This is a genomic window from Mycobacterium sp. E802, assembly GCF_001666875.1.
In the GTDB taxonomy this organism is placed as follows: Bacteria; Actinomycetota; Actinomycetes; order Mycobacteriales; family Mycobacteriaceae; genus Mycobacterium.
Genome location: NZ_LZJD01000008.1, coordinates 56,831 through 103,916, shown reverse-complemented (window position 1 = coordinate 103,916; position 47,086 = coordinate 56,831). Strand labels below are relative to the sequence as shown.

At 65.8% G+C, this 47,086-nt stretch carries 55 protein-coding genes (1 of these 55 only partly in view); 31 read left to right on the top strand and 24 right to left on the bottom strand.

Annotation, left to right across the window (positions count from 1 at the left end):
• A partial coding sequence (locus A5699_RS01615; RefSeq protein WP_304528240.1) for a sigma factor-like helix-turn-helix DNA-binding protein occupies positions 1 to 241 on the top strand: 241 nt, incomplete at its 5' end.
• Here A5699_RS01615 and A5699_RS01610 read toward each other — a convergent pair.
• On the bottom strand, positions 217 to 840 hold the full coding sequence (locus A5699_RS01610; protein WP_197508162.1) for a sigma-70 family RNA polymerase sigma factor: 624 nt from the start codon (positions 838 to 840) through the stop codon (positions 217 to 219). The two genes, A5699_RS01615 and A5699_RS01610, sit on opposite strands and share 25 nt — an antisense overlap.
• Before the next feature lie 98 nt (positions 841 to 938).
• Here A5699_RS01610 and A5699_RS01605 point away from each other — a divergent pair, with 98 nt between their 5' ends.
• Both A5699_RS01605 and A5699_RS01600 read left to right on the top strand, forming a co-directional pair.
• Positions 939 to 2,351, top strand: a complete 1,413-nt coding sequence (locus A5699_RS01605) for an NCS2 family permease (RefSeq protein ID WP_067764357.1) — start codon at positions 939 to 941, stop codon at positions 2,349 to 2,351.
• Positions 2,352 to 2,386: 35 nt separating this feature from the next.
• Positions 2,387 to 3,343, top strand: a complete 957-nt coding sequence (locus tag A5699_RS01600) for a DUF808 domain-containing protein (protein WP_067764354.1) — start codon at positions 2,387 to 2,389, stop codon at positions 3,341 to 3,343.
• A gap of 10 nt (positions 3,344 to 3,353) precedes the next feature.
• Here A5699_RS01600 and A5699_RS01595 read toward each other — a convergent pair whose 3' ends face one another.
• On the bottom strand, positions 3,354 to 3,836 hold the full coding sequence (locus tag A5699_RS01595) for a DUF309 domain-containing protein (protein ID WP_067764351.1): 483 nt from the start codon (positions 3,834 to 3,836) through the stop codon (positions 3,354 to 3,356).
• Positions 3,837 to 3,975: 139 nt separating this feature from the next.
• On the opposite strand from A5699_RS01595, the gene A5699_RS01590 reads away from it, so the two are divergent.
• On the top strand, positions 3,976 to 4,179 hold the full coding sequence (locus A5699_RS01590; RefSeq protein ID WP_067764348.1) for a cold-shock protein: 204 nt from the start codon (positions 3,976 to 3,978) through the stop codon (positions 4,177 to 4,179).
• Between the two features lie 119 nt (positions 4,180 to 4,298).
• On the opposite strand, the gene A5699_RS01585 is transcribed toward A5699_RS01590, so the two are convergent.
• The 4 genes from A5699_RS01585 to A5699_RS01570 all read right to left on the bottom strand — a co-directional run bounded on the left by A5699_RS01585 (position 4,299) and on the right by A5699_RS01570 (position 9,065).
• Complete coding sequence (locus tag A5699_RS01585; protein ID WP_067764391.1) at positions 4,299 to 4,931, bottom strand: TetR/AcrR family transcriptional regulator; 633 nt, start codon at positions 4,929 to 4,931, stop codon at positions 4,299 to 4,301.
• Positions 4,932 to 4,936: 5 nt separating this feature from the next.
• Positions 4,937 to 7,852, bottom strand: a complete 2,916-nt coding sequence (locus tag A5699_RS01580; RefSeq protein ID WP_142253795.1) for an RND family transporter — start codon at positions 7,850 to 7,852, stop codon at positions 4,937 to 4,939.
• Positions 7,849 to 8,277: an MmpS family transport accessory protein gene (locus A5699_RS01575; RefSeq protein WP_067764345.1), complete on the bottom strand. Its 429-nt coding sequence runs from the start codon at positions 8,275 to 8,277 to the stop codon at positions 7,849 to 7,851. The genes A5699_RS01580 and A5699_RS01575 overlap by 4 nt, the downstream gene beginning before the upstream one ends.
• A gap of 113 nt (positions 8,278 to 8,390) precedes the next feature.
• Complete coding sequence (locus A5699_RS01570) at positions 8,391 to 9,065, bottom strand: TetR/AcrR family transcriptional regulator (RefSeq protein ID WP_231965527.1); 675 nt, start codon at positions 9,063 to 9,065, stop codon at positions 8,391 to 8,393.
• A 101-nt stretch (positions 9,066 to 9,166) separates the two neighbouring features.
• Here A5699_RS01570 and A5699_RS01565 point away from each other — a divergent pair, with 101 nt between their 5' ends.
• From A5699_RS01565 to A5699_RS01555, 3 genes are all read left to right on the top strand, one after another.
• Positions 9,167 to 10,231, top strand: a complete 1,065-nt coding sequence (locus A5699_RS01565; RefSeq protein WP_067764339.1) for a dihydrodipicolinate reductase — start codon at positions 9,167 to 9,169, stop codon at positions 10,229 to 10,231.
• 144 nt (positions 10,232 to 10,375) lie between these two features.
• Positions 10,376 to 13,690, top strand: coding sequence for an NAD-glutamate dehydrogenase domain-containing protein (locus tag A5699_RS01560; RefSeq protein ID WP_231965526.1), 3,315 nt, complete (start codon positions 10,376 to 10,378; stop codon positions 13,688 to 13,690).
• A 41-nt stretch (positions 13,691 to 13,731) separates the two neighbouring features.
• A complete protein-coding gene (locus A5699_RS01555) occupies positions 13,732 to 14,247 on the top strand; it encodes a GNAT family N-acetyltransferase (protein ID WP_067764387.1) in 516 nt (171 codons plus the stop codon).
• Positions 14,248 to 14,263: 16 nt separating this feature from the next.
• Here A5699_RS01555 and A5699_RS01550 read toward each other — a convergent pair whose 3' ends face one another.
• Entirely contained in the window at positions 14,264 to 14,752 is a 489-nt protein-coding gene (locus A5699_RS01550; RefSeq protein WP_067764336.1) for an OsmC family protein, read from the bottom strand.
• Positions 14,753 to 14,832: 80 nt separating this feature from the next.
• Here A5699_RS01550 and A5699_RS01545 point away from each other — a divergent pair, with 80 nt between their 5' ends.
• Entirely contained in the window at positions 14,833 to 15,777 is a 945-nt protein-coding gene (locus A5699_RS01545) for an oxygenase MpaB family protein (protein WP_067764332.1), read from the top strand.
• A gap of 13 nt (positions 15,778 to 15,790) precedes the next feature.
• Positions 15,791 to 16,372 (top strand): TetR/AcrR family transcriptional regulator, encoded by a 582-nt coding sequence (locus A5699_RS01540; RefSeq protein ID WP_067764329.1) that lies wholly within the window; start codon positions 15,791 to 15,793, stop codon positions 16,370 to 16,372.
• A gap of 12 nt (positions 16,373 to 16,384) precedes the next feature.
• Here A5699_RS01540 and A5699_RS01535 read toward each other — a convergent pair whose 3' ends face one another.
• Positions 16,385 to 17,251: a LysR family transcriptional regulator ArgP gene (locus tag A5699_RS01535; RefSeq protein ID WP_067764326.1), complete on the bottom strand. Its 867-nt coding sequence runs from the start codon at positions 17,249 to 17,251 to the stop codon at positions 16,385 to 16,387.
• 199 nt (positions 17,252 to 17,450) lie between these two features.
• Here A5699_RS01535 and A5699_RS01530 point away from each other — a divergent pair, with 199 nt between their 5' ends.
• The 8 genes from A5699_RS01530 to A5699_RS01495 all read left to right on the top strand — a co-directional run bounded on the left by A5699_RS01530 (position 17,451) and on the right by A5699_RS01495 (position 23,311).
• On the top strand, positions 17,451 to 17,621 hold the full coding sequence (locus A5699_RS01530; RefSeq protein WP_157561029.1) for a hypothetical protein: 171 nt from the start codon (positions 17,451 to 17,453) through the stop codon (positions 17,619 to 17,621).
• A gap of 67 nt (positions 17,622 to 17,688) precedes the next feature.
• The gene (locus tag A5699_RS01525; protein WP_067764385.1) at positions 17,689 to 18,906 is read left to right on the top strand and encodes a sensor histidine kinase; all 1,218 of its coding nucleotides are present in this window, start codon (positions 17,689 to 17,691) and stop codon (positions 18,904 to 18,906) included.
• Positions 18,903 to 19,565 (top strand): response regulator transcription factor, encoded by a 663-nt coding sequence (locus A5699_RS01520; RefSeq protein WP_067764320.1) that lies wholly within the window; start codon positions 18,903 to 18,905, stop codon positions 19,563 to 19,565. Before A5699_RS01525 ends, A5699_RS01520 begins: the two co-directional genes overlap by 4 nt.
• A gap of 105 nt (positions 19,566 to 19,670) precedes the next feature.
• Positions 19,671 to 20,345: a Crp/Fnr family transcriptional regulator gene (locus A5699_RS01515; protein WP_067764317.1), complete on the top strand. Its 675-nt coding sequence runs from the start codon at positions 19,671 to 19,673 to the stop codon at positions 20,343 to 20,345.
• Between the two features lie 54 nt (positions 20,346 to 20,399).
• Positions 20,400 to 20,909 (top strand): MarR family winged helix-turn-helix transcriptional regulator, encoded by a 510-nt coding sequence (locus A5699_RS01510; RefSeq protein WP_067764314.1) that lies wholly within the window; start codon positions 20,400 to 20,402, stop codon positions 20,907 to 20,909.
• Positions 20,910 to 20,923: 14 nt separating this feature from the next.
• Positions 20,924 to 21,352, top strand: a complete 429-nt coding sequence (locus A5699_RS01505; RefSeq protein WP_067764311.1) for a DUF5313 domain-containing protein — start codon at positions 20,924 to 20,926, stop codon at positions 21,350 to 21,352.
• Positions 21,353 to 21,413: 61 nt separating this feature from the next.
• Positions 21,414 to 22,055 carry a GntR family transcriptional regulator gene (locus A5699_RS01500; RefSeq protein ID WP_231965525.1) on the top strand — a complete coding sequence of 214 codons (642 nt, stop codon included), beginning with the start codon at positions 21,414 to 21,416 and terminating at the stop codon, positions 22,053 to 22,055.
• Positions 22,052 to 23,311, top strand: a complete 1,260-nt coding sequence (locus A5699_RS01495) for an MFS transporter (RefSeq protein ID WP_067764305.1) — start codon at positions 22,052 to 22,054, stop codon at positions 23,309 to 23,311. The genes A5699_RS01500 and A5699_RS01495 overlap by 4 nt, the downstream gene beginning before the upstream one ends.
• Here the strand turns inward: A5699_RS01495 and A5699_RS28295 are convergent.
• Positions 23,197 to 24,051: an emopamil-binding protein gene (locus A5699_RS28295; protein ID WP_369806640.1), complete on the bottom strand. Its 855-nt coding sequence runs from the start codon at positions 24,049 to 24,051 to the stop codon at positions 23,197 to 23,199. The two genes, A5699_RS01495 and A5699_RS28295, sit on opposite strands and share 115 nt — an antisense overlap.
• A gap of 82 nt (positions 24,052 to 24,133) precedes the next feature.
• On the opposite strand from A5699_RS28295, the gene A5699_RS01490 reads away from it, so the two are divergent.
• Positions 24,134 to 25,579 (top strand): serine hydrolase domain-containing protein, encoded by a 1,446-nt coding sequence (locus tag A5699_RS01490; protein ID WP_082957520.1) that lies wholly within the window; start codon positions 24,134 to 24,136, stop codon positions 25,577 to 25,579.
• Positions 25,580 to 25,589: 10 nt separating this feature from the next.
• On the opposite strand, the gene A5699_RS01485 is transcribed toward A5699_RS01490, so the two are convergent.
• The 5 genes from A5699_RS01485 to A5699_RS01465 form a co-directional block, all read right to left on the bottom strand.
• Complete coding sequence (locus A5699_RS01485; RefSeq protein WP_067764299.1) at positions 25,590 to 25,781, bottom strand: hypothetical protein; 192 nt, start codon at positions 25,779 to 25,781, stop codon at positions 25,590 to 25,592.
• 235 nt (positions 25,782 to 26,016) lie between these two features.
• On the bottom strand, positions 26,017 to 26,700 hold the full coding sequence (locus tag A5699_RS01480) for an alpha/beta hydrolase (protein ID WP_067764296.1): 684 nt from the start codon (positions 26,698 to 26,700) through the stop codon (positions 26,017 to 26,019).
• Positions 26,701 to 26,712: 12 nt separating this feature from the next.
• The gene (locus A5699_RS01475) at positions 26,713 to 27,012 is read right to left on the bottom strand and encodes a DUF4193 domain-containing protein (RefSeq protein WP_067764294.1); all 300 of its coding nucleotides are present in this window, start codon (positions 27,010 to 27,012) and stop codon (positions 26,713 to 26,715) included.
• Between the two features lie 95 nt (positions 27,013 to 27,107).
• Positions 27,108 to 28,103 carry an oxygenase MpaB family protein gene (locus A5699_RS01470; protein ID WP_197508164.1) on the bottom strand — a complete coding sequence of 332 codons (996 nt, stop codon included), beginning with the start codon at positions 28,101 to 28,103 and terminating at the stop codon, positions 27,108 to 27,110.
• Between the two features lie 406 nt (positions 28,104 to 28,509).
• Entirely contained in the window at positions 28,510 to 28,872 is a 363-nt protein-coding gene (locus tag A5699_RS01465) for a DUF2834 domain-containing protein (protein WP_231965524.1), read from the bottom strand.
• A 54-nt stretch (positions 28,873 to 28,926) separates the two neighbouring features.
• Between A5699_RS01465 and A5699_RS01460 the strand changes: the two genes are divergently transcribed.
• Complete coding sequence (locus tag A5699_RS01460) at positions 28,927 to 29,544, top strand: TetR/AcrR family transcriptional regulator (RefSeq protein ID WP_067764289.1); 618 nt, start codon at positions 28,927 to 28,929, stop codon at positions 29,542 to 29,544.
• A gap of 33 nt (positions 29,545 to 29,577) precedes the next feature.
• Positions 29,578 to 30,789 carry an acyl-CoA dehydrogenase family protein gene (locus A5699_RS01455; RefSeq protein WP_067764286.1) on the top strand — a complete coding sequence of 404 codons (1,212 nt, stop codon included), beginning with the start codon at positions 29,578 to 29,580 and terminating at the stop codon, positions 30,787 to 30,789.
• A gap of 12 nt (positions 30,790 to 30,801) precedes the next feature.
• On the opposite strand, the gene A5699_RS01450 is transcribed toward A5699_RS01455, so the two are convergent.
• Positions 30,802 to 31,068, bottom strand: coding sequence for a YdeI/OmpD-associated family protein (locus tag A5699_RS01450; protein WP_067764380.1), 267 nt, complete (start codon positions 31,066 to 31,068; stop codon positions 30,802 to 30,804).
• A gap of 198 nt (positions 31,069 to 31,266) precedes the next feature.
• On the opposite strand from A5699_RS01450, the gene A5699_RS01445 reads away from it, so the two are divergent.
• Entirely contained in the window at positions 31,267 to 31,935 is a 669-nt protein-coding gene (locus tag A5699_RS01445; RefSeq protein ID WP_067764283.1) for an SDR family oxidoreductase, read from the top strand.
• Positions 31,936 to 32,099: 164 nt separating this feature from the next.
• On the top strand, positions 32,100 to 32,651 hold the full coding sequence (locus A5699_RS01440; RefSeq protein WP_067764280.1) for a VOC family protein: 552 nt from the start codon (positions 32,100 to 32,102) through the stop codon (positions 32,649 to 32,651).
• A gap of 6 nt (positions 32,652 to 32,657) precedes the next feature.
• Here A5699_RS01440 and A5699_RS01435 read toward each other — a convergent pair whose 3' ends face one another.
• On the bottom strand, positions 32,658 to 33,821 hold the full coding sequence (locus tag A5699_RS01435) for an SRPBCC family protein (RefSeq protein WP_067764277.1): 1,164 nt from the start codon (positions 33,819 to 33,821) through the stop codon (positions 32,658 to 32,660).
• Positions 33,822 to 33,890: 69 nt separating this feature from the next.
• On the opposite strand from A5699_RS01435, the gene A5699_RS01430 reads away from it, so the two are divergent.
• Positions 33,891 to 34,511 carry a TetR/AcrR family transcriptional regulator gene (locus A5699_RS01430; RefSeq protein ID WP_067764274.1) on the top strand — a complete coding sequence of 207 codons (621 nt, stop codon included), beginning with the start codon at positions 33,891 to 33,893 and terminating at the stop codon, positions 34,509 to 34,511.
• A gap of 382 nt (positions 34,512 to 34,893) precedes the next feature.
• Here the strand turns inward: A5699_RS01430 and A5699_RS01425 are convergent, their stop codons facing one another.
• Positions 34,894 to 35,592 carry a DUF4344 domain-containing metallopeptidase gene (locus A5699_RS01425; RefSeq protein WP_369806642.1) on the bottom strand — a complete coding sequence of 233 codons (699 nt, stop codon included), beginning with the start codon at positions 35,590 to 35,592 and terminating at the stop codon, positions 34,894 to 34,896.
• A gap of 291 nt (positions 35,593 to 35,883) precedes the next feature.
• Here A5699_RS01425 and thiD point away from each other — a divergent pair, with 291 nt between their 5' ends.
• Positions 35,884 to 36,687 (top strand): bifunctional hydroxymethylpyrimidine kinase/phosphomethylpyrimidine kinase, encoded by an 804-nt coding sequence (gene thiD / locus A5699_RS01420; RefSeq protein ID WP_067764271.1) that lies wholly within the window; start codon positions 35,884 to 35,886, stop codon positions 36,685 to 36,687.
• Between the two features lie 73 nt (positions 36,688 to 36,760).
• Positions 36,761 to 37,384, top strand: coding sequence for a hypothetical protein (locus A5699_RS01415; protein ID WP_067764268.1), 624 nt, complete (start codon positions 36,761 to 36,763; stop codon positions 37,382 to 37,384).
• Between the two features lie 2 nt (positions 37,385 to 37,386).
• Here A5699_RS01415 and A5699_RS01410 read toward each other — a convergent pair whose 3' ends face one another.
• The 3 genes from A5699_RS01410 to A5699_RS01400 are packed head-to-tail and all read right to left on the bottom strand — an operon-like array spanning position 37,387 to position 40,764.
• Positions 37,387 to 38,367: a glycoside hydrolase family 6 protein gene (locus A5699_RS01410; protein WP_067764265.1), complete on the bottom strand. Its 981-nt coding sequence runs from the start codon at positions 38,365 to 38,367 to the stop codon at positions 37,387 to 37,389.
• A gap of 40 nt (positions 38,368 to 38,407) precedes the next feature.
• Entirely contained in the window at positions 38,408 to 39,655 is a 1,248-nt protein-coding gene (locus A5699_RS01405; RefSeq protein ID WP_067764262.1) for a sulfotransferase, read from the bottom strand.
• A complete protein-coding gene (locus tag A5699_RS01400) occupies positions 39,652 to 40,764 on the bottom strand; it encodes a DUF1214 domain-containing protein (protein ID WP_067764259.1) in 1,113 nt (370 codons plus the stop codon). The genes A5699_RS01405 and A5699_RS01400 overlap by 4 nt, the downstream gene beginning before the upstream one ends.
• Before the next feature lie 61 nt (positions 40,765 to 40,825).
• On the opposite strand from A5699_RS01400, the gene A5699_RS01395 reads away from it, so the two are divergent.
• Positions 40,826 to 41,431: a TetR/AcrR family transcriptional regulator gene (locus tag A5699_RS01395; protein ID WP_067764256.1), complete on the top strand. Its 606-nt coding sequence runs from the start codon at positions 40,826 to 40,828 to the stop codon at positions 41,429 to 41,431.
• A gap of 21 nt (positions 41,432 to 41,452) precedes the next feature.
• On the opposite strand, the gene A5699_RS01390 is transcribed toward A5699_RS01395, so the two are convergent.
• Positions 41,453 to 42,046 carry a hypothetical protein gene (locus tag A5699_RS01390; protein WP_157561028.1) on the bottom strand — a complete coding sequence of 198 codons (594 nt, stop codon included), beginning with the start codon at positions 42,044 to 42,046 and terminating at the stop codon, positions 41,453 to 41,455.
• Positions 42,047 to 42,229: 183 nt separating this feature from the next.
• Here A5699_RS01390 and A5699_RS01385 point away from each other — a divergent pair, with 183 nt between their 5' ends.
• The 4 genes from A5699_RS01385 to A5699_RS01370 all read left to right on the top strand — a co-directional run bounded on the left by A5699_RS01385 (position 42,230) and on the right by A5699_RS01370 (position 45,148).
• On the top strand, positions 42,230 to 42,904 hold the full coding sequence (locus A5699_RS01385; protein WP_067764374.1) for a thioredoxin domain-containing protein: 675 nt from the start codon (positions 42,230 to 42,232) through the stop codon (positions 42,902 to 42,904).
• A gap of 44 nt (positions 42,905 to 42,948) precedes the next feature.
• Positions 42,949 to 43,179 (top strand): type II toxin-antitoxin system Phd/YefM family antitoxin, encoded by a 231-nt coding sequence (locus tag A5699_RS01380; protein WP_067764250.1) that lies wholly within the window; start codon positions 42,949 to 42,951, stop codon positions 43,177 to 43,179.
• Positions 43,176 to 43,559 carry a type II toxin-antitoxin system VapC family toxin gene (locus A5699_RS01375; RefSeq protein ID WP_067764247.1) on the top strand — a complete coding sequence of 128 codons (384 nt, stop codon included), beginning with the start codon at positions 43,176 to 43,178 and terminating at the stop codon, positions 43,557 to 43,559. Before A5699_RS01380 ends, A5699_RS01375 begins: the two co-directional genes overlap by 4 nt.
• 155 nt (positions 43,560 to 43,714) lie before the next feature.
• Positions 43,715 to 45,148 (top strand): glyceraldehyde-3-phosphate dehydrogenase, encoded by a 1,434-nt coding sequence (locus A5699_RS01370; protein WP_067764244.1) that lies wholly within the window; start codon positions 43,715 to 43,717, stop codon positions 45,146 to 45,148.
• A gap of 41 nt (positions 45,149 to 45,189) precedes the next feature.
• Here A5699_RS01370 and A5699_RS01365 read toward each other — a convergent pair whose 3' ends face one another.
• Complete coding sequence (locus tag A5699_RS01365; protein ID WP_067764371.1) at positions 45,190 to 45,687, bottom strand: DUF4383 domain-containing protein; 498 nt, start codon at positions 45,685 to 45,687, stop codon at positions 45,190 to 45,192.
• Positions 45,688 to 45,830: 143 nt separating this feature from the next.
• On the opposite strand from A5699_RS01365, the gene A5699_RS29455 reads away from it, so the two are divergent.
• Entirely contained in the window at positions 45,831 to 45,977 is a 147-nt protein-coding gene (locus A5699_RS29455) for a hypothetical protein (protein WP_197508161.1), read from the top strand.
• A 22-nt stretch (positions 45,978 to 45,999) separates the two neighbouring features.
• On the opposite strand, the gene A5699_RS01360 is transcribed toward A5699_RS29455, so the two are convergent.
• Together A5699_RS01360 and A5699_RS01355 are read right to left on the bottom strand one after the other, a co-directional pair.
• Positions 46,000 to 46,251, bottom strand: a complete 252-nt coding sequence (locus A5699_RS01360) for a hypothetical protein (RefSeq protein ID WP_067764242.1) — start codon at positions 46,249 to 46,251, stop codon at positions 46,000 to 46,002.
• A 196-nt stretch (positions 46,252 to 46,447) separates the two neighbouring features.
• Positions 46,448 to 47,086, bottom strand: partial view of a cutinase family protein gene (locus A5699_RS01355; protein WP_067764369.1) — the 3' portion only. It continues 45 nt past the right edge of the window; the window shows 639 of its 684 coding nt (coding positions 46-684); its start codon lies off the right edge, out of view; the stop codon is at positions 46,448 to 46,450.

Genomic DNA, 47,086 nt, shown 5'->3' with positions numbered 1-47,086 from the left:
GGGCGACGACGAGGTGCGGCGGGCCATGGAGGCACTGCCCGATTTCCAGCGGGTCATCGTGTACTACGCCGACGTCGCGTGCTTCCGGTACAAGGAGATCGCTGAGCTCATGGACATTCCGGTTGGCACTGTGATGTCGAGGTTGCACCGGGCGCGTCGCAATCTGCGTAAGCTGCTCGCCGAAACTGCGGTTGCCAGAGGGTATCTGGCCCGGAGTCAGGACAACGGCACGGCAGCCTGAACCTTACCGGCGTCGCGGCCGATGCCACGGTCCCGGGCCACGTCGGCGAGCAACTCCCGCAGCCGCTTTCGTCCGCGGGCCAGTCGGGACATCACGGTTCCGACGGGTGTGCCCATCAGGGCGGCGATTTCGCGGTAGTGGTAGCCCTCGACGTCGGCGAAGTACACGGTCATCCGGTTGGCCGCAGGGATCGCGTCCAGTGCGTCCGCGATGTCGTCGTCGCGCATCGCTTCGAGCGCTTCCACTTCCGCTGACCGCAAACCCGAAGATGTATGCCGCCCCTCGGCGGACACCTGCCAATCGGTGATGTCTTCACACAGTTGCTCACCCACGGCGCGTTGGCGGGCGCGATAGCTGTTGATCCAGTTGTTGTACATGATCCGAAACAGCCATGCGCGCGCATTCGATCCTGGCTTGAACGTGTGAAAACCGCTGTAGGCCTTGAGAAGTGTCTCCTGCACGAGGTCTTCGGCATCCGCGGCGTTGCGCGTGTATCGCCGTGCGGCCCCATAGAGTTGATCCAACAGCGGCAGCGCGTCGCGCTCGAACCGCTCCACCCGCCCGTCGTCGTTCATACCTGCAGCATCACATCTGAACATAACTTGAGGTCAAGCGATTTTCGGACACGTGGCTGCCGCCGGCCCGCACTGCCGGTATTGAAGGCATGTATCCCGCCGTCACCTTAGGCTCATCGGTTATGAATCGACTCGATCGCTTCTTCGAGATTTCGGCCCGTGGTTCGACGGTGCCCTCCGAGATCCGCGGAGGCCTGGTCACCTTCATCGCGATGGCCTACATCATCGTGCTGAACCCGGTGGTCCTGTCCGGCTCGGCTGACGTCGACGGCAACAAACTCGAGTTCGCCCAGGTTTCGGCCACCACCTGCCTGGCCGCAGGTGTGATGACGATCCTGTTCGGCATCGTCGCGCGGTTACCGTTCGCATTCGCAGCCGGCCTTGGCATCAACTCGTTTCTGGCCACGACCGTGGTGGGCACCCTCACCTGGCCCGAAGCCATGGGCCTGGTGGTCATCGACGGCGTCATCATCGTCGCGCTGGCGGCCAGCGGCTTCCGGCGTCTCGTGTTCGACGCGGTCCCGATGCAACTCAAACTCGCCATCACGGCAGGTATCGGCCTGTTCATCTTGTTCATCGGCCTGGTCGACGCCGGATTCGTCGGCTCGACCGGCCTGCCGTCTCCCCCGGTCGGGCTCGGCACCGGCGGCGTCGGCTCGATCAACACCGTGCCGACCGTCGTCTTCGTGTTCACCTTGTTGGTGACCGGCATCCTGGTAGCGCGGAAAGTGCGTGGCGGCATCCTGATCGGCCTGGTGACGGGCACCGTGGTGGCCGTCATCGTCGAGGCGATCTGGCATCTGGGGTCGGCTCAGGACAAGCCCGGCGGCTGGGGACTGTCGGTGCCCACGTTGTCCGGATCACCGTTCGCCCTGCCGGACCTGTCGTTGGTCGGCGAGGTCAGCCTGGGCAGCTTCAGCCGGATCGGCGCCTTGGCCGCGATGATGTTGGTGTTCACCCTGGTCTTCGCGAACTTCTTCGATGCCATGGGCACGATGACGGGGTTGTCCCGGGAGGCCGGGCTGTCCGACTCCCAGGGGAACTTTCCGCGACTGCGCTCGGCGCTGATCGTCGAGGGCGCCGGCGCCGTCGTCGGCGGGTCCGCCTCGGCCTCGTCGAACACCGTCTTCATCGAATCCGGCGCGGGTATCGAGGAGGGCTCGCGCACCGGGTTCGCCAATCTGATCACCGGGCTGCTGTTCCTGGCGGCGATGTTCGTCGCGCCACTGGCCTCCATCGTGCCCACCGAGGTCGCCGCGGCCGCGCTGGTGATCGTCGGCGCGATGATGGTCTCGCAGCTGCGCCACATCGACCTCTCGGAGTTCTCGGTGGCCCTTCCGGTGGTCCTCACCGTGGCGACCATGGCGTTCAGCTATTCGATCGCCAACGGCATCGGCGTGGGCTTCGTGGCCTGGGCCGTGCTGCGGTCGGCCGCGGGCAAGGCCCGTGAGGTCAGTCCGCTCCTGTGGATCGTGGCGGCCGGCTTCATCCTGTACTTTGCCCGCGGCTGGATCGAGTCACTCATCGGCATGTAGGTGCCGGTAGCCTTCACGGTCATGGGGATCACGGCATGAGCGCCGGCCTGTTCGGCTTGCTCGACGACATCGCAGCGCTGGCCCGGCTGGCCGCGGCGTCGATCGACGACATCGGCGCCGCGACGGGTAAGGCCACCGCCAAGGCGGCCGGCGTGGTGATCGACGACACCGCGGTCACGCCGCAGTACGTCCACGGCATCACCGCGGACCGCGAGCTGCCGGTGATCAAGCGCATCGCGATCGGATCGCTGCGCAACAAGATCCTGTTCATCCTGCCTGCGGCACTGCTGCTCAGTCAGTTCGCGCCGTGGCTGCTGACGCCGATCCTGATGGTCGGCGCCACCTACCTCTGCTATGAGGGCGCCGAGAAGGTCTGGGGACGCTTCCTCGGCCACGCCGCGCACGGCTCGCACGGCGAGCCCACCACGGCCGTCGGCGGGGACGCCGAAAAGTACATGATCACCGGCGCGATCCGGACCGACTTCATCCTGTCCGCCGAGATCATGGTGATCGCGCTCAACGAAGTCGCCAACCAGACCTTCTGGCCGAGGCTGATCATCTTGGTCATCGTCGCGCTGGTGATCACCGCCGCGGTATACGGCGTCGTGGCCGGCATCGTGAAGATGGACGACATCGGCCTGCTGTTGGCCCAGCGATCGTCGAAGGTGTCACAGAAGATCGGGCGCGGCCTGGTCGCCGGGATGCCCAAGCTGCTGTCGGCGCTGTCGACGATCGGCACGGTGGCGATGCTCTGGGTCGGTGGACACATCCTGCTCGTCGGCACCGACACCCTGGGCTGGCACACCCTCTACGGGTGGGTTCACCACGCCGAGGAGGCAGTCCGACATGCCGTGGGCGGCGGGTTCGGTGGCGTGCTGGCCTGGCTGACCAACACCGCGGCATCCGCGGTCATCGGCCTGGTGGTCGGCACGGTCGTGGTGGGCGTCATGCACGTGCTGCCGTTCGGCAAGAAGAAGGATGCCGACGCCTAAGAACTGACGCCTAAGAACTTCGGAGCCGCGGCCGCAACCGCTCATCGGCGATTTCAAGCCCTTGCCGCACATCCTCGATCAGGGCCAAACTCTCTGCGATCAGCCCGACGGCCCTGACGTCGTGTGGCGCCGGGGCCGGTGTCTCACCGAGCCGGTCTGCCGCCCGCGCCAGCACCGTGACCGCGCCCGTACCGTTGCCGCGCTGGATATGGGTGATGCCCACGGCAAGTTGGGCCAAGCCCTGCCACATCGCGCGGTGTGCCGGTGGCGCTTGCTTCCACGCCGCTTCGAGTACCTCGTGGGCGTTGAACGCCAGGCCCTGATCCAACAGCCGTTGCGCGTAGGCCAGTGACTCGTCGGCCGACAGCGCGAGATCGTCGGGGATGCGGGGCACACCCTGGCTGCCGTGCGGCAATGGCCGGCCCAGGGCATCGCGGGGCCGGCTGTTGCGGGCCTTGCCCGATTCGTCACGATCCCGGTCATGATCGGTCATACATCGATTCTCCGCGATACCCATTTCTCCGGCGCAAATCCATGAGCCGTCAAGAACATTTGTGTGCCACGTGACTTCACGTGCCATACTGAGCCCGGACGTTTTTGGTACGTCCGGATTCACAAGAGAGAAGTAAAATATGGCACAGGGAACTGTGAAATGGTTCAACGGCGAAAAGGGCTTCGGCTTCATCGCTCCTGACGGCGGCGCCGCTGACGTCTTCGTTCACTACTCTGAGATCACCGGAAGCGGATTCCGCTCCCTCGATGAGAACCAGCGAGTCGAGTTCGAGATCACCCAGGGTGCCAAGGGCCCCCAGGCAGTGGGAGTCACGGCGATCTGATCGCCCCCAAGATCTGACAGTGGGCTGGTACGGATGACTTCCGTACCAGCCCATTTCGTTTCATCCTGACGAAACGGCAGCAGTCCCAAGGTATCTGGCGAGCGTTCTCGCGGTCGACGTCAGCCGTTCGATGCCCGCACCGCGGGCAGGATCAGCGTGTCGATGACATCCCGGATGAACGCGGCATCGATGCCCTGCCCGCTGATCACCCGCATCAGGCACATCCCGGTCATCACGTCGGCGACCAGTGACCAGTCCTTCTCGGCCGATACCTCCCCGCGAGCGGCGGCCTGCTGCAGGATGGCCGTCACCACGCGTCTGCCCTTGAGCAGCATCAGATCGTCGAGGGCCGAGGCCAGATGGGGATCGTGCGTCGCCTCGACGGCGGCCCGCAGCACCAGATCGTAGGAGAAGCGTTCCTCGTCGTTGCGGATCGCACGACGCACCAGTTCGTCGAAATCGCCTTCCAGACTGCCGGTGTCGGGCGCGTCGTCATCCATCAGATCGGGCCGCCAGTACACCAGCGCGTCGGTGATCAACGCCGCCTTCGAGGACCAGCGCCGGTAGATCGCCGCCTTGCCCACACCGGCCCGCGCGGCGATGTCGTTCATGTTGGTGTCGACATAGCCGTTCTCGGCCAACGCCGCCAATGCCGCATCGAGGATCGCCGCGTCACGCGACCGGTCGAGCCGGCCGTCGGTGCGGCGCCGCAGCTTTGACGCGGCATCGGGGGGATGATCTCGGCCAGACATCACGTTCACGCCGTGGTCGGCGGGATGGGTGCGGTGTGGGCATCGGCGGCATCAGCATCCGTGCCGCCACCATCCAAGGCCTGCTTGCGCTCGCGGTCGAGGCGCCCCTGCCGGGTGATCTCAAAAGTGTTGAGCGGCCACCAGAACCAGCGGCCCAGCGCTGCCGCGATCGACGGCGTCATGAACGCCCGCACGATCAACGTGTCGACGATCAGTCCGATGCCGATCGTCATACCGAGCTGGCCGACCACCCTCAGGTCCGACACGATCATCGACATCATGGTGAAGGCGAACACCAGGCCCGCAGCGGTGACGACCCGTCCGGTGGCCCCGATACCGCGGATGATGCCGGTGTTGAGCCCCGCGTGGATCTCTTCTTTGAAGCGAGAAACCACGAGCAGGTTGTAGTCGGAGCCGACCGCCAACAGGATCACGATCGACAACGGGATCACGATCCACTGCACGCCGAGCCCGAGGATGTCCTGCCAGAGCAACACGGACAATCCGCACGCGGTGCCCAGGGATGCGGCCACCGTGCCGACGATCACCAAGGCGGCGACCACACTTCGGGTGATGATCAACATGATCGCGAAGATGAGGATCATCGCGGCGATCACCACGATCATCAGATCGGTTTTCACACCGTCCTGCATATCGCTGTAGAGCGACGCCGTTCCGGCCAGCGACACCTTCGCATTGGCCAACGGGGTGCCCTTGAGCGCGTCGGCGACAACACCTTTGAGGTCACGAACGTGGTCGATGCCCTCGACCGAGGCGGGGTCGCCCTGGTGGGTGACGATCATCCTGACCGCCTTGCCGTCGGGTGACATGAACATCTTGACCGCACGGTTGAAGTCAGGGTTCTCGAACACATCCGGCGGCAGATAGAACATGTCGTCGTTCTTGGCCTGATCGAAGTACAGGCCGATCTCCGTCGCGCCTTTGGCAGCCTCTTGCTGCGCCGCCTGGGTGCCGGCCATGGTGCTGTGGGTCGCGATCATGAAGTCGCGCATCGTCTTCATCGTGCCGATGGTGTCCTGCAGGACCGGCAGCATCTGCGGCAGCAGCTTGTCCAAGCGGTCTATGTCGCCGGTGAGGCCCTGTATCTGGTCGGCAAGTTCGTCAATCCCGTCGAGGGTGTCGAAGATCGACCGCAGCGAATGGCAGACCGGGATGTCGTAGCAGTGCGGCTCCCAGTAGAAGTAGTTGCGGATGGGGCGGAAGAAATCATCGAAATCGGCCAGGTGGTCACGCAAATCGTTTGTGGCATCGGCCATGTCGTGCGTCTTGCCGGCCATGCTGTGCGTGACTTCGGTCATCTCTTTCGTGATCTCGTACATGCGTTCCATGCTGGCGACGGTTTTACTCATCTCGTCGGCCTGTTCGAGCATCTGCGCGGAGTTGTCGTTGTTGAACTTGGCGGCCTGCAACGTGCTGGCGTTCTGTGCGCCGAGCAGGAACGGGATCGAGCTGTGTTCGATCGGCGCGCCCAATGGCCGGGTGATGGTCTGCACCCGTTCGATGCCCCGCATGTGCATCACGTTCTTGGCGACCTTTTCGATGACGAGCATGTCCGAGGGCGTGCGCAGATCGTGATCGGCCTCGAGCATCAGCAGCTCGGGGTTCATCCGAGCTTGGGAGAAGTGCCGATCGGCAACGCCCATGGCGAGGTTCGCCGGCATATCGGCGGGGGTGAACTCCTTGTCGTTGTACTGCGGCACATAGGTCATCAAGGCGATGAAGCCGACGACCGCGACGAGACTGGTGACGAAGACGATGGGGATGGGCCACCGCACCACGGAGGTACCGACCTTGCGCCAACCCGGCGACGCGATCTTGTGCTTGGGATCGAGCAGACCGAACTTCGACGCGATGGTCAGGACGGCGGGCGCCAACGTCAGTCCGGCGATGATGATCACCAGAACCGCGATGGCACATGGCAGACCCATGGTCTGGAAGTACGGAAGCGTGGTCATGGTCAGGCACAGGCAGGCCCCGACGATCGTCAATCCGGAGCCCAGGATGACGTGCGATACGCCGCTGTAGGCGACATAGAACGCGTCTTCCCGATCGAGGCCTTTCGATCTCTCCTCGTGATATCGGCCGAGGAGGAAGATCACGTAGTCGGTGCCCGCGGCCAGCGACAGCATCGTCACCATGCTGACCGCGTACGGAGTCAAGCCGATGATGTTCAGGTACCCGGCAGCGGCCGTAACACCCTGTGCGGCAAATAGTTCCAGAAGAATGACAACCATCGACACGAGCAACGTCACGACGGAGCGGTAGACCGCGAGCAGCATCACGATGATGACGCCGACCGACACCAACTCCATTTTCGCCATGCTTTGGTGTCCGGCGACCTGGGTATCGGCGTTGAGCACGCTGTTGCCGGCGACATGGGCGCTGATACCAGGCGGTGCGGGTACCGAGGCCACGATGTCACGCACGGCGGCCACCGACGCGTAACTCTGGCTGGTGCCCTGGTCCCCAGCGAGGAAGATCTGCACGTAGGCGGACTTACCGTCCACGCTCTGCGAGCCGGCGGCGGTCATCGGATCGCTCCAGAAGTCCTGGACGTTCTGGACGTGCTCGGTATCGGCCTTCAGTTTGGCGACGATCTCGTCGTAGTACTTGTGTGCGGCCGCACCGACCGGCTCGTCGCTCTCCAGCACGACCATCGCCGAGGAGTCCGAATCGTACTGCTGGAACACCTTGCCGATGTTCAGCATCGCCTTGTAGGAGTCCGCGCTGGTGGGACTCAGCGGCACCGAACGGGAAGCCGCAACCTCGTCGAGTGACGGGACAAGAATCCCCAGGGCGATCGTCAGGAGCACCCAGAACACGATGATCGGCAGCGAGAAGATCCGGACCATGTGGCCGATGAACGGCCGGTGTGGTTTCGCGTGCGCGTTGTTGCTCATACGGATTTCACCAAGCAGTAGATGAACGGTTTGAAGGTGTCGGTACTCGTCCGGTCGTCGCGCACGTCGTCATCGACAGTCACTCGGCATCCGAGGTCTGTGACGTTCCGTTCGCCCTGCGCCATGATGTTGGCCGACATGGACGGCAGCGTCGTCACGATCGTGAATGACCAAGGCAACGGGGCATTTTCGATGAGGTTGGGTTGACCGTATTCGTCGAGATAATTGATGTTCGCGGTGCCCCCGGACCCGGTGATCTCGTATTTGATGTGCTTCGGATTGAAGTTCTCGGTGATTCCGGCACCCTCTGCCGAGTTCGGTTCGTGCTGGCCGGTACCGCGGATCCGAAGGATCGCGTATGCGCCCAGGCCGACGACCACCACCAGGGTGAGCGGTATCCACGCTTTTTTGAGCAACCTGAACACCTTGCGCCTCCCCGACGTGCCGCTTCACGAAACTTACCCAGACGGAACTCCAGTTCCGCCTAAGAGAACGCTGTGTACTGTACTCGCCCACCCTTCGATCGGCGATTCGGTGTCTACTCGGCCAGGAACCGCTCGAGTCCGGCGATGACGATGTCGAGGTTGAAGTTGAAGTCGAAGTCTCCGGCCGCGATCACATCGCTGCCGCGCTGCGCCACTACGCCACTGAGCAGTGGAAAGTCGCTGGACGCAAGGTCTTTCAGGGCGCGCACCACTTCGGGTGTCTGATGGTGCAGGCGGGACTGGGCCGTGCCGAGTACGTCGTGCGCAGCCGACATCGCCAGCCCGGACACCAGGGTCAGCACCCGCCCGGCGTCGTCGATGTGGAATCCGGCCGAGCTCAGGGCGGCAAGCACCTGCTCAGCGAGAGCCAAGCTGGCCGCGCCGCCGGTGCCGCTCAATCGGAAACTGGTGGCCGTCACGCCGAGTTTGAGCACACCCTGACGAATGGCACTGCCATAGGCCCGAAGGATCTCCTGCCAGGACGCGCCCTCGGGCAACTTGATCGCCCGCAACTCGTGGTCGAACAAGTCGGCCACGACGAGCTCGAGCAGTCCGTCGCGGTCACCGACGTAGTAGTGCAACGTCGTGCGATCTACACCGAGGGCATCGGCCACGGCCTGCATCGTCAACGCGCCCGGGGCGATTGCGCGGGCCGCGGCAACGATCTGCTTCTGATCGATGCGCGGTGGCCGGCCTCGTCCCCGACGCGGCGCGTTTTCGGTGCTCACGCAGCAAATTCTAGTAGCGACAGGCGGACACCACGGCATCCTCTTCCTTTTTTCTCACGGGCGTGGAAAACTGCCCGAAACCAGAGAAGGGAGCCGCCACCGTGTCACAGAGTTCTCCATACCGGGTGGTGCAGTGGACGACGGGAAACGTCGGCAAGAGTTCGGTGGCGGCCATCGTGAAGAACCCGACGCTGGAACTGGTGGGGTGCTACGCCTGGTCGCCGGACAAGGCCGGCAAGGACGTGGGCGAACTCGTCGGCATCGAACCCCTCGGGATCACCGCCACCAATGACGTCGAGGCGCTGCTGGCCCTCAAACCCGATGTCGTGGTGTACAACCCGATGTGGATCGACGTCGACGAACTGGTCGAGATCCTCTCGGCCGGCGTCAACGTCGTCGCGACCGCGTCCTTCATCACCGGGCACAACCAGGGCGAGGGCCGAGACCGCATCGCCGAGGCCTGCCGCAAGGGCTCCTCGACGATGTTCGGCTCCGGCATCAGCCCCGGCTACGTCAACCAGCTGGCCATCGTCGCCGCCGGCATCTGCGACCGGGTGGACAAGATCACCGTCAACGAGGCCGCCGACACCACGTTCTACGATTCGCCGGAGACCGAGAAGCCCGTCGGATTCGGCCAGCCCATCGACCATCCCGACCTGCAGGCCATGACCGCCCACGGCACCGGGGTGTTCGGCGAGGCGGTGCGGATGATCGGCGACGCGCTGGGCATCGAGTTCGACGAGGTCCGCTGCGATGCCGAATATGCCAAGACCACAGCGGATCTCGATCTCGGCTCGTGGACGATTCCGGCCGGCGGTGTCGCCGGGGTGTTCGTCAGCTGGAAGGGGATCGTCGGCGAGACCACGCGCGTCGAGCTCACGCTGCGGTGGCGCAAAGGCCAGACGCTGGAACCCGATTGGCAGATCGATCAGGACGGCTGGGTCATCGAGGTGGCCGGGCGCCCGACCGTGACGATGAAGGTCGGCTTCCTCCCACCCCCCGATTTCGAGGCCACGACCCTGGAGGAATTCATGGTGTTGGGCCACATCATGACGGCCACTCCCCCGATCAACGCGATCCCGGCCGTGGTCGAGGCCGCCCCCGGCATCGTCACCTACAACGATCTGCCGCTGATCCTGCCGCGGGGCGTGGTGCCGACGAGCTAGGCGCTGCCACCGGCCGACACAATGTAACGACGAGCCTCGTTTCACTGACACTCTGCACGGCTCGTAGCGGTTCTCCACGCCCCAGGATTGGTCCATCCGTCGTACGCAACCGACGGCATCGATCAACGACGATTGGACAGAACCGTGGACTCGTTGCGCGCCAACCCCATTGAGCCGCAGATTCAAGACCGACAACAGGCCGGGGTCGTGATACCCAGCCGGTTGCTCGACACCAAGGCGCTTGACGAGTTGGCCGGCGATGCGATCGCGGTGAACCTGGACCGAGCCGGCACCGGTGACAGCCGGCTGCGTTTCGCCCTCGCCGCCGTCACCCCTATTCCGCTGCGCCGGATGCTGCCCGCGCTGCAGAGCATGGGCCTGGAGGTGCTCGAAGAACAGGCCGACATCTGGACGCGACCGGACGGACAGGTGTGCCACGTCTACCACCTGGTGCTGCAGCCCGGGCCCGACGTCGCCGACGCGCTGGCGCAGCCACACGACGGCACGCTCGACCGTATCCGCGAGACGTTCCAGGCGATCTGGGCCGGCCGCATCGAATCCGACGGGTTCAACGCACTGATTCTGCGCGCCGCGTTGAGTTGGCGGCAGGTCTGCGTGCTGCGCAGCTACAGCCGCTATCTACGGCAGCTGCCGTTGCCCTACGGTCAGGCTCGGATCCAGCGGGTGCTGTTGGACAACCCGGAGGCCGCCCGCGCGTTGCTGGCGCTGTTCGAGGCCCGGTTCGACCGCACCGAGCAGCCCGCCGACAGCCCTGCGCGCCAGGCCCGGATAGCCGAGGCCGAGCAGCGCGTCGTCACAGAGATCGACCAGGTGCTGCACATCGACGCCGATCGGGTCCTGCGCGCGTATCGCAACCTGATCGAGACCACCGTGCGCACGAATGCCTTCGCGCCCGACGCGCTGTCGGTCACGATGCCCTATCTGGTGCACAAATTTCAGGCCCAGATGATCGACGAGCTGCCGGCGCCTCGCCCGGTTTCCGAGATCTTCGTCTACTCGCCGGATTTCGAGGGATTGCACCTTCGCTTCGGGCTGGTCGCCCGCGGCGGCCTGCGCTGGTCGGACCGGCACGATGACTATCGCACCGAAGTGTTGGGCCTGGTCAAAGCCCAGGCGGTGAAGAACGCCATGATCGTGCCCGCCGGCGCCAAAGGCGTGTTCGTCGTCAAGTCCCGCCCCACGGCGGATGGCGAATCGCCGCGAGTCCAGGGGCTGCGGTGTTACCGGCAGTTCATCGGCGCGCTGTTGGACGTCGTCGACAAGGACCCCGACGTCGGCTCGGATGACCGACCGCGCTTCGGCGGCGTCGTGTGCCACGACGGATCTGACCCGTATCTGGTGGTGGCCGCAGACAAGGGCACGGCCACGTTCTCGGATTCGGCCAACGCGGTGGCGCTCGATCGTGGGTACTGGATGGGCGACGCGTTCGCCTCCGGCGGCTCCGCCGGCTATGACCACAAGGCGATGGGCATCACCGCCCGGGGCGCCTGGGTCAGCGGCGACAGTCACCTCGCCGAACTCGGTATCGACCCGAACACCGACGAGTTCACCGCGGTCGGAATCGGTGACATGAGCGGTGATGTGTTCGGAAACGGCATGCTTCTCCGCGCCGGGCTACGCCTGGTGGCCGCCTTCGATCATCGCCACATCTTCGTCGACCCGGCGCCGGACACCGCGCTGGCCCGCAAGGAGCGGCAACGGCTGTTCGACCTGCCTCAGTCATCGTGGGACGACTACGACCGGGCCGCGATCGGCGCCGGTGGCGGGGTGTGGTCGCGGACCGCCAAGACCATCGCCACCACACCGGAGATGCGTGCGGCCCTCGGTATCAACTCCGACGAGATCCGGCTGACCCCGACCGAGTTGATCAGCCACATCCTGCGCGCACCAGTGGATCTGCTGTTCAACGGCGGGATCGGCACCTACGTCAAAGCCGGCGATGAACAGCACGCCGAGGTCGGTGACAAAGTCAACGACTCGCTGCGCGTCGACGCCGACGAGGTGCGGGCCCGGGTGATCGTCGAGGGTGGAAACCTCGGCCTCACCCAACGTGCCCGCATCGCCTTCGCGCGCGGCGGAGGGTTGGTGAACACCGACGCCATCGACAACGCGGCCGGGGTGGACTGCTCCGATCACGAGGTCAACATCAAGATCCTCCTGGACACCGCCGTCGGGTCCGAGATCATCACCGCCACCACGCGCAACCGCCTGCTGGCCGACATGACGGACGAGGTCGCCGAGCTCGTCCTGGCCAACAACACGGCCCACAACCGTCTGCTCAGCGATGCCCGCTCGAATGCGGGCCAGATGGTCGACGTGCACGCCAGGATGACGGCTGACCTGGAAACGCGGCGGGGGTTGCACCGGTCGCGCGAGAATCTGCCCAGCGCAGAGGAATTCGCCGGTCTGGCCAAGGCCGGCCAGGGTTTGACGGCACCGCAGTTGGCCACCCTGATGGCTCACGTCAAACTCGACCTCAAAGCGCAGCTGCTCAGCGGAGAGAAGTTCGACGATCCCTACTTCGTCGCGTCGCTCACCCGTTACTTCCCACCGACGTTGCGATATCAACTCGGCGAGCCGCTACCCGAACATCCGCTGCGCCAGGAGATCGTCACCACCGCGGTCGTCAACCGGGTCCTGGCCACCTCGGGTATGACGTTCGCCTTCCGCCTCGTCGAGGAGACCGGCGCTACAGCGGGCGACATCGTGCGGGCCCACGCAGTGGTGTCCGAGGTGTTCGACCTGGACTCATTGTGGTCGGACATCTACGCCGCCGATCTGCCGCCGGCATTGACCAACACCCTCGTCATCGAGGGCCGCCGTCTGCTCGATCGGGCCACGCGATGGTTTGTCCTCAACCGGCCACAACCGCTCGACGTCGAGCAGGAGATCGGCCGATTCGCCGACGAGGTGGCTATGCTGCGGAGCCGGCTCGCATCGATGTTGCGTGGCCAGGAACGGGAGACCGTCACCGAGGCCTACGGCGATCTGGTCGCCGGCGGAGTCCCGGGACATGTTGCGCAGCGGATCAGCGAATCCCTTTACTCCTTCAGTCTTCTCGACATCATCGAAGGTGCGCATCTGCACGGTCAGAACGCGGGCGCACTCGCCGAGATCTACTTCGAACTGTCCGACCGGCTCGGCGTGGACCGGCTGTTGCTGGCGGTGTCCTCACTGCCCCGCGGCGGCCGCTGGCATGCGCTGGCGCAGCTCGCGCTGCGCGAGGATCTCTACCGTTCGCTGCGCGATCTCACGATCGACGTCACCCGCCTGGGCGACGACGGCAATGCGGCAGAACGCATCTCGGACTTCGAGGCCTGCCACCGACCGCGGCTGGACCGGGCGAAGCGGACGTTGGACGAGTTCCTCGATACCGACGAACCCGATCTCGCGGCGCTGTCGGTGGCCACGGCGCAACTGCGCCGGCTGCATCGGTGACCTGGCCATCCGCCGGCGGTGACGTCAGACTGGATGCCGACATGACTACACATCTGAGCTGGCTCACCCACCCCGAAACAGAGTCGGATATTCCGGCCGTCCGCCGGATCAATCTGGCCGCGTTCGAGACCGCGGAGGAGGCCGACCTCGTCGACACTCTCCGCACCGATCCCGGCTGGATCGACGGACTGTCGATGCTTGCCACGGCCGAGGATGGTGATCCGACGGGCTACGCGTTGCTCACCCGGTGCCACATCGGCGACACCGCCGCGCTGTGCCTCGGGCCGTGCGCAGTAATGCCGGAGTATCAGCGCTCCGGGGCCGGCTCCGCAGCCATCGGTGCGGTTCTCGACGCGGCCAGGCAACGGGGTGAACGCTTCGTGACCGTCCTGGGGCACGCGGCCTACTACCCGAGGTTCGGGTTCACCCGGGCCTCGCTCCACGGGGTCGCGATGCGCAGCGAGGTTCCCGACGATGCGCTCATGGTGCTCGCGCTCGACGGAAGTGCGATCCCCGCAGGGGTCATTCGTTACGCCGCGCCGTTCGGCGACATCTGAGCGGTCGACGCATCGTTCACGCGCCGTTCGGTGCCGTCACGGTCGGTTCCGCACTCACCGGGAAGTTCACCGAGTTGGCGATGAAACACATCCGGTGGGCCTCGTGATGGAGCCCGACGGCGTCGTCGACCCGCTCCGGGGCGGTGATGGTCACCTCCGGCCGTAACGTGACGTCGGTGAAAACGCCGCTGCCCTCGGCGTTCTCGCTCATCGTTCCCGACGGCCGATCACTGTAGGCGGTCACGGTGATGCCGTCGCGGGCGCACAGGGCGAGGTACCACAGCATGTGGCACTGCGACAGGCTGACCACGAGTAACTCCTCGGGGTTCCAGCGTTTCGGATCGCCGCGAAAGGCCGGATCGGCGCTGCCCGCGATCACCGGCTTGCCGGCCTCCAGACCCGTCACGTCGTGGTCGCGCGCATAGTCGCGGTAGCCGCTGGTCCCCGACCCCGTGTTACCGGTCCAGGTGACCACGGCCTCGTATCGGTGTGTCCGGTTCGCCATGGGCGCGACGGTACCAACTGCCGACGACGCCTTCGCCGTACACCATTGACACATTGGCACGGATAACTAGACTTTGTGCCATGTCTATTGGCAGCGTGGCCGACACAGACGTGGTACGCCCGGAAGTGCTCGCTGATTTCCGCAGGCACTCGGGCAGCATCCTGGGCGGCGCCTTCGGTGCCGCGGCGTTCGACGAAGTGGCCTTGGTTCCGGTGGCCGCTGCGGTCGACCGCAGCGGTCGCTTCGAACGTAACTTCTTGGATCGCGGTGTGCGCAGTGGATTCTCGGCATTCCTGGCCATCTGGGGTGACGCCGAGGACCGCGCCGCCGAAGGCCGCCGGCTACAGACCATGCACCGCGATGTCCGCGGGCACGGCAAGGACGATTTCGCCGACGTCCGCTACAGCGCGCTGAATCCGCAGCTGTGGAACTGGATTGCGATCAGCGGAATCTTCGTCGTTCTACGCTCGTTCACCCCGGCCACGGGCATCACGATGAACGATGCCGAGCACGAGGCGGCCTACGCCCAACTGCTCGAAGCCTTTCGCGCCCTCGAGCTCCCGGGCGCCTCGGCCAAGCTGCCGCAGACCTATGCCGAGGCCACCCGCTACTACGACGACATGGTCGAAAACCAGTTGTCGGGCAACGAGTTTCTGACCCGGGTGACCGACGGGCTCACCCGGTTGCCGTTACCCACGCTGCTGCTGCCCGGGCCCGTGCGGATAGCGCTCACGCCGTCCTGGATGGTGGTTCGGCCACTCGCCGGCCGGGTGATCAAGGTGTGCTCGTTCGGAATCATGCATCCCGGGGTGCGCGAGCTCACCGGATTCCGCTGGCAATCGCGCCACGACCGCGAGTTCGCCGTGTACACCCGGGTACTCCAACTGGCCTGGCGGGTCCTGCCCGACCGGCTCCTGCTGGTGCCGCTGGCCTACAACCGGCTGCAGTACGAGAAGCTGGTGCGCCTGCACCGGTCGGTGGGTCTGGATTCCTTCGCACCGCTGGGCTGCCCGGCAGCGGGCTGACACACTGGTATCGATGCCGCGCAGCAACGCCAGCCAGTCCGAACAGGAAGACGCCATCCTCAAGGCCGCCGCCGAGGAGGTGTCGCTCGTCGGGTTGGGCCGCGCCAGCCTCGATGTCATCGCCAAACAGGCCGGGGTCAGTCGCCGCACGCTCTACCGCCGCTTCCCCACCCGCGATGCCTTGATCACCGAACTCGGCCGGCGCACCTTCGAGCTGGCGATGGACCGGTTACGCACGGTCGCAATCGATTCCGGTGCCGGCGAGGCCGCCGTCGCCGCCTTCTGCGAGGGCGTGCGGCTACTGACCACCGAGCCGTTGATGCGCCGATTCCTGCGGCTGGACACCGACTTCACCGCGGTGGCCGGCGCGTACCACGAGGCCGAGGTGTTTCTGCGCCATGCCTCGACCGCGATGGCGAAGGCGCTTCGGGCGGCCGGCGCCACCATGCCCGATGACGAGTTGCTCGCCGTGGCCGAACTGCACATCCGCCTGGCCTGCTCACTGGCCCAGGTGCCGTCACCGGTGCTCGACGTCAACGACGACGCGGCGGTTCGCGCCTACGCGCGCCTGCATCTGGCACCGCTGGTGCACTGAGCCCCGTCCACCTCACCTCGGCCGGCCACGCAGCCCGACCGCCGCCGTGCGCACCGCGGCCGTGATCACCTCGACCATCGGGCTGTCCAGTTTCCAGCACTGCCAGTACAGCGGCACGTCCAGATACTGGTCGGTGATCCGGACGAACGCGTCGTCGACGAGTTCCTCGGGGTACATTCCCCAGCCCAGACCCGCCCGCACCGCGGCACCGAAACCCTCCGCAGTCGGAATGTAATGCGTGGGCCTGAGAATGTCCTTGCGGAAGACCTTGCACACCAATCGATCCTGTAGCGCATCATCTCGGTTCCAGGCCAGCGACGGTGCCGCCGACACGGCCTCGCGGGTGAAGCCGGCGGGCAGATGGCGCTGCACATACTCCGCACTGGCCACCGGCACGTAGCGCATCGCACCCAGCGGATGTACGCGGCAGCCCGGCACCGGGTTGCGTTCGGTGGTGACCGCGCCCATCACCACGCCCTCCCGCAGCAGGCGCGCCGAAAGGTCTTGATCCTCGATCCTGATGTCGAACAGGAATTCGTCGGCCTCGACGAACACCCGGGTGAACCATGTCGCCATCGAATCGGCATTGACGGCCAGCGCGATCCGGGTCAAGTGCGCCGGACCGCCGCCCATCTCCGCCAGGGCCTCGGCCTCCAGCAGTGCCGTCTGCGCCGCCAGCCGCAACAGCGGGACACCAGAAGGTGTTGCAGTACACGGCTTTTCGCGCACAACAAGCACCTGACCGACGCGTTGCTCGAGGGCCTTGATGCGTTGACTGACCGCCGAGGGCGTCACATGCAGCCGCTGGGCGGCCGCGTCGAAACTACCCAGCTCGACCACGGCGGCGAAGGCAGCCAGCTGCTGGCCGTCGATCTGCACGAGGCAATCGTAATCACGTCGCGCTCGCCTGGTCCCGTGGTCGGTGCAGTTCTCCTACCACGGTCGTAGGTCAAGATCAGAGCGCAGCGCGATGTGGGCTGACCTGCATGCTTCATAGCGTCGAGCCATGACACGAGCACAGCGTTCCCCAGCTATCTCGATAGCGAATTCGATGACCGGCGTCGCCCGTGGATGGACCGTGAACGACGCCGTCGTCGCCCAGCCGGCCGTGTGGCGGCGCATGATCGCCGCCATACGCGTCGCCCTGGCGGCCGCGCCGCGTCCACAGTGGAAGCGACCGTACTACCCACCGTTGCGGGAAGGCTTCGTCGAGGACGCCGCGATGGCACGTGAGATGTGGCGACTCTGAGGACCGATCCGGAAAATCCGACCCTGGTAGGACGCGCGGCAGCGGCTTGACCTTCTACGATCACACCATGCTTGGGGGCATCGCACGCGGCATGCGGGCGCACGCACGCCGGCGGGGTGAGGCCCTGCCGGTGGGCTACAACTGGGCCATCGTGTTGTCGTTCGATGCCACGGTGATCGGGGTCGGCGTGGTCGCGATGCTGCAGCGGCCCGCGGCAGACGCTCCCACGGGTCTGTTGGCCTTGGCGGTCTGCGTCGCCCCGTTCGCGTTGTTCTACCTGTCCGGCATCGAATTCAAGGCGCCGATCGTGTGGGCCACGTGGTCCGCCGGCGCGGCGGTGTTGTTGTTCGGCACCGCCACCCCGATCGCCAATGACTTCGCACCCCTGATCGCCGTACTTATGGTCGGTGAGGTCGCTTCGCTGACCGGGATCTGGGGCGGATTTCTGGCGTCACTGTCGGCGGCCGCCCTGCTGTTGACCGCCGCAGCACAGCACCGTCTCGACGCCCTGCCGCTCTACCTCGGAATCCTCGGAATGGGTTGGCTGGTCGGCTATCTCGTCCACACCCAACAGCAACTCATGCGGCAACAGCAGGAGTCGCAGAACGCGTTGGCCCGGCACGCCGCGGCCGACGAACGCCGACGGATCGCCCGTGAGGTGCACGACGTCATTGCACATTCGCTCAGCGTGACCCTGCTGCACGTCACCGGGGCGCGGCGCGGCCTGCAACAGGACCGCGACGTCGACGACGCCGTCGAGGCGTTGGAACAGGCCGAACGGTTGGGCCGCCAAGCGATGGCGGATATCCGCCGCACGGTCGGACTGCTCGACGGCGCCCCGATGAGCATGGCGCCCGAACCTGGCGTCGACGACATCGCCGAGCTCGTGAACGATTTCGTGCGCGCGGGCTTGAACGTCCGGCACGAGGCCACCGGCCGCACCGACACCATCTCGCCCGCCGTCGGCCTGGCGTTGTACCGCATCGCCCAGGAATCACTGGCCAACATCGCCAAACACGCGCACGACACAGAAGCCTCTGTGCTCCTGCGGATTTCACGCACGTCGGTGGCACTGACCGTCACCAACCGGCTCCCGGTGCCCGCCCACGCCGGACATCGCGGGTCCGACAGGGAAGGCCGCGGCGTACGCGGCATGCGCCAACGCGTCGAACTTCTCGGGGGCATCATCAGCGTCGGACCCGACGACGACGGATGGTCGGTGCGCACGAACATCCCGTTGGACGACACCGATCAGGCACCTCGCGGGTGCCCCTTCGGGTCATGACGGGTCCGGCCACCGATGTCGCCGTACTGCTGGTCGACGATCAGGACCTGGTGCGCTCCGGTCTGCGCCGGATCCTGCGGCGCAAAGACGGCTTCATGATCGTTGCGGAGTGTGCCGACGGTGACGAGGTGGCCGATGCCGTCGCTGCGCATCGCCCCGACGTCGTGGTGATGGATCTGCGGATGAAACGGGTCGACGGGATCGAGGCCACCCGCCAACTGACCGCGGCCGGCGGGCCTCCGGTGCTGGCACTGACCACGTTCAACGACGACGAGTTGCTCTCGGGTGCCCTCCGCGCCGGAGCCAGCGGATTCGTTCTCAAGGACTCCTCGGCCGAGGAGTTGATCCGGGCGGTGCGTGCGGTGGCCCACGGGGACAGCTACCTCGACCCGGCAGTGACCGCCCGGGTGCTCAGCACCTACCGCAAATCGGCCGAGCCCCGTCGTGCCGCCGCTGTCGGTGATCTCACGGCTCGCGAACTCGATGTGCTGACACTGATCGCCAAGGGACGTTCCAACGCCGAGATCGCCGACGAGCTGAGCATCTCCGGGCTCACCGTCAAGAGCCACATCGGCCACATCTTCGTCAAACTCGACCTTCGTGACCGCGCCGCCGCGATCATCCATGCCTACGACAGCGGACTGGTCGCACCTCAGTGATCGGATTCACACCGTCCTTGTAAGATAGATAGCCAGTCGTAGTTGTTGTGCGACCTGCGTAAACGTGACGACAGCCGGATGCGGCGCACCGACCGAGGGGGAACCATGAACGAAGTGCTGGCCCGCGCCGGCATCTTCCAAGGGGTGTCGCCCGATGCCGTGGCCGCACTTGTGCGGCAGTTGGAACCGGTGACATTCCGGCGCGGGGAGGTCGTGTTCGCCGAGGGCGAGCCCGGCGAGACGTTGTACATCATCACCGCGGGCAAGGTGAAGATCGGCCGCAAGTCCGCCGACGGCCGCGACAGCCTGATCACGCTGATGGGCCCGTCGGACATGTTCGGTGAGCTGGCGATCTTCGATCCCGGCCCGCGAACGTCCACGGTGACCGCGCTGACCGAGGTGAAAGCGGTCGTGATGAGCCGCGTCGTGCTGCGCAGCTGGATCGCCGACCGGCCCGAGATCGCCGAGCAGCTGTTGCGTGTGCTGGCCCGACGGTTGCGTCGTACCAATGACAATCTGTCCGACCTGATCTTCACCGATGTTCCGGGCCGGGTGGCCAAGCAGCTGCTCTACCTTGCGCAACGGTTCGGCAGCCGGGACGGCACCGCCTTGCGGGTGGATCACGAACTCACCCAGGAAGAGATCGCCCAGCTCGTCGGGTCCTCGCGCGAAACGGTCAACAAGGCGTTGTCGGACTTCGCGCAGCGCGGCTGGATCCGCGTCCAGGGCCGGAGCATCCTGATCGACAACGCCGAGCGGTTGGCCAAACGCGCGCACTGAGATGTGAGCGCCTAGACATTGTTAGTGCCCTAATTATTAGGGTACGTTTTAAGCATGACCGCGGTCTCTGCTGCCCCTTCGACCTCGACAAATGAGGTCGACCCGCTGGCCCTCGAGCGCCAGGTCTGTTTCGCCCTGGCCGTCAGCAACCGAGCCGTGTTGGCGGTGTACCGCCCGCTGCTCGAACCCCTGGGCCTGACCCATCCGCAATACCTGGTGATGCTGGCGTTGTGGGATCACCTGCGGTCCGACGCCGGCGGAACGCCACCACTGTCGGTCAAGCAGATCGCCGCCGCCCTGCAGCTCGATTCGGCGACGCTGTCCCCGATGCTCAAACGGCTCGAAACTCTCGGCCTACTCACCCGCAGCCGCCGGGCCGGTGACGAACGCGCGACCGACGTCGCACTCACCGAAGCCGGCGTCGCCCTGCGCGAGCGGGCGCTGGCCATCCCACCGGCCGTCGTCGCCCGGTTGGGCGTCGACCTCGCCGAACTCGAAGAACTGCACCGGGTGCTGACCCGCATCAACACGGCCGCCCTTGCGGCCAACTCGCTCACCGACTGACAACAGGAGTCCCCATGGCCGGCCAGAAAACCAAAGACCGTCCCAACCTCTTTCAGTACATCGCCTACTGCTACGGCAAGCGTCTGCCCGATTCGATGCGCGACTGGGTCGCTCACGATCTGGCCGATCACGGCGCGTTGCGCCGTCACCTCATCCGGATGGCGATCCCGCCGCTGTTCGTGCTCGCGCCGCTGTGGCTGCTGCCGGCGTCCCTGTACGTCCACATCGAGATGACGGTGCCGATCTACATCTGGGCCCTGTTGATGGCGCTCGCGCTCAACAAGATCTGGCGACGGCACCGGCTGGCCCAGCACGGCTTAGACCCCAACCTGGTCGACGAGATCAAGTACAAGAAGAACCAGCGGATGCACGAGGACTACGTCCGGCGGTTCGGACCACGCCCCGAATCCTCGAAGTATCAGTCCAACAGCAGCCCCTTCTAGCGTTCCGCCTGGCCATACCCCTTGCATGCAAGCTTGCATGCAAGGGGTATGGTGGTTATTCGTGGATGAGAAGTCGAGCAACAGCCAACGCGTCTACCGGATGACCAAGGACCAGATCCTCTCCGGTGAATTTCGAGGTGGGCAGCTCCTCAGCGAAGTAGAGGTGGCCACGCAGCTCGGCGTCAGCCGCACTCCGGTACACGAGGCGTTTCTGCGGCTGGCCGCCGAGGACTTCCTGGATCTGGTGCCGCGGCGCGGCGCCGTCGTCGTCCCCGTCTCCGCCCAGGAGGCCACCGACCTGCTGGAGATGCGCCTGGCGCTGGAGACCGCGGCGGTGCGCCGTCTGTGCCGGTCACCGGAATCCATCGATGCGCTGTTCGGTGAACTGACCGAGTTGGTCGAGCGGCAGCGGCACGGCGCGGCGATCGGTGACGCCGATCAGTTCGCCGCCGCCGACGATGCCTTTCACCGTCGGATCGTCGAGGTCGCGGGCAACACCATCGCCGGACGCTTCTACGGTTCGCTCAGCGACCGGCAGCGTCGGATGATGGCCGACGCCGCCCGTTCGGACTCCGCGCGGCTGACCGAGCTGATCGGGGAGCATGCCGAGTTGGCCGACACCATCGGCCGGCGCGATGTGGCCGGTTTCGAGGCGGCGCTGCTGGCCCACCTGGAAGCCACCTACCGGGTGGTGCTGGCATGACCGCTGTCGCAACGGAATTCGAAGCTCCGGCCCCGACGCGGCACCGCATGTCGCCGTGGCTCGCAGTGGCCATCGCGGTCTTCTGCATCGGGTGGGGCGGAAACCAGTTCACCCCGCTGCTGATCGCCTATGCGCAGCACTCCGGTTACACCCGAGTTGATGTCGACATCCTGCTGGGAGCCTACGTGCTCGGTCTGATCCCGGGCCTGCTGATCGCCTCGACGCTGTCAGATCGTCACGGTCGGCGAAATGTCATGGCCGCCGGGGTGATCAGCGCGGCCTTGGGCAGTGTGGTGCTGGCGATCGGTGACTATTGGGGCTTTCCGGCGTTGTTCGTGGGCCGACTGTTCAGCGGGGTGGCCGTCGGGATCGCGATGGCGGTGGGCTCGGCGTGGATCGCCGAATTGTCCCGACCGCCCTATGATGACGCGTCCGCCGGCGCGGGTGCCCGGCGTGCATCGATCTGCCTGTCGTTGGGTTTCGGGGTCGGGCCACTGTGTGCGGGGCTGCTCACCGTGTACGCGCCACTGCCGCTGGTGCTGACGTATCTCGTGCATGCCGCGCTGTGCGTGCCGGTGCTGTGGGCGGTGTGGAACCGCACCGTCGAGACCCGCGACCGCACGACCTCGCGGCCCTTCCTGGACGGACTGAAGGTACCCGCCGCCGGACATCGCCGGTTCCTGCATGTGGTTGTGCCCATGGCGCCGTGGATCTTTGGCTCGGCAGCCATCGCCTACGCCGTGGTGCCGGCCCTGGTCGCTGATCGGCTCGGCTCCTGGGCGCTGCTCTACACCGTGGGGCTGACCGTGTTGACGCTCGGCTGTGGCGTGCTGATCCAACCGGTGGCACGACGCCTCGACGACGTCTCCAGCTCGCGAGCCGTGGTGGTGTCGATGGCCTTGATGGCACTGGGTATCTTTGCCGCAGTCGCCACCGCCGTCACCCGCTCGGCGGTCATCGCCGCACTGGTGGCAATGCTGCTCGGCAGCGCGTACGGCATCGCGATCGTCTCGGGTCTCCTTGAGATCCAACGCATTGCGCCGCCTGACGAGCTGGCCGGCATCTCCGGGGTGTACTACTCCCTGGCCTATTTGGGGTTCCTGCTGCCGGCGGTGTTGGCCGCGCTCGAGCATTGGTTCAGCTATCCGGTGATGCTCTCCGCGCTCGGCGTGCTGGCGATCGTCTGCACCGCGGTGTGCGCCTCGGGGTGGGCCAAACACTTGCCGCCGCGCACACCGGCGCGCCGGGTGAGGTAATCGATCTGCAGATAGATCGCGTAGAGCACGAGCGGCGGCAGGACGATGAAGGGGACGTTCTCCCCGATGAACTTGAACCAGAAGCCAAAAGCGCCTTGCCCGATGTTCCCGAACCCGGCACCGACCTCGCTCAGAAAGTAGACCGCGGTGCTGCTCATCAGCACCGCGATGCCGGCGAACGCCACCCACAGGCACCGGATTCGCGACTCGATGGACAGGTTTGAGCGCACCAGCCCGGTCCACATCACGAACACCGTCACTCCGGTGGTCACGCCGACGACCTCCAGCGCGAAGATCCACGGATTGCCGCTGACGTAGCGGGTGTCGGCCAGACCGTACTGCCACCACAGCCACTTCCAACCCGGATCGTCGGTGGGTGCCCACAGGCCGAGGGGATGCCCGATCAAGAACACCAACTCGTAGCCGATCTGGCTCCCGGCGGTGAATGGGATGTAGAAGAGCGTGAGTTCCGCCGCTTTGCTCACGCGGGTGCGCCGCTCTCCCGGGGCGCTCCACAGGATCACGAACGGCAGCAACATCACCGGGATACCGAAGACCAGGTTGGCGATGACATCCACCGTGAACGTGGGCGGGATGAGATGCGCGCTGACCGCGACGGTCAAGAGCACGAACATCGCGCCGACGAACATGCCGGTGGCGGTGTAGATACGCAACCGGTGTGGGGCCCACGGCCTGGCGAAGTCGATGTCGGGATCCTGCACCGCCGTCATGGCCGTCATGGCCTCACCTTCCCGCCAATGTCAACTACTTGCGACTGGCCGCAGCCTACCGCCGGGCGTCGGGGCACGGGGTTGTTTCGTCATGCGCCATTGCGGGGCTACCTTCGGTCGGGTGACGGCGTCAGGATCGCGACTCACCCGGCTGGTCGCCGGCGCCGCGTTGTTCACGCTCACCGCGGTCACGTCATGCGGGCAGCCGACACCGCCGTCGGGTACCACCACCACACTGGTCCCGACGACGACCACCGCCACCGCGGCGGCCCCGACCGAGACCGTCGTCGCGGGTGCCGGTGATTTCACGGCCATCTCCCGACTCGTCGAGGACGCCATCGCCGCACATCGGCTACCCGGCGCGGTGATTCAGATCGGGCATGCCGGCCACATCGTCTTCCGGCAGGCATTCGGCGTGCGCAAGCTCGCCGGGGAGCCCGGCCTCGACGGGGCCCCGGCACCCGCAGAACCGATGACCGAGGACACGCTCTTCGACTTGGCCTCGTTGTCGAAGAGCATCGCGACCACGACGGCATTCATGCAGCTCTACGAGCAAGGCAAGGTGCAACTCGATGAACCGCTGCAGACCTACCTGCCGGACTTCAATCCGGCCGGTGATCCACGCCGCGCACAGGTCACGCTTCGGATGGTGCTCACCCACACCTCGGGTATCGCAGGCGATTTGAGCCTCGACGGCCCGTGGGGACTCGACAAGGCCGACAAGGCCGAGGGAATTCACCGCGCGCTCGGCGCCTGGGTGGTGTTCGAGCCCGGCGAGCAGTTCCACTACTCCGACATCGGCTTCATCCTGATCGGCGCGATCATCGAGAAGATCACCGGTCAGACGTTGGACACCTATGTGCAGGACAATGTCTTCACACCACTTGGTATGACCGACACACACTACCTTCCGGCCACCAAATCCTGTGGGCCACAACAGATCCGGGGCAACGCGATCGCCTTCGATCCACACGCCGCCGAGGTTGACCAGTGCCCGCCGGGCACGTGGAGCACCGAGCTGTTGCGACGTGTCGCACCCACCGCGCTCGACGAAGACACTGCCGGGCTCAACCCCGACTACGGCCATCCGCTGCGCGGCACCGTGCACGACCCGACGGCCCGCCGCATGGGTGGCGTGGCCGGCAGCGCCGGGGTGTTCTCGACGGTCAACGATGTGGGGCATTTCGCCCAGGCCCTGCTCGATCGTCGCGCCGGCCGCGCTAGCTCGTTTCCGCTGAGACAGTCGACGGTGGAGTTGATGACGACGCCGCAGCAACCCGGGCACACCAAGGATCTACGGGGTTTCGGCTGGGATATCGACACCGCGCATTCCCGGCCGCGGGGGCAGATCTTCCCGGTCGGCAGCTTCGGCCATACCGGGTTCACCGGGGTGACGTTGTGGTTGGACCCGGGATCCGACACCTACGTCGTGGTCCTGGCGAACGTGATCCATCAACGCGGCGGCCCGCCCATCGTCGGGTTGAGCGGCGACATCGCCACCGCGGCGGCTCGGGCGCTGCATCTGTACGGCCACTGAGCGCCGTCGGTCAGTACTTACGGTCCCCTTCGCTGTCGTCGAAGAAGGCCCAGTCACCGTCGTCCGAGCGCACCTCCATGCGCCAGCCCAGTTCGGGCTCGGCCTTCTGATCGACAAACCAGGCGTGGGCGTCGTCGGCGCTCTCGATGTCCTTGGTGTCGACGACTTCGCCTTTGGGATTGAGAACTCGATAGGTAGCCATCTGGTAGGCGTTCCCGCGGATTCGCCGTTCGAATCACCGCCTCGCGGATAGGGTCCGGCGAGTTTGGGTAGTCAACCGGCATGCCCAGCGCAGACAAGTCCCATGACAAAGCGGCCGAGGACGCGAGGGAGAATCCTCCTGGCCCCGCCGATCACGGTCGAGAAGGCGGGATGGCCACTCGAGAGATCGCACCCGAACTCACTGAGCCCGACGATGGGGGTTCGGACTGAAGGCTTCAGTTGGGCCGCCGGAGCGCGTCGGTGATGTGACCGGCGACGAGTTCGGCCGTCTGCAGCGTCGCGGCGTCCGCGGCGGGTGCGTACCGATCGGTGGCCGCGTCGTATCTGGCTCCGGCGATCGTGGCGTGGTCAGCCGGTAACTCGACGAGGCGCACCGGCCAGCCGACGTGTTCGAGGTCCGCGGCGAACGTACGGCTGACGCTTAGCGGGACCACGTCGTCGTCGACGCCGTGCAGAAGAGTGAAGGGAGCACCGGCACGTTCGGCCGAAAGGCTCGAGCCCGGCGGCTGACCTGAGATCGGTTCGGCCACCATGAACGCGCCGGCCAGGCAGACCGTGTGTGAGATCTCTACCCCGAGACGGGCCGCGTGCACGGTCAACCCGGCGGCCGCCGCACCGCCCATCGACCACCCCACCACTGCGAGGCGTTCGGATCCGGTGCCCCACGACCGGGCGTATTCGACGGACTGCAGCAGGTCCGATCGGCCACCGTCGTCGGCGTGGGAATCCCAATCCGGGGCCACGACGCCGAATCCGCGTCCGGCGATCCGCTCGGCCAGCGGGCCCACGGCGGCGCGGGAGTCGGCCTGCATACCGTGCCACAGCAACACCGTGGAAGCCGCGGGGTCACCGAAGATGTCGGCGGCGCGCCCCGGCGCGTACTGGACGGTTGTCGGCACGAGTGCTGTCGATCAGGCGCAGTCGACGCAGATCGGTTTGTCGGTACCCCCGCGGGCCAGCCGGTGGCTGTGCTGCACCAGGAAACAGCTCGAGCAGGTGAACTCGTCGGGTTGCTTCGGCACCACCCGGACGGTGAGTTCCTCCCCGGAAAGATCGGCCCCGGGCAGTTCGAAGTCCTCCAGGGCATCGGCCTCGTCGACGTCGATCACCGCGGTGGCGGCGTCATTTCCTCGGCCGGCCAGGGCTTCCAAGGATTCGTCGACGGAATCCTCGGTGTCCTTCTGGCGGGGTGCGTCGTAGTCGGTGGGCATGTGTCGTCCTCTCGGTCGCTGCTGGGTCTTGACCCAACGTCTGCGATCGGAGGTTCATTCCCACGCGGTCGGTGTGCGAAACCCCGGCTGATTCGTCAGTCGACTTTCGGGCAGTAGAACTGCGGACTGTCGCGGTATTCGACCGGCGGCAGGTTACGGGCCGGGGTCTGCACCAACGGTGCGTCGACCGGAAGCCGGCCCGACGCGCGGTCCAGCGCCGATCGTTTGCGCGGATGCATCAGGGCCCGCTTGGGGCCGTACTTCGAGACAAGTGTGATGACGTTGCACAGGCGGTCGTGCCACCACTGCTGGCGCGGCGACCAGGTGTAGCCCATCAGCTCACGCACCGGCTCGTCATAGAGCGCGACGGTCATGAACGTCAGGAAACGCTGCATGACTTTGAGATTCAGCGCCCACAACCAATCCGGGATCCACTCCAACGACGGATGCTTGGGCATGGTCGACAGATCCATGACCTCTCGGGCCGCCCAGTTGTTCTCCAGGACATTACGACACATGTGATCCCAGTACTCCTGGAATGCTTCCCAGCTCTCGGGCACCGGCCGCATGCTCATGCCGTACATGCGGTACCAGGTGACGTGTTCGTCGAACAGTTGTCGCTTGTCGGCCTCGGTCAGACCACCGGCGAATTTCTCGGCGGCCAGCAGCGTCGATTTGAAGAATGTGGCGTGGGCCCAATAGAAGACGTCGGGGTTCAACGCGCTGTACCGGCGGCCCTGGTCGTCGACGCCTTTGATGGTGAGGTGGTAATCGCGCACCTCGGCGCCGGTCTGCGGCGCCCGGTAACCGTCGAACACCACCCCGCCGATCGGGTAGATCGACCGCATCAACCGCGGGATGCGCTCCATGAAGAAGATGGAGTGTTCTTTGACCGCGGCGCCCAATTGCGGGTGCATGTTCTGCATCGAGCCGGCCCAGGTGCCCTGGAACAGACCCGTCCATTGACCGAAGTACTTCCAGGTCAGCGAGTCGGGGCCGAGCGGAATCGGTGGCGCGTCATAGCCACCGCCGCTCACCGGGCACCCCGAGCCCATCACTGCATCACTGGACGCCGGGCAGGTATCCGACATTTCTTGTGTCACGGGCGCGCACTCCAGTCATTTCGGACAACACATGTTGTCAAGTTCGAGTCTAAGAGCACGGGGGCCACGCGGTCAACGAGTCGGTGGCCTTTCGCCCCCGATTGATGGACTGGTTGCGCCGCCGGTTTCTACGTCAGGGTCGTCAACCTGGCCGATCAACAACCCAGGCGTCGAAAACCGTGGGCTGGACGAGTGAAGAAGTCCGGTTTGAACCCTGGCCTACGCCGGTTTCTACGTGAGGGTGGTCAACCAGGCCGATCAACAACCCAGGCGTCGAAAACCGTGGGCGGGAGAAGTGAAGAGGTCCGGTTTGAACCCTGGCCCACACCGATTTCTACGTCAGGGTCGTCAACCAGGCCGATCAACAACCTTGGCGTCGAAAACCGTGGACCAATCAGCGCGGCGCCGACTCCACCACCCGTTGCCCGGCCAGCACCAGCTGCCGTCGAATCAAAAACAAGGGAAATGCCACGCTGACGGCGATGACGCCGCTGAGCACCACATAGAGCCACACCTTCGGGATCCCGATCCGGCGGGCCTCGACGACCATGAACACGATTGCCGCCAAGGCGAACAGCATCAGGTCGTTGGTGAGCGAGGACGACCCGTAGTTGGCATAGCCACTGCGGACGAAGTCGATCAGGCTCGTACTTTCGGTTCGGAAGAACGCGATGTTGTTCCACCACGTCGCGATCAGGGCCACAACCGCCAGCACGGCATACACGGCGCACAACATCTTGTCGTTTCGCGTCAACACGCACCGAACCTATGACGCCAGGACCACCCGACGGAGCCATTTGTCCGATCACAGGTGAGTGAGTACTCTCTCACCGTGCCGTCCGGACGTGACCGACTCTTGGCCACAGCGTTGAAGCTGTTCGCGGCCAAGGGCTATGCCGCGACGTCGGTCGCCGAGATCCAGCAGGCCGCCGGGCTGGCGCCGGGCTCGGGTGCCCTCTACAAACATTTCGGTTCCAAGCGCGAGTTGTTGGAAGCCGCAGTCGCCCACCGGATCGACGGCATCGTGGCCGCCCGCGAGCAGTACGACGCCGGCCGGCCCAAGAACGCCGAAGAGGCGGTCCGCAGCGCCGGACAGTTGATCTGGGCCAACCTGACCGAGAGCGAGGAGCTGCTGCGGGTCATGCTGCGCGAGCCCGACGAACTCGGGGAACTCGACGAGAAGACCTGGCAGGTCATCACCGACAACGCCTATCAACGGTTCGCCGACGAACTCACCGCCGCCAACCGCGCGGGCCGCACCCAGATCCCCGATCCCGAGGCCACCGCCGCCGTCGCGATCTCCGCCCTGTCCTATGCCGCGACGCTGCGCGCACTGACCGGCCGATTCCCCGGCAACGTCGACCACGATCGATTCTTCGAATCCTGGGTCGCCCAGACCGTCAGCATGATCGAACAACACCGCCCGTAAATCGCTATCCCCCAACCCTTTTCAGGAGCCGATGTGACGTTTTCCCTGCAGCTGAGCGACGACGTGATCGAGGTGCGCGACTGGGTGCACCAGTTCGCCGCCGAGGTGGTGCGCCCAGCCGCCGCGGAATGGGATGAGCGTGAGGAAACCCCGTGGCCGGTCATCCAGGAAGCCGCCAAGGTGGGTCTGTACTCCCCTGAACTGTTCGCCCAGCAGGCCGCCGAGCCCTCGGGACTGGGCATGCTGACGGTGTTCGAGGAGCTGTTCTGGGGTGACGCCGGTATCGCGCTGTCGATCCTCGGCACCGGCCTGGCCGCAGCGGCCTTGGCGGGCAACGGAACTCCCGAACAGCTGGGTCTGTGGCTACCCGAGATGTTCGGCACCGCCGAGGAACCGAAACTCGGCGCCTTCTGCTCCTCGGAGCCCGACGCCGGCTCCGACGTGGGAGCGATCCGCACCCGCGCCCGCTTCGACGAGGCAACCAGGGAGTGGGTGCTCAACGGCACCAAGACGTGGGCCACCAACGGCGGCATCGCCAACGTCCACATCGTGGTGGCCTCGGTCTATCCGGAGCTGGGCTCACGCGGTCAGGCCACGTTCATCATCCCGCCCGACACCCACGGCCTGACCCAGGGACAGAAATTCAAGAAGCACGGCATCCGGGCCTCGCACACCGCCGAGGTGGTGCTGGACAACGTGCGGTTGTCCGAAGACCTGATCCTGGGTGGACGCGAGAAGTTCGAGGCCCGCATTGCCCGGGTGAAGTCCGGTGCGTCGGCCGGTGGCCAGGCTGCGATGAAGACGTTCGAGCGCACCCGGCCCACCGTGGGTGCGATGGCCGTCGGCGTCGCTCGGGCCGCCTATGAGTACGCGCTCGACTACGCCTGCCAGCGTGAGCAATTCGGCCGCAAGATCGGTGAATTCCAGGCCGTCGCGTTCAAGCTCGCCGACATGAAGAGCCGCATCGACGCCGCCCGGATGCTGGTGTGGCGGGCAGGCTGGATGGCCCGCAACAACCAGCCCTTCGACAACGCCGAAGGTTCGATGGCCAAGTTGGTGGCCAGTGAGACCGCGGTGTACGTCACCGACGAAGCCATCCAGATCCTCGGCGGCAACGGCTACACCCGCGACTACCCGGTCGAGCGGATGCACCGCGACGCCAAGATCTTCACGATCTTCGAGGGCACCAGCGAGATCCAGCGGCTGGTGATCTCCCGGGCGCTCACCGGGTTGTCGATCCGGTAGTCGGTCCGGCGGCTATTTCCCGGTGCGCTCGCGATGCTTGCACCCGGGCCAGCAGCACGGCCGTCGCTGCCCTTCCTCAAGCTCCTCCTGGGTGCGGCGGATCCGCCGCTCCCGGGTGGCCTGCTGTTTGGCGTCTTCGACCCAGCAGATGAACTCGTTGCGCGCCAGCGGCGTGATGTCCTTCCAGGCTTCCAGCGCCGTGGAGTTGGCGATCAGGGCCTCGCGCAGATCCGTCGGCAACTTGTGGACCACCCCGCCGGGCACGCGTTGACCAGTCATGAAGTCAGCGTAGGTGGCACGTCTCAGCAACACACTTGCGACACGACATTGCCCTTACCGTGACCTTAAGACGGTCTTATTTTTCTTAGAGTTGGTGTACGGTGGGGGCTCAGGGCGGTTGTGAGCACGGGCACACCCTCGTGTTTCCCAGGTCGAAACCACGACCGGCCGCCTCGGCAGTGACGGAAGGAACCCGACATGCAGCCTGCAGCAGCCACCCGGATTGCCCTGGTCACCGGCGCATCGCGCGGTATCGGCGCCGACGTCGCACAGCGCCTCGCCGGTCCCGACACCCACGTCGTCGTCAACTACCGGGAGAAGGCCAACCGCGCCGACGAGGTCGTCGACAGCATCCGTCGGGCCGGCGGACGCGCCTCCACGATCGGGGCCGACATCTCCGACGAGGCCGCTGCCGCCGCGATGATCGAGCAGATCGGTCGCGAGTTCGGCCGGCTCGACGCGCTGGTGCTCAATGCCTCGACCGGGTTGGGGCTCGGCGTCGACCCGGGATATGCGATGCGGCTGAACCGCGACGCGCAGCGCCGCCTGGCCAAGCTGGCGTTGCCGTTGATGCCGGCCGGCGGGCAGATTGTGTTCGTCACCAGCCACCAGGCCCACTTCTTCCCCAACAAGGCGGTGCCGAAGGGTTACGCGGCGGTCGCCGCCAGCAAGCGCGCCGGCGAGACCGCGCTCTACGCCATGCGTCCCGAATTCGACCGCCGGGGAATCGATTTCACGGTGGTGTCCGGCGAGGTGCTGTCCGATCGGCAGCTCGCGACGGCGATCGCCCATGCCGCCTCGGCGCCGTACCCGTCGGGCATCGTCTACGTGGGAGGCCCGCACTACCTGGCCCAGATGTCGGCCTGACGCCGACGCTTCCGTTCAAGCCGCGGTTCCAGCCGCCGTTTTCCACACCAGGGCGGCACAAACACGCCGGCCGCGACCCTGCGGTAGAAATCGGTGCCACGAAAGGGTTCCGCACGCCCCGTCGGAGTACTACATTGCGTAGTAGTCGACTCCAGGGGGGCAGGATGCGGTGGCGCGGGGTTAGTCACGTCGAGTTCGCAGTGTTGGACTACGACACATCAATCGAGTTCTACGACGCCATGTTGGGCTGGCTCGGGTACCACAGCTTCTCCTCGCTCAACATGGAGTACCAATCGATCTACTACATGACGCGGTTCATCAACCCGCACAGCTACATCGGTATCCAGCCGGCGCGCATCGGGGACAAGCTCACCCACACCGACCAGGCCGTCGGGATCAACCACATCGCGCTATGGGCCCGAAACCGCAAGGAAGTCGACCGGTTTCACCGGGACTTCCTGCTCGCCAGGAACATCCCGGTCACCGACGAGCCCAAGGATTACCCGCAGTACTGGCCGGGCTATTACGCGGTGTTCTTCGACGACCCACTCAACGGCATCCACTGGGAACTGGCCTGGGTGCCGAAAATACCGAGCCCGCAACAGGTGTGGGCGTTCTACCGGTCCATGCGCGGGTTCGGCAAGAAGCGCCCGGATCTGGCCCGCACCGTCCCCGGCATCGCACTGCAAGCCAGGCGGACGCTGCCGGGTAAATGAACCGGGCTACCCCAGCGCCACACCCAATTCCTGGGCGAACACCTTGATCATGTGTTGCACCGCAATCTCATTGCGGCCGATCACCATATGGTCGTGCTGGCCGTGCCGGACGCCCTCACCACATTGCGGCAGCATCGCGAAATCCTCGTCGCGCACCGCGGCGTGCACCCCTTCGTAGACCGCGTCGTAACCGGCCCGCATGTCGTCGGTCGTGGCCGGCACCCGCCCCATCCAACTGTGGCGCACTGTGCAGCGGGTGGGTTCGCCCTCGGGCAACATGTCGATGATCTCCACGCCGACCGGGCTGTTGGCCAGGATCAGGTTGGGATACACCCAGTAGATGACACCCATGTTGGCCGACGGATCAAACGAGCCACTCGGATCGTCTACGAGATTCTTGATCCAGGTGAACGGGAAGCCGATGCGATGGTGCTTGCCGAATTCGTCGTAGACCGACGTGTTGGGCAGCGTGTTCTGTCCAATCAGGCTCTCGCCGTGGACGAAGGGGAAGTGGTAGCCCTCCGCGAACGCCTCCAACGCCCCCTTCCACGACACCTGCGAAGAGAATTCGCGGTCGGTGTGATAGCCGTAGTTCTGGTAGTTCCATTGCGCCAGTTCGTCGTTCAGTGAGCCGAGGTGCGCGTCGAGGTCGATGGCGGCGTCGGCGGTCAGCACCGCCCAGATGAAGCCGTGCCGTTCCTCCGAGGGCAGTTCCACCAGTCCGTATTCCGCCGTGTCGATCGTGTCGAAGCCCGCTTTGCCCGGCACCATGAACAGCTCACCGGTGTTGCGGTAGGTCCATGCGTGATACGGGCAGACGAACCGCGAGGCGTTCCCGGAGCCACAGGCCGGCATGGCGCCGCGGTGCCGGCAGTAGTTGAGGAAGACGTGGGCGGCGCCGGCGCGGTCCCGGGTGACCAATAGCGAGTCGCCGAGCACGGAGCGGACGACGAAGTCGTTCTTCGCCGGGATCTGAGCCGACGGCACGATCGCCAGCGGAACCCGGCGCAGGATCTGGGATTCCTCGATCTCGGTGATCTTGGGATCGCGGTAGTAGTGCAGCGGCACCTTCAACACCGCCTCGGCCATGTCCGTCGTTCCGTCCACGGCATGGCGCAGGGCGCGGCGGGTCAGTTCCTCATCGGTGCCGGCGACCGGGATGCTGATCATCAACAGACCATACAATGAAGTTCAATTGTATTGTCAAGATTCGCCGGGCTTCCATGCGACGATCGACGAATGCGCAGGCACGGCTGGTCGGGCGACATTCCCGCCGACGACGACGAGGCGGCCCGGCGCATCATCGACGCGGCCCGCCAGGCCATCGACGCCCGCGGCACCGTGAGCGTGTCGGAAGTGGCGCAGTCGCTCGGAGTGACCCGCCAGACCGTCTACCGCTACTTCCCCACCCAGGAAAGCCTGATGGCTGCCACTGCCATGTCAGCGGTGGACGGCTTTCTCGACCGGCTGGCCGCCGAGCTCGGCTCGATCACCGATCCAAGCGAGGCCGTGGTCGAGGGCATCGCCTACACCGTCGAGCAGATCCCGCACGACCGGTACCTGGGCCTGGTGCTGCAGCCCGGCAAGGCCAGCGCCTTCACCGCCGGGGTCACCTCGGACGTCGCGGTCGAATTCGGCAAATCGATCGTGCAGCGATTCGATATTGACTGGTCCGCCGCCGGTTTCGACGGTCACAAGCTCGACGAGCTGGTCGAGTTCATGCTGCGGACCCTGCAGTCGTTCATCGTCGATCCCGGTGGGCCGGCCCGTCGGGACGCCGGCCTGCGTACCTTCCTGCGGGATTGGATTGCGCCGGCCGTCGCTGCGCAGGCGCGCACATCCTCGCCCTCGGCAAAATAGCCGCCGCGTCAGTGCCGGGGCCGGCCAAGCGTGTTTACCGATTCCCCACGCGGGTTAGCCAAAGGGTCGCGCTCATTTCCGATAGCGCCGATAAATCCGATAGAAGGGACCCTTGCCATGATTGTCAAGCCGTTGACACTGTCCTCTGTACTGGTTGGATGCGCGGCCGCCGTAGCGGTGGCATTCGCCCCGGCAGCAGCCGCCGACCCCAATCAATGTCAAAGTGGCGGGACCGGTCCGAATTCCGCCGGGCCGCCGACGTGTGAGACGTCGGGACCGGCGGTCACCGCCACGCCTCCCGAGCAGGGCGGCCCCAACACCGGGAACGGGCCCTACGGACCGTGGGGTAACACGCCTCCGATCGGATAGCCGCCAAGCGCGGTTATTTGAGGTGGGGCGCAAGTAGTTCCGCCCAGGCGTTGGTCATCTTGTCGTACTCGTCTTCGCAACCGTCGGCACGGTCCTGAGGTAGCAGTCCCTGGCTGACCACGTCAGCATTGGCCACCGGATCGGATCCGTAGATCCAGCATTCGAAGTTGTACGTGCGCGCCGCGTCCAGGGTGTGCACGTCGGCGAACAGTGACTCATCCGGCTGACCGCCCTGTTGGGCATAGATGCGGTATTCGCGGGCCTGGTCTTTGGCGGCCTGGACGTAATCCGGGTCGACATTGCCGTCGTCATCGGGACCGAGCAGCACAGAGGCTGCCAGCTGATCGGCGACGTCTTCCTCGCGACCGGTGGCCGGCAATTGGTAGACGTCGATGGCCATGTGGCCGAGCTCGTGGAAGAACGAGGCGATCACGACGCGCCGAGCGGTGTCTTCGGGGTCGGGGTCACCGGCCTCACCGAAGATCTCGAGGCTTTCGTTGACATCCTCGTAGCACATCGTCATCTCTTGGTCGTCAGAACTCCAGTAGTCATTCGCCTCGTCGCACTGGGCGCCGACCAGCGGGATGTCGTAAGGCAGTTTGTACGTATCCGTGACGTCGTCGGCGAGCTGTTCCAGCACCCGGGTTCGCTGCATCAGGTCGCGGCCTTTGACAGCTTCGGCTGTGGTGGCGTCCTCGTACCGCACCACCATGCGTCCGGGGTCCGGTGCCGGATCCTCGGCCGCAGCGTTGGTTTCTTCGGCTGGATCAGATCCCGCCGGTGGGGCAGGTGTGGTGGCGCAGCCGACCGCCAGTACTGCGATCACTGCGGCAGCAGCGGCACACGACAATCGAGCCACGGTGCGTCCTCCGGGTTCGTCAGCAGTTTCGTGACGGTAGCCGATAATTGCCGACGCAAGGGCGTGTATCGCAAACACTCCTGCCGCCGGCACCGCGACAAACGCCCTGCCCGGCAACATCGGTCGTTGTCGTAGGCTCGTGACGTGGTCGACCTCTCCTATGTCATCGCCGGATCCGAAGCGACCGGCGGCGCCGGCCTGCAAGCAGACCTACGGACGTTTCAGCAGTTCGGTACCTACGGCGTGGGCACCGTGACCTGCATTGTGTCGTTCGATCCGAAGGCGAACTGGGTGCACCGCTTCGTGCCGGTCGATCCGCAGGTAGTCGCCGACCAGATCGAGGCGGCGACATCGGCGTACGACCTCGACGTCGTCAAGATCGGCATGCTCGGCACTCCGGCCACGATCGACGTCGTCGCCGAGGGCCTCGCCCGCCAGCCCTGGCGGCACGTCGTCGTCGACCCGGTCCTGATCTGCAAAGGCCAGGAGCCCGGTGCCGCCCTCGACACCGACACCGCACTTCGCCGGCAGATCCTTCCCCTTGCCACGGTGACCACCCCGAACCTGTTCGAAGCCCGCACGCTGTCGGGGATGGAGGACATCTCTTCGGTCGACGATCTCGTGGAAGCGGCCCGGCGCATCGCCGATCTCGGGCCGGCGTGCGTCGTGGTGAAAGGCGGGGTCGAGTTTCCGGGCGACGACGCCGTCGATGTGGTCTTCGATGGCAAGGACATCGAAATCCTGCGGGCGCCGAAGGTCGGGCAGGCACGCGTGGCCGGTGCGGGATGCACGCTGGCAGCAGCGATCACGGCAGCCCTGGCCAAGGGGTCAGACGTTGTCGACGCCGTGCGCCTGGCCAAGGAGTTCACCACCGCCGGAATCGTCGAACGAATCGGCGGCAACGCCCCGTTCGACACCGTATGGCAGGGTGCGGGCGCCACCCCGTAACTCCACCAAATCGCAGGTCACCCTTGTAGCTTCGAAATGCAGGACAAGCACGAGCGAACAAGGAGGAAGACCAATGACGAATCGTTCAGGAAGTGCGTTCTCCAGACGCACGTTCATCCGCGGAGCCGCGTTCGCGGTGCCCGTCGTCGGAGCTGCGGCACTTGCGCCGGTGGCTTTGGCGGCACCACAGGAGTGCGGTGATCCGTCCGGCAAGATCGGTAACTGCGCAGCGCAGCTGCCGCAGGAGTTCACCGCGACGAGCTTCAGCACGACCGCCATTGCCGGCGGCACGAACTACTCAATTCTGTTCAGTACCAACATCCGCCGCGGCCCGCTGGTGCCGTCGGGGGCCACCGGTTATCGCATCAAGAGCATCAGTGTCTCAGGCACCAAAAAGGACGGCACGCCGTTCTACCTCACCCCCGGAATCGGGGAGGTCGGTCCACGCATCCTCAACGCCCGGTCTGGATCGTCGCTCGGCTTCGCCTTGGATGTGCCGTGGGATGCGAACCAGCTCGTGCGGTCGTTCCTCTACACCTACGATGTCGAGTTCCTCACCGGCCTGACCGGCATCCAAACCTGCCGCTACACCACGACAATGACGCTCGCCGACAACGGGATGACACTCGGCGGCGTCGGGTCGGTCAACTTCTCCACCCCGATACTCGCCGAATGCGAGACGGCTCCCCCGCAGTAGGGCTACCGGCCGGCGTTGCGGGTCAAGTCGATTGCGTACTGGCTGACGAAGGTGCCCGCGGATGCCTCGCCCGGACCGCACGCGCCATCGGATTCACCGGGACGCTTGACCCAGAGGAAGGCGTCGACGTTTCCGTTGCCGGTCGCCGTGGTCGGCGCGGCGCCGAGCGCCCGGCCGCTGGGGTTGCACCAGTACATCTCGCCCTCGGCCGGTCCGGCGCCGTTGCGCGACGTGTCGATGACATAGGGCTTGCCACCGGTCATGCCGGAAATCGCGTCGCCGTAACCCATTTCCTCTTCGGTGGTGAAGAAGTTGGCGGTGTTGAGGCTGAAGCCGCGTGCCTTGGCGACCCCGACCCGGTTGAGCCGATTGGCCATCTCGTCGGCGGCGGTCCACCGGGAGTGCCCCGCGTCGACGTACACCGCGGTGCCCGGGTTGCGGGTCAGGGTGTCGACGGCGTAGCTCATCAGGTTGTAGCGCTCCTCGCGCTGATCACCCGACAGACAGTCGGCCATGGCCAGCGCGTCGGGCTCGAGGATGATCGCGGCCGGCCCACTGCCGATCGCGGCGGCGACGCCGTCGATCCAGCCTTTATAGGCCGCGGCCGAGCCGAACCCACCGGCGGCGTAACTCCCACAGTCCCGGTGCGGGATTCCGTAGAGCGCCAGAATCGGCATGGTCCCGGCAGCCTGGGCGGCGGCGATGTACTTGGCGTCCACCGCGGGGCTGGAAATGTTGTCCATCCAGTAGGCCGTCGGAGTGTTGGCGATGGCCTGCAGCTCCGGGCTCGGGTTGCCCTGCGCGGCGCGCATGGCCTTCGACGACGGGTTGACGTAGAACGACTGGCCCTCGAGCGGGTTCCCGTCGCTGACCAGCCGCACCGCCGACGTCGGTTGCGTGGTGGCGAGACCCACGCCGACCACGGCGGCGACGGTCAGAGCAGGAGCGAGCAGGCGCGCAACGGCGCCGACGGCTGAGGACATCACCTCAGGGAAAGTAATGGCGCGACGCGTCGAATGCCAGTCACCGGTTCTCGGAATCGGCCAACGCCCGGGTGTAGAAACTCATCCGCTCACGTAACTGTCCGGGGTCGATGCCGAACTCTTCTGGCCGATAGCAATGCTTGCCCTTGCCGTCGCGCGGTTGGCTGCGGTGATGTTCGGCCAGCATTCCGGCGATGTCCGGCGGGTCGATGTCGCTGGCGGCGTAGATGCCGCGCACCACCGCCTCGGGGTCAGCGACCAGATCGGTGTACTGGATGTCGAGCCAGGTCACATCGCGTGCGCCAATGCGGGCGTCGAGGGCGCGGCGCAGCCACAGTTCGGTCTGCCCGGTCTGGAACCGGCCCACATCGAGCGGGTCGACGTCGTCGCTGTAGGTGCGGCGGTAGGTCGCGAACAGGCTGGCGCCGGAGGCGACCGTCTCGACGATGTCGCGGTGCAAGTGCACGATGCAGGCGCCGGGGTAAGTCGCGGCCACGTGACGCAACTCGGCGGTGTGAGCCGGGGCCTTGAGGATCCACCGCCGGCCGTCACCGGCGTCGAGGATCTGCAGCATCCGCCGGTGCTGGGCATATTCGGTGGCGAAGCTCTGCGTGGCCAGCCAGGACGCGTAGCTGTCCAGGCGCGTGGTGGCGGTGAACCCCCAATTCCGCAGGGTGGTGCCCATACCGAGCACGCATTCCTCGGGCAGGTTCGGTCCGGAGTCGTGCACGGCTGCCATTGCCGGGTTGAGCACGTGCAGGAGGTATGGCCCGGCGGCAGCGGCATCGAGGCGACGGGTGCGTTCCTCGGGTTCGAGGTCGCCGGGCAGGCGCCACGGGGCGCCCAACTCGGCGGGCAGCGGCGCACGCAAGCGGGGATCGCGGTCGAGCAGTCGGAACAGGAATGTGGTGCCGGTGCGCCAGCCGCCCGTGATGATGATCGGCGGCAGCAGCGGTCGGTTCTCGGTCTCGGGGTTTTCGTCGAGATGCCGCGTGATCGCGGCCCGGGCGGCGAGTCGGCCGGCCGCCGTGCGCTGCGCGGTCGCGGCACCGAGGGCGTTGAGCCGGCCGTCCTGTTCGGCCGAGGTCAGGTACTGCAGCAGGCCGGGGCGCCACTCGTCGGGGTCACCGAGCACACGCGCCCCGGCGCCGCGGGTCACGCGGTCGAGCACGATGTCGACGGCGTCCGGCCCGAGCCGGTAGCGGTCTGGTCGGGCGGCGCGGTCCTGCTCGGCGGCCGCATACGCCTTCAGTCCCTCCGGTGTCCGGGCGGGCGCGGTCCAGGTCATGTGGGCTCCGAGAGGTCGGCCAGCCGCACCACGCGCGTTGTCGGTAACTCCGGCGGCTGTTCTGGTTGCAGGAATCGCATCACGACGATCCCGAAAGTCCGTTCCTCGGTGTCGATCCAGTCACCGGCTTCCGCGCCGGGTTCGGTGGCCGCAAGCACGAATCGATAGCGCCCGCCGTGGCGGGTCGCGGTGGCTGCGGTGTAGGAGACGCGACGATGGCGATAGTCGAGCGAGTTGAGAAACCTGCTGTAGGCCAAGATGTTCCAGTATCGACAGGGCGGGGCTTCCCCCTCGATTATCAAGGCTTCGTCCGGATCCAACTGCCAGCCACCGCGCAGGTAGTGGATGGCCGGTTCGGTGAACACCGCGCCACCGGCCATCTCGGTCCACTGCCGCAACAGATTCGGCGACGCGTGGTCGGCGGCGGCCGCGGTTTTCCAGATGAGCGGCAGGTGCGTGATCACCTTCGACGCCCGGGCCAGATCCTTCCCGAAGCGCACCGGGTCGATCGGCGCCGGGATCGGCGGTGATTCCACCGGCTCGATGGCACACGACCCGATCTGCTCGGTCCCGATATCGTCGTGGAAGTGCCGCACCCAGATCACCGACGCGTGGTCTGACAACTCCAACCAGTCACCGACCATGGGGCGGTCACCGCCGACCGTCACCTGATAGCCGCCGTCGTCATCGAACGTTATTGCGTCACTGTCGATCCGGGATTCGACTCGCGGCTCGCCGCCGCCGGCGCCGACGTAGACGGTGATCGACACGTACGAGGCGTCACCACGGTGGCCGCGGATGCGGTAGCGACCACCCGGTCGAATGTCGGCGACCCAGTACCGGAAGTCGGGGTTGTCCATCAGAAATTTCTGCCGCCAACCGTTGAAGGCGACGAACTCCGGTTTGTCACGATCCACTTCGAAGCGCCCCAGCTGGTTCGACACCGCGCGGAGCAGCGCGCGGAAACCGTCGGCCCGCTCGTTCTCCGGCAAATCGGCCGTATCGATCGCGAGTTGCGTTCCAGCCGTGCGCAATCCGTCGACAAAGGCATTCCACGCCGTGACTTCGGCGCGAGGTTCTTCAGCGACACCGTCACCCGAGGCGGTCACGCGGCCCCCAATCCGGAAGCGCCCGCTTCCCAAATTGGATGCTGCCCGCTACAGTCAGCGCATGTCAAGGCCCTACCGTGGGCAGGCCGCCGAAGCCCGGTCATCTGATCGCCGCGCCCGCCTTCTGCAGGCAGGCGCTGATCTGGTCGGCAACCACGGCGTGGCCGCCATGACCATGCGGGCCGTGTGCCGCGAGGCCGGACTCAGCCAGAAGTTCTTCTACGAAAGCTTCACCGACACCGACGATTTACTCCGGGCGGTGTACCGCAGCGCCTTCGAGCATGTCCGCGACGTGGTCGACGCCGCAAGCGACCCGGCAAGTGATCTGACCGCGCGCACCCGGGCCGGGGTGGCCGCCGCAGCACAACTCGTCAAAGACGATCCGCGGCTCTGCCGAATCCTGTTGGTGGAACCGATCGCCGACGAACGCCTGCGCCGGTACGTGCGCGACACCGTGGGCACCATGACGTTGGAGGGCATCGCCGCACCCACCGGCAGGGCGGCGTCGCCGCGGGTGAAGATGCAGTACGCCACCGTCTTCGGCGCGATCATCTCGCTGTTCATCGAGTGGACCGAAGGCAACCTGGGCGCCGACCTGGAGGCGTTCGTCGACCATGTGACCGGCATGCTGTTGTCGTCACCGTTGGCGTCCGCCGTTGAGCGATGACCGGCCGGAGCGCCACCAAAGTCAATGATCGCGGTTGGCTCGCCCGTCGCTGGTGCAGAACTGATACCACTGCTCGTCCCATGCGGCGTCACGTCGTCGATTCAGCGCAACGCGCAGCACTGCGACCGTGGCCAGGCCCACCAGCGCGGTGCCCGTCCACAGGGCCAGACCCGCACTGAGGGCGGAGCCCTGCAGTTCCGCATCGCTTCTGGGCGCCCTGGTCACTGCGCCGGTGTTATCGAGCCATACCGTGATCCGGGCACCCACCTGCACCGGTTCAGCAGTGGAGACGAAACCCGTCTGCTCTTGGAATGCCGAAGTCCAGCGCACACCGACGCGTCGGGGAGCGTGCGGAAGCCGGGCGGGGGCATTGACGGCGACCTCGGTGACGGTGGCCTCTACCGAGTGAACCGATTTGGCGTACTCCAGGTTTCGCGCCACGTTGTCGGCGTATGCGGCCCGGCTGACGAGCACCGCGGCCGGCACCGCGACGATCAATGCGATGACGCTGAGCAACGTCACCACGGCTTCGATGCGGTCGTGTCGTCGGACGAGGGCTCCGCGCCCGAGCGCGCGCAAAATCCACGGCCGGCGCATTGACGTCGACGCACTCATGCGCACAGCAGCACCGATGTAACGTCCACGTGAACGATTTTGACACCGAGTGTCATTACGAGGCAACGCCCGACGTCAAGAGGGGACCAACCTCACATTCCTGCGTGCGGTCGCGACGCGCCACCGGACGGGGCCCAAGTCCGTTGTCTCGGGGTGGCCTGGCACTCAGAGATGATGGGGCACATGAACGCGAACCCGAAGGAAGCCGGCCTTGCGAACCGGACGGCGGTGGCGGTGGCGCTCGCAGTGCTGCTCGCGGTACTGATTTGGAGTGGCACCGGACGCGCTTCTGCGGCCGAAGCGTCACCGGCCGGCGACGTCTTGTCCCTCGGCGATCCGGCCGCACCCGGCCAGATCGAGCTCTATCTGGATCCGCTGTGCCCCTACAGCGGAAAGATGGTCCGCGACCAGGGCGCCGAGATCGGCCGACGCATCGAGGCCGGCCAACTCCACATCAATCTGCGGTTCGTGAATTTTCTCGAAAAGTACTCGGCGAGTGGCACTTACGACACCCGCGCGATCTACGCCACCTACGTCGTCGCCGACCACTCACGGTCAAGTGAGGTCACGTGGCGCTTCATCGAGCAGATCTTCTCCGCCGAACAACAACCGAAGGAGACGGGCGAGTCCGATCTGAGCAACGATCAGCTCGCCGGCCTGGCCGACCACGTCGGCGCACCGCCGTCCGCGCAGAACATGATCAAACTCGGGCTTCCGATTCCCTACGACGCCCGCACCATCGCGGCGAACAATCTCCCGCTGCTGCGCAGCTTCCCCGAGTCCGGAGTTCCGTTGGTGGTCATCGACGGCAAGTCGGTCGACGGCAACTCCGACTGGCTGGACCGGCTTCCCACCTGATCACGGGCCTAGTCCGACTAGACTAAGTCGAGTAGACTTCGCGCATGTCGACGGTCAACATCCACGACGCGAAGACGCATCTGTCGCAACTGCTCACGCGCGTCGAAAACGGCGAAAAGATCACGATCGCCCGCGCCGGCAAACCTGTGGCGGACCTCGTCCCCCACACCCGAGTCGACATCATCTTCGGCGGCCTGGCCGGACGGTTCGCGTACGACACCGAACACTTCGATGACACCGACAGGGACCTCAACACCTTGTTCGGCATCGAATGAGTGGCCTGTTGCTGGACACCCACGTCCTGCTGTGGCTTCTCGAAGACAATCCGCGCTTGGGCGTCGCCGCGCGTGAGCGCATCACAGACAGCGCTGCGGTGTTTGTCTCGGCGGCCAGCACGTGGGAGCTCTCCATCAAGTCAGCGGTCGGCAAGCTCACGCTGCCCGACGATCTCGACCAGGCGATAGACCGATCAGGCCTGCGCGACCTGCCCGTCACGCGTCGCCACACCCTCGCCTCAGAGTTCACCGCACTCCCTCACAAAGATCCGTTCGACGCGATCCTGGTCGCCCAGGCCGTCGTGGAACGGCTCACCTTGCTCAGCGCCGATGCGAAGCTCTTGGCGGCCTCACCCGACGTGATCGACGCCCGAATGTGAGGCCGGCCGGCCGCCGCTACGGCCGATTTGCACTGTGACCTGGGCCACTGCCGGTCTCACCGGCCGACCGTGGCGCTTCGGCAGTTTCCGCAGTCATTACCATCTAAGCGCCACCCATTACAGGGCCAGCCCACACGACCCACAGGACGCTTGACTTGAACTCGCCAGAACTCGCCCATTGGAACGCCCAGGAAGCACTCGCGGAGGCGATGATCCCGATCATCGGCACATTGCATCGGGCAAAGGGCGTGACCGTCCTGCTGCACAGCCGATCGCTGGTGAACAAGTCCGTGATTTCGATCCTGCGGACCCACCGTTTCGCCCGGCAGGTCGGCGGTGAGGAGCTGTCGGTCGAAGAGACCTTCCCGTTCCTGCAGGCGTTGGCCGACCTCGACCTCGGTCCGTCGAAGATCGACCTGGGCCTGCTGGTCATGGCCTACCACGCCAGTGACCGGCAGCTGTCGATCCCGGAGTTCACCGCGCAGATCCTCGATGAGGTGACCGGTGAGAACAAGACCGAACCGCAGGGGCCGCGGGATGTGGTGCTCTACGGGTTCGGCCGCATCGGCCGCCTCGTCGCGCGGCTGCTCATCGAGAAAGCCGGATCGGGCAACGGCCTGAACCTGCGCGCGGTCGTGATCCGCAGCAACGGGGAAGGCGATCTGGCCAAGCGGGCGTCATTGCTGCGTCGCGACTCGGTGCATGGCCAGTTCAACGGGTCGATCAAGGTCGACACCGCGAACAACTGCCTGATCGCCAACGGCAACGTCATCAAGTTCATCCACAGCGACGACCCGTCGACCGTCGACTACACCCAGTACGGCATCAACAACGCGATCCTGATCGACAACACCGGCAAATGGCGCGACCGTGACGGCCTGGCCAAGCACCTGCGCCCCGGCATCGCCAAGGTTCTGCTGACCGCACCGGGCAAGGGCGACGTGCCCAACATCGTGCACGGGGTCAACCACCGCACGCTCGATCTCACCGAGCAGATCTACTCCTGCGCCTCCTGCACCACCAACGCGATCGTTCCGCCGCTCAAGGCGATGGACGACAAGTTCGGCATCGAGCGTTGCCACGTGGAGACCGTCCACTCGTTCACCAACGACCAGAACTTGCTGGACAACTACCACAAGGCTGACCGTCGCGGCCGGTCCGCGCCGTTCAACCTGGTGCTCACCGAAACCGGTGCCGCCTCCGCGGTCGCCAAAGCGATGCCGGAGCTGGAGGCCAAGATCAGTGGGAGCTCGATTCGCGTACCCACCCCCGACGTATCGGTGGCGATCCTCAACATGCAGCTGCACAAACCGACCACCAAGGAAGAAACCCTGGAGTACCTGCGCCAGGCGTCCCTGTCGGGCCCGTTGAGCCGCAACCTCGACTACACCGCGGCGACCGACGCCGTGTCGAGCGACTTCATCGGATCCCGCGCGGCGAGCATCATCGACGCCAACGCGACGATCGTCGACGAGGACAACGTGATCCTCTACGTCTGGTACGACAACGAATTCGGCTATTCATCCCAGGTGGTACGGACGGTTCAGTACCTGTCGGGAATCGAGTACCCGACGTATCCGCACATCTGAAACTGATCCGCGACGCACGGCCGGTCGGCGCCTCTACGAGATCACTCGATCGTTCCCGGGGCGCCGGTTCCGGCGCCGTTCGTCCACTGCGCCGACGCCTCACGCCCGAACACCACACCGAGCCCGATCATCAGCACGGCGAGGCCAAAATGCAGCCAGTTGTCGGCGTTGTTGACCGGGATGAAGTTGGCGGAGCTTCCCCGGTCGATCACCAGGCCGTACAGCCAGAGCACGGCGTAGACGAGACCACCGCCGACCAGATAGGCCCGCGCCGCGGCCGCGCGCCGGGCCATCACCAGACCGACAGCGCCGAACGCCAGATGCACGAGGTTGTGCAGTACCGAGACGGCGAACACGCCCAACAACATCGCGCCGGAATGGTGCCCGGCCCAGGTCAGCTCGCCGTAGTTGGTGGTGATGCCCGGGATGAAGCCCAGGATGCCGACGATGAAGAACAGGATTGCCACCGCGGTTGCGGTCACCTGCAACGGGGTCGCGTGACCGGCGTGCCCCTCTGATCGCGGGATCGGTTTCGCCATGATGCACACCCTTTCAACGGTTGAGCCGGGGCGGCTCGTGCACCGAGTACCCGAGGCATCGCTGCCCCACACGCCAGGGCCTAGAGTTGCGCATCAGGTTTGACGCCCCGGCGTGCGGGTATGCCGCGGGGCTGGGAGGCCAGATGGACAAGAAGGATTTCGAACGCAGCGGCGAGGACCCTGACTACGATCCGGACGCCGACCCCGAAATGCTGCAGCCGCAGCGGCTACGGCCGCAGCCGGATCAGGCCGAGGGTGCCGACGATCCTGCCGAAACCGGGTCGGAATGAGCGTCGGCGACGAAAAATACGGCTACGCACCAAGATTCGATATCTCCGAATCCAGCTTGGCGGCCTCCTCGGCCATCTGTTGTTCGGACAGTTGCGCTCCATCGGTCTGACCGATGAGGTCCGACTTGGAAATCACCCGCAGCGCGCCGCGGTAATCATCTGTATCGAGTCGCCCGGCCGGCACCACGTCGGTGTGCCCCTGAATCAACACCAGAACCGGGTCAGCCACATCCGAGGCCAGTAACCGTCGTACGTCATCAGCCGAGATCGTCATCAGTCGTCCTCATCCTCGTCCGTTGTTCGCCAGCCCATAGCTATGCCCGTTCGCTGCGGGTCCTATTCGTCGGTGTCGCCGATCAGCGGCGAGAATCCCGCAAGCCCTGTCAGGCGGGACGGTCGCCCAGGCGTTGCACGACGACACTTGTCGCGGGGTGCCACCGCGACAACGACAGCGGGTCGCCGCTGTGCGGCTACGGGTTGGCCGGCGGCGCGTCCCACCGGCCGGGGGCGGCCGGTCCGGCCGGAGACTCCAACCCGAGGCGGCCGGCCGCGAAGTCGACGCCCTGATTGACCAGGCTGTCGTAGCCGCTGGTGGTGTGCGCCGCGAAATTCAGACCGTCGGAGCACACGAAATCCTCGGGGGCACAGACCTTGAGAGTCTTGTCCACGTACTGCTGGCCGATGACGACCGGCGGTTCGCCCAAGAAGTTCATCGCCCGGATGTTCGGCGTCCCGTAGAGCACGACGGCGGCAACTTTGTCGGCGACCTCGGGCGCCAACGGTTTGGGTACCGTCGCCGGATCGACGCCGTCGGGGACAGCGGCCGAGGTGACGAAGCCCATCACCGCCGCACCTTGGGAATATCCACCAAGCACCATCTTGGTGTCGGGACAGTCGGCGGCCATCTTGGTGATATGCGCGCCGGCATCGCGGATGCCGTCGACACCTGTGGTCCACTGGTCAGTGGCCGGGTAGTTGACCGGGTACACGCCAAAAGACTTGTCGCCCACCCGATGTCGTAAGGAATCGACAAATGCCTGCCCGGTTGGCCCGACGCCCGGAGGTTCACCGGTACCGCGGGCGAACACCACCTCCACGTCAGGGCAGGG

What these genes read in the sequence shown, in the direction of transcription:
- A5699_RS01610 (WP_197508162.1), bottom strand. Translation starts at nt 840, where the DNA reads ATGTTCAGATGTGATGCTGCAGGTATGAACGACGACGGGCGGGTGGAG.
- A5699_RS01605 (WP_067764357.1), top strand. Translation starts at nt 939, where the DNA reads ATGAATCGACTCGATCGCTTCTTCGAGATTTCGGCCCGTGGTTCGACG.
- A5699_RS01600 (WP_067764354.1), top strand. Translation starts at nt 2,387, where the DNA reads ATGAGCGCCGGCCTGTTCGGCTTGCTCGACGACATCGCAGCGCTGGCC.
- A5699_RS01595 (WP_067764351.1), bottom strand. Translation starts at nt 3,836, where the DNA reads ATGACCGATCATGACCGGGATCGTGACGAATCGGGCAAGGCCCGCAAC.
- A5699_RS01590 (WP_067764348.1), top strand. Translation starts at nt 3,976, where the DNA reads ATGGCACAGGGAACTGTGAAATGGTTCAACGGCGAAAAGGGCTTCGGC.
- A5699_RS01585 (WP_067764391.1), bottom strand. Translation starts at nt 4,931, where the DNA reads ATGTCTGGCCGAGATCATCCCCCCGATGCCGCGTCAAAGCTGCGGCGC.
- A5699_RS01580 (WP_142253795.1), bottom strand. Translation starts at nt 7,852, where the DNA reads ATGAGCAACAACGCGCACGCGAAACCACACCGGCCGTTCATCGGCCAC.
- A5699_RS01555 (WP_067764387.1), top strand. Translation starts at nt 13,732, where the DNA reads ATGACTACACATCTGAGCTGGCTCACCCACCCCGAAACAGAGTCGGAT.
- A5699_RS01550 (WP_067764336.1), bottom strand. Translation starts at nt 14,752, where the DNA reads ATGGCGAACCGGACACACCGATACGAGGCCGTGGTCACCTGGACCGGT.
- A5699_RS01545 (WP_067764332.1), top strand. Translation starts at nt 14,833, where the DNA reads ATGTCTATTGGCAGCGTGGCCGACACAGACGTGGTACGCCCGGAAGTG.
- A5699_RS01540 (WP_067764329.1), top strand. Translation starts at nt 15,791, where the DNA reads ATGCCGCGCAGCAACGCCAGCCAGTCCGAACAGGAAGACGCCATCCTC.
- A5699_RS01525 (WP_067764385.1), top strand. Translation starts at nt 17,689, where the DNA reads ATGCTTGGGGGCATCGCACGCGGCATGCGGGCGCACGCACGCCGGCGG.
- A5699_RS01520 (WP_067764320.1), top strand. Translation starts at nt 18,903, where the DNA reads ATGACGGGTCCGGCCACCGATGTCGCCGTACTGCTGGTCGACGATCAG.
- A5699_RS01515 (WP_067764317.1), top strand. Translation starts at nt 19,671, where the DNA reads ATGAACGAAGTGCTGGCCCGCGCCGGCATCTTCCAAGGGGTGTCGCCC.
- A5699_RS01510 (WP_067764314.1), top strand. Translation starts at nt 20,400, where the DNA reads ATGACCGCGGTCTCTGCTGCCCCTTCGACCTCGACAAATGAGGTCGAC.
- A5699_RS01505 (WP_067764311.1), top strand. Translation starts at nt 20,924, where the DNA reads ATGGCCGGCCAGAAAACCAAAGACCGTCCCAACCTCTTTCAGTACATC.
- A5699_RS01495 (WP_067764305.1), top strand. Translation starts at nt 22,052, where the DNA reads ATGACCGCTGTCGCAACGGAATTCGAAGCTCCGGCCCCGACGCGGCAC.
- A5699_RS28295 (WP_369806640.1), bottom strand. Translation starts at nt 24,051, where the DNA reads ATGACGGCCATGACGGCGGTGCAGGATCCCGACATCGACTTCGCCAGG.
- A5699_RS01490 (WP_082957520.1), top strand. Translation starts at nt 24,134, where the DNA reads ATGCGCCATTGCGGGGCTACCTTCGGTCGGGTGACGGCGTCAGGATCG.
- A5699_RS01485 (WP_067764299.1), bottom strand. Translation starts at nt 25,781, where the DNA reads ATGGCTACCTATCGAGTTCTCAATCCCAAAGGCGAAGTCGTCGACACC.
- A5699_RS01475 (WP_067764294.1), bottom strand. Translation starts at nt 27,012, where the DNA reads ATGCCCACCGACTACGACGCACCCCGCCAGAAGGACACCGAGGATTCC.
- A5699_RS01470 (WP_197508164.1), bottom strand. Translation starts at nt 28,103, where the DNA reads ATGTCGGATACCTGCCCGGCGTCCAGTGATGCAGTGATGGGCTCGGGG.
- A5699_RS01450 (WP_067764380.1), bottom strand. Translation starts at nt 31,068, where the DNA reads ATGACTGGTCAACGCGTGCCCGGCGGGGTGGTCCACAAGTTGCCGACG.
- A5699_RS01445 (WP_067764283.1), top strand. Translation starts at nt 31,267, where the DNA reads ATGCAGCCTGCAGCAGCCACCCGGATTGCCCTGGTCACCGGCGCATCG.
- A5699_RS01440 (WP_067764280.1), top strand. Translation starts at nt 32,100, where the DNA reads ATGCGGTGGCGCGGGGTTAGTCACGTCGAGTTCGCAGTGTTGGACTAC.
- A5699_RS01435 (WP_067764277.1), bottom strand. Translation starts at nt 33,821, where the DNA reads ATGATCAGCATCCCGGTCGCCGGCACCGATGAGGAACTGACCCGCCGC.
- A5699_RS01430 (WP_067764274.1), top strand. Translation starts at nt 33,891, where the DNA reads ATGCGCAGGCACGGCTGGTCGGGCGACATTCCCGCCGACGACGACGAG.
- A5699_RS01425 (WP_369806642.1), bottom strand. Translation starts at nt 35,592, where the DNA reads ATGGTGGTGCGGTACGAGGACGCCACCACAGCCGAAGCTGTCAAAGGC.
- A5699_RS01415 (WP_067764268.1), top strand. Translation starts at nt 36,761, where the DNA reads ATGACGAATCGTTCAGGAAGTGCGTTCTCCAGACGCACGTTCATCCGC.
- A5699_RS01410 (WP_067764265.1), bottom strand. Translation starts at nt 38,367, where the DNA reads ATGTCCTCAGCCGTCGGCGCCGTTGCGCGCCTGCTCGCTCCTGCTCTG.
- A5699_RS01405 (WP_067764262.1), bottom strand. Translation starts at nt 39,655, where the DNA reads ATGACCTGGACCGCGCCCGCCCGGACACCGGAGGGACTGAAGGCGTAT.
- A5699_RS01395 (WP_067764256.1), top strand. Translation starts at nt 40,826, where the DNA reads ATGTCAAGGCCCTACCGTGGGCAGGCCGCCGAAGCCCGGTCATCTGAT.
- A5699_RS01390 (WP_157561028.1), bottom strand. Translation starts at nt 42,046, where the DNA reads ATGAGTGCGTCGACGTCAATGCGCCGGCCGTGGATTTTGCGCGCGCTC.
- A5699_RS01385 (WP_067764374.1), top strand. Translation starts at nt 42,230, where the DNA reads ATGAACGCGAACCCGAAGGAAGCCGGCCTTGCGAACCGGACGGCGGTG.
- A5699_RS01380 (WP_067764250.1), top strand. Translation starts at nt 42,949, where the DNA reads ATGTCGACGGTCAACATCCACGACGCGAAGACGCATCTGTCGCAACTG.
- A5699_RS01375 (WP_067764247.1), top strand. Translation starts at nt 43,176, where the DNA reads ATGAGTGGCCTGTTGCTGGACACCCACGTCCTGCTGTGGCTTCTCGAA.
- A5699_RS01365 (WP_067764371.1), bottom strand. Translation starts at nt 45,687, where the DNA reads ATGGCGAAACCGATCCCGCGATCAGAGGGGCACGCCGGTCACGCGACC.
- A5699_RS29455 (WP_197508161.1), top strand. Translation starts at nt 45,831, where the DNA reads ATGGACAAGAAGGATTTCGAACGCAGCGGCGAGGACCCTGACTACGAT.
- A5699_RS01360 (WP_067764242.1), bottom strand. Translation starts at nt 46,251, where the DNA reads ATGACGATCTCGGCTGATGACGTACGACGGTTACTGGCCTCGGATGTG.